The 54,385-nt window shown below is 70.6% G+C and carries 53 protein-coding genes (2 of these 53 only partly in view); 41 read left to right on the top strand and 12 right to left on the bottom strand.

The window, feature by feature from the left end:
• The 13 genes from AC1HIL_RS35255 to AC1HIL_RS35195 form a co-directional block, all read left to right on the top strand.
• On the top strand, positions 1-345 hold the end of the coding sequence (locus tag AC1HIL_RS35255; protein ID WP_479668946.1) for an enoyl-CoA hydratase/isomerase family protein. The gene continues 438 nt to the left of window position 1, outside the view; the window shows 345 of its 783 coding nt (coding positions 439-783); the start codon falls outside the window, past its left edge; it ends in the stop codon at positions 343-345.
• 9 nt (positions 346-354) lie between these two features.
• Complete coding sequence (locus AC1HIL_RS35250; RefSeq protein ID WP_479668947.1) at positions 355-732, top strand: Zn-ribbon domain-containing OB-fold protein; 378 nt, start codon at positions 355-357, stop codon at positions 730-732.
• Positions 729-1,886, top strand: coding sequence for an acetyl-CoA acetyltransferase (locus AC1HIL_RS35245; protein ID WP_479668948.1), 1,158 nt, complete (start codon positions 729-731; stop codon positions 1,884-1,886). Before AC1HIL_RS35250 ends, AC1HIL_RS35245 begins: the two co-directional genes overlap by 4 nt.
• A 7-nt stretch (positions 1,887-1,893) precedes the next feature.
• Positions 1,894-3,546, top strand: coding sequence for a phenylacetic acid degradation protein PaaN (paaN, locus tag AC1HIL_RS35240; RefSeq protein WP_479668949.1), 1,653 nt, complete (start codon positions 1,894-1,896; stop codon positions 3,544-3,546).
• A gap of 36 nt (positions 3,547-3,582) precedes the next feature.
• Positions 3,583-4,944 carry a phenylacetate--CoA ligase family protein gene (locus tag AC1HIL_RS35235; protein ID WP_479668950.1) on the top strand — a complete coding sequence of 454 codons (1,362 nt, stop codon included), beginning with the start codon at positions 3,583-3,585 and terminating at the stop codon, positions 4,942-4,944.
• Complete coding sequence (locus tag AC1HIL_RS35230) at positions 4,941-6,161, top strand: CaiB/BaiF CoA transferase family protein (protein WP_479668951.1); 1,221 nt, start codon at positions 4,941-4,943, stop codon at positions 6,159-6,161. The genes AC1HIL_RS35235 and AC1HIL_RS35230 overlap by 4 nt, the downstream gene beginning before the upstream one ends.
• A 72-nt stretch (positions 6,162-6,233) precedes the next feature.
• Entirely contained in the window at positions 6,234-7,343 is a 1,110-nt protein-coding gene (locus AC1HIL_RS35225) for a hypothetical protein (RefSeq protein ID WP_479668952.1), read from the top strand.
• Between the two features lie 20 nt (positions 7,344-7,363).
• A complete protein-coding gene (locus AC1HIL_RS35220) occupies positions 7,364-8,377 on the top strand; it encodes a 2Fe-2S iron-sulfur cluster-binding protein (protein WP_479668953.1) in 1,014 nt (337 codons plus the stop codon).
• A gap of 51 nt (positions 8,378-8,428) precedes the next feature.
• Positions 8,429-9,595 (top strand): ABC transporter substrate-binding protein, encoded by a 1,167-nt coding sequence (locus tag AC1HIL_RS35215; protein ID WP_479668954.1) that lies wholly within the window; start codon positions 8,429-8,431, stop codon positions 9,593-9,595.
• A gap of 22 nt (positions 9,596-9,617) precedes the next feature.
• Positions 9,618-10,655 (top strand): branched-chain amino acid ABC transporter permease, encoded by a 1,038-nt coding sequence (locus AC1HIL_RS35210; protein WP_422099414.1) that lies wholly within the window; start codon positions 9,618-9,620, stop codon positions 10,653-10,655.
• Positions 10,652-12,439: a branched-chain amino acid ABC transporter ATP-binding protein/permease gene (locus AC1HIL_RS35205; protein ID WP_479668955.1), complete on the top strand. Its 1,788-nt coding sequence runs from the start codon at positions 10,652-10,654 to the stop codon at positions 12,437-12,439. Before AC1HIL_RS35210 ends, AC1HIL_RS35205 begins: the two co-directional genes overlap by 4 nt.
• Complete coding sequence (locus AC1HIL_RS35200; protein WP_422099412.1) at positions 12,436-13,200, top strand: ABC transporter ATP-binding protein; 765 nt, start codon at positions 12,436-12,438, stop codon at positions 13,198-13,200. The genes AC1HIL_RS35205 and AC1HIL_RS35200 overlap by 4 nt, the downstream gene beginning before the upstream one ends.
• 15 nt (positions 13,201-13,215) lie before the next feature.
• Positions 13,216-14,625 (top strand): FAD-binding oxidoreductase, encoded by a 1,410-nt coding sequence (locus AC1HIL_RS35195; RefSeq protein WP_422099411.1) that lies wholly within the window; start codon positions 13,216-13,218, stop codon positions 14,623-14,625.
• Between the two features lie 10 nt (positions 14,626-14,635).
• On the opposite strand, the gene AC1HIL_RS35190 is transcribed toward AC1HIL_RS35195, so the two are convergent.
• Positions 14,636-15,130, bottom strand: a complete 495-nt coding sequence (locus AC1HIL_RS35190) for an Lrp/AsnC family transcriptional regulator (protein ID WP_057589770.1) — start codon at positions 15,128-15,130, stop codon at positions 14,636-14,638.
• Positions 15,131-15,248: 118 nt separating this feature from the next.
• Here AC1HIL_RS35190 and AC1HIL_RS35185 point away from each other — a divergent pair, with 118 nt between their 5' ends.
• From AC1HIL_RS35185 to AC1HIL_RS35110, 16 genes are all read left to right on the top strand, one after another.
• Complete coding sequence (locus tag AC1HIL_RS35185; protein ID WP_479668956.1) at positions 15,249-18,758, top strand: indolepyruvate ferredoxin oxidoreductase family protein; 3,510 nt, start codon at positions 15,249-15,251, stop codon at positions 18,756-18,758.
• 16 nt (positions 18,759-18,774) lie between these two features.
• Positions 18,775-19,113, top strand: coding sequence for a YciI family protein (locus AC1HIL_RS35180; protein ID WP_261216281.1), 339 nt, complete (start codon positions 18,775-18,777; stop codon positions 19,111-19,113).
• A 62-nt stretch (positions 19,114-19,175) separates the two neighbouring features.
• Positions 19,176-19,709 carry a MarR family winged helix-turn-helix transcriptional regulator gene (locus AC1HIL_RS35175; protein ID WP_479668957.1) on the top strand — a complete coding sequence of 178 codons (534 nt, stop codon included), beginning with the start codon at positions 19,176-19,178 and terminating at the stop codon, positions 19,707-19,709.
• A gap of 188 nt (positions 19,710-19,897) precedes the next feature.
• Positions 19,898-20,902, top strand: a complete 1,005-nt coding sequence (locus AC1HIL_RS35170) for a Bug family tripartite tricarboxylate transporter substrate binding protein (protein ID WP_296732266.1) — start codon at positions 19,898-19,900, stop codon at positions 20,900-20,902.
• A 15-nt stretch (positions 20,903-20,917) separates the two neighbouring features.
• Positions 20,918-21,982, top strand: a complete 1,065-nt coding sequence (gene hppD, locus AC1HIL_RS35165) for a 4-hydroxyphenylpyruvate dioxygenase (RefSeq protein WP_413765178.1) — start codon at positions 20,918-20,920, stop codon at positions 21,980-21,982.
• 4 nt (positions 21,983-21,986) lie between these two features.
• Positions 21,987-22,310 (top strand): YciI family protein, encoded by a 324-nt coding sequence (locus AC1HIL_RS35160; RefSeq protein WP_413765179.1) that lies wholly within the window; start codon positions 21,987-21,989, stop codon positions 22,308-22,310.
• Positions 22,311-22,317: 7 nt separating this feature from the next.
• A complete protein-coding gene (locus AC1HIL_RS35155; RefSeq protein WP_296732258.1) occupies positions 22,318-23,508 on the top strand; it encodes a homogentisate 1,2-dioxygenase in 1,191 nt (396 codons plus the stop codon).
• Positions 23,505-24,485 (top strand): fumarylacetoacetate hydrolase family protein, encoded by a 981-nt coding sequence (locus tag AC1HIL_RS35150; protein WP_479668958.1) that lies wholly within the window; start codon positions 23,505-23,507, stop codon positions 24,483-24,485. The genes AC1HIL_RS35155 and AC1HIL_RS35150 overlap by 4 nt, the downstream gene beginning before the upstream one ends.
• The gene (locus tag AC1HIL_RS35145) at positions 24,482-25,861 is read left to right on the top strand and encodes an FAD-binding oxidoreductase (protein WP_479668959.1); all 1,380 of its coding nucleotides are present in this window, start codon (positions 24,482-24,484) and stop codon (positions 25,859-25,861) included. The genes AC1HIL_RS35150 and AC1HIL_RS35145 overlap by 4 nt, the downstream gene beginning before the upstream one ends.
• Before the next feature lie 38 nt (positions 25,862-25,899).
• Positions 25,900-26,865 (top strand): ABC transporter substrate-binding protein, encoded by a 966-nt coding sequence (locus AC1HIL_RS35140; RefSeq protein WP_479669650.1) that lies wholly within the window; start codon positions 25,900-25,902, stop codon positions 26,863-26,865.
• Positions 26,866-26,883: 18 nt separating this feature from the next.
• Entirely contained in the window at positions 26,884-27,810 is a 927-nt protein-coding gene (locus AC1HIL_RS35135; protein ID WP_395345618.1) for an ABC transporter permease, read from the top strand.
• Positions 27,804-28,598 carry an ABC transporter ATP-binding protein gene (locus AC1HIL_RS35130; RefSeq protein ID WP_479668960.1) on the top strand — a complete coding sequence of 265 codons (795 nt, stop codon included), beginning with the start codon at positions 27,804-27,806 and terminating at the stop codon, positions 28,596-28,598. The genes AC1HIL_RS35135 and AC1HIL_RS35130 overlap by 7 nt, the downstream gene beginning before the upstream one ends.
• A gap of 125 nt (positions 28,599-28,723) precedes the next feature.
• The gene (locus AC1HIL_RS35125) at positions 28,724-29,899 is read left to right on the top strand and encodes an alpha-hydroxy acid oxidase (protein WP_413765182.1); all 1,176 of its coding nucleotides are present in this window, start codon (positions 28,724-28,726) and stop codon (positions 29,897-29,899) included.
• Positions 29,896-30,255, top strand: a complete 360-nt coding sequence (locus tag AC1HIL_RS35120; RefSeq protein WP_413765183.1) for a RidA family protein — start codon at positions 29,896-29,898, stop codon at positions 30,253-30,255. The genes AC1HIL_RS35125 and AC1HIL_RS35120 overlap by 4 nt, the downstream gene beginning before the upstream one ends.
• 24 nt (positions 30,256-30,279) lie before the next feature.
• Positions 30,280-31,584 (top strand): MFS transporter, encoded by a 1,305-nt coding sequence (locus AC1HIL_RS35115; RefSeq protein ID WP_413765184.1) that lies wholly within the window; start codon positions 30,280-30,282, stop codon positions 31,582-31,584.
• 29 nt (positions 31,585-31,613) lie between these two features.
• Positions 31,614-32,723: a M14 family metallopeptidase gene (locus tag AC1HIL_RS35110; protein WP_413765185.1), complete on the top strand. Its 1,110-nt coding sequence runs from the start codon at positions 31,614-31,616 to the stop codon at positions 32,721-32,723.
• A 4-nt stretch (positions 32,724-32,727) separates the two neighbouring features.
• Here AC1HIL_RS35110 and AC1HIL_RS35105 read toward each other — a convergent pair whose 3' ends face one another.
• Entirely contained in the window at positions 32,728-33,621 is an 894-nt protein-coding gene (locus AC1HIL_RS35105) for an SDR family oxidoreductase (RefSeq protein WP_296736711.1), read from the bottom strand.
• Positions 33,622-33,714: 93 nt separating this feature from the next.
• Here AC1HIL_RS35105 and AC1HIL_RS35100 point away from each other — a divergent pair, with 93 nt between their 5' ends.
• The gene (locus AC1HIL_RS35100) at positions 33,715-34,551 is read left to right on the top strand and encodes a helix-turn-helix transcriptional regulator (protein ID WP_296736714.1); all 837 of its coding nucleotides are present in this window, start codon (positions 33,715-33,717) and stop codon (positions 34,549-34,551) included.
• 9 nt (positions 34,552-34,560) lie between these two features.
• Here AC1HIL_RS35100 and AC1HIL_RS35095 read toward each other — a convergent pair whose 3' ends face one another.
• Positions 34,561-35,514, bottom strand: a complete 954-nt coding sequence (locus AC1HIL_RS35095; RefSeq protein ID WP_093353091.1) for a LysR family transcriptional regulator — start codon at positions 35,512-35,514, stop codon at positions 34,561-34,563.
• Positions 35,515-35,663: 149 nt separating this feature from the next.
• Between AC1HIL_RS35095 and AC1HIL_RS35090 the strand changes: the two genes are divergently transcribed.
• The 4 genes from AC1HIL_RS35090 to AC1HIL_RS35075 all read left to right on the top strand — a co-directional run bounded on the left by AC1HIL_RS35090 (position 35,664) and on the right by AC1HIL_RS35075 (position 38,231).
• Entirely contained in the window at positions 35,664-36,341 is a 678-nt protein-coding gene (locus tag AC1HIL_RS35090) for a polysaccharide deacetylase family protein (RefSeq protein ID WP_296736736.1), read from the top strand.
• A 1-nt stretch (position 36,342) separates the two neighbouring features.
• Positions 36,343-36,807, top strand: a complete 465-nt coding sequence (locus tag AC1HIL_RS35085) for a cupin domain-containing protein (RefSeq protein ID WP_296736738.1) — start codon at positions 36,343-36,345, stop codon at positions 36,805-36,807.
• A gap of 92 nt (positions 36,808-36,899) precedes the next feature.
• The gene (locus AC1HIL_RS35080; RefSeq protein ID WP_093353100.1) at positions 36,900-37,217 is read left to right on the top strand and encodes an NIPSNAP family protein; all 318 of its coding nucleotides are present in this window, start codon (positions 36,900-36,902) and stop codon (positions 37,215-37,217) included.
• Between the two features lie 27 nt (positions 37,218-37,244).
• On the top strand, positions 37,245-38,231 hold the full coding sequence (locus AC1HIL_RS35075) for a Bug family tripartite tricarboxylate transporter substrate binding protein (protein WP_296736744.1): 987 nt from the start codon (positions 37,245-37,247) through the stop codon (positions 38,229-38,231).
• Positions 38,232-38,247: 16 nt separating this feature from the next.
• On the opposite strand, the gene AC1HIL_RS35070 is transcribed toward AC1HIL_RS35075, so the two are convergent.
• A complete protein-coding gene (locus tag AC1HIL_RS35070) occupies positions 38,248-39,159 on the bottom strand; it encodes a bestrophin family protein (protein WP_479668961.1) in 912 nt (303 codons plus the stop codon).
• 128 nt (positions 39,160-39,287) lie between these two features.
• On the opposite strand from AC1HIL_RS35070, the gene AC1HIL_RS35065 reads away from it, so the two are divergent.
• A complete protein-coding gene (locus AC1HIL_RS35065; protein ID WP_296736749.1) occupies positions 39,288-39,743 on the top strand; it encodes a hypothetical protein in 456 nt (151 codons plus the stop codon).
• A gap of 24 nt (positions 39,744-39,767) precedes the next feature.
• Here AC1HIL_RS35065 and AC1HIL_RS35060 read toward each other — a convergent pair whose 3' ends face one another.
• From AC1HIL_RS35060 to AC1HIL_RS35040, 5 genes are all read right to left on the bottom strand, one after another.
• Entirely contained in the window at positions 39,768-40,061 is a 294-nt protein-coding gene (locus AC1HIL_RS35060; protein WP_413765192.1) for a YciI family protein, read from the bottom strand.
• 12 nt (positions 40,062-40,073) lie between these two features.
• The gene (locus tag AC1HIL_RS35055; RefSeq protein WP_296736754.1) at positions 40,074-41,042 is read right to left on the bottom strand and encodes a tripartite tricarboxylate transporter substrate binding protein; all 969 of its coding nucleotides are present in this window, start codon (positions 41,040-41,042) and stop codon (positions 40,074-40,076) included.
• Between the two features lie 39 nt (positions 41,043-41,081).
• A complete protein-coding gene (locus tag AC1HIL_RS35050) occupies positions 41,082-41,987 on the bottom strand; it encodes an SMP-30/gluconolactonase/LRE family protein (RefSeq protein ID WP_296736758.1) in 906 nt (301 codons plus the stop codon).
• Positions 41,988-42,172: 185 nt separating this feature from the next.
• Positions 42,173-42,886, bottom strand: coding sequence for a hypothetical protein (locus AC1HIL_RS35045; protein ID WP_296736761.1), 714 nt, complete (start codon positions 42,884-42,886; stop codon positions 42,173-42,175).
• A gap of 70 nt (positions 42,887-42,956) precedes the next feature.
• Positions 42,957-44,462, bottom strand: coding sequence for an MFS transporter (locus tag AC1HIL_RS35040; RefSeq protein WP_296736763.1), 1,506 nt, complete (start codon positions 44,460-44,462; stop codon positions 42,957-42,959).
• A gap of 138 nt (positions 44,463-44,600) precedes the next feature.
• Here AC1HIL_RS35040 and AC1HIL_RS35035 point away from each other — a divergent pair, with 138 nt between their 5' ends.
• From AC1HIL_RS35035 to AC1HIL_RS35025, 3 genes are all read left to right on the top strand, one after another.
• Positions 44,601-45,521 carry a LysR substrate-binding domain-containing protein gene (locus AC1HIL_RS35035; RefSeq protein ID WP_365958331.1) on the top strand — a complete coding sequence of 307 codons (921 nt, stop codon included), beginning with the start codon at positions 44,601-44,603 and terminating at the stop codon, positions 45,519-45,521.
• Between the two features lie 134 nt (positions 45,522-45,655).
• Positions 45,656-46,396, top strand: a complete 741-nt coding sequence (locus tag AC1HIL_RS35030; protein WP_296736766.1) for an SDR family NAD(P)-dependent oxidoreductase — start codon at positions 45,656-45,658, stop codon at positions 46,394-46,396.
• A 254-nt stretch (positions 46,397-46,650) separates the two neighbouring features.
• Entirely contained in the window at positions 46,651-47,931 is a 1,281-nt protein-coding gene (locus tag AC1HIL_RS35025) for a hypothetical protein (RefSeq protein WP_413765195.1), read from the top strand.
• 200 nt (positions 47,932-48,131) lie between these two features.
• Here AC1HIL_RS35025 and AC1HIL_RS35020 read toward each other — a convergent pair whose 3' ends face one another.
• Positions 48,132-48,671: a hypothetical protein gene (locus AC1HIL_RS35020; protein WP_296736772.1), complete on the bottom strand. Its 540-nt coding sequence runs from the start codon at positions 48,669-48,671 to the stop codon at positions 48,132-48,134.
• 387 nt (positions 48,672-49,058) lie between these two features.
• Between AC1HIL_RS35020 and AC1HIL_RS35015 the strand changes: the two genes are divergently transcribed.
• The 3 genes from AC1HIL_RS35015 to AC1HIL_RS35005 all read left to right on the top strand — a co-directional run bounded on the left by AC1HIL_RS35015 (position 49,059) and on the right by AC1HIL_RS35005 (position 52,898).
• The gene (locus AC1HIL_RS35015; protein ID WP_296736880.1) at positions 49,059-50,984 is read left to right on the top strand and encodes a bifunctional metallophosphatase/5'-nucleotidase; all 1,926 of its coding nucleotides are present in this window, start codon (positions 49,059-49,061) and stop codon (positions 50,982-50,984) included.
• Positions 50,985-51,199: 215 nt separating this feature from the next.
• Entirely contained in the window at positions 51,200-52,543 is a 1,344-nt protein-coding gene (gene gdhA / locus AC1HIL_RS35010; protein WP_479668962.1) for an NADP-specific glutamate dehydrogenase, read from the top strand.
• A 67-nt stretch (positions 52,544-52,610) separates the two neighbouring features.
• On the top strand, positions 52,611-52,898 hold the full coding sequence (locus tag AC1HIL_RS35005) for a type II toxin-antitoxin system Phd/YefM family antitoxin (RefSeq protein WP_413765197.1): 288 nt from the start codon (positions 52,611-52,613) through the stop codon (positions 52,896-52,898).
• Between the two features lie 52 nt (positions 52,899-52,950).
• Here the strand turns inward: AC1HIL_RS35005 and AC1HIL_RS35000 are convergent, their stop codons facing one another.
• Both AC1HIL_RS35000 and AC1HIL_RS34995 read right to left on the bottom strand, forming a co-directional pair.
• Positions 52,951-53,526 carry a dihydrofolate reductase family protein gene (locus tag AC1HIL_RS35000; RefSeq protein ID WP_057593873.1) on the bottom strand — a complete coding sequence of 192 codons (576 nt, stop codon included), beginning with the start codon at positions 53,524-53,526 and terminating at the stop codon, positions 52,951-52,953.
• Positions 53,523-54,385, bottom strand: the 3' portion of a protein-coding gene (locus AC1HIL_RS34995) for a LysR family transcriptional regulator (RefSeq protein WP_064262195.1). The gene runs 115 nt beyond the window's last position; the window shows 863 of its 978 coding nt (coding positions 116-978); the start codon falls outside the window, past its right edge — the gene reads right to left on this strand; it ends in the stop codon at positions 53,523-53,525. The genes AC1HIL_RS35000 and AC1HIL_RS34995 overlap by 4 nt, the downstream gene beginning before the upstream one ends.

Below are 54,385 nucleotides of genomic sequence, written 5' to 3'. Positions count from 1 at the left end.
GGCCACCATCACCTGCGCGAACGCGTCGGGCCGCACCGCGCGGCCGAGTTGATCTTCCTGGGCCGCCTGTTCTCGGGGCGCGAAGCCGCGGCCATGGGGCTCGTGAACCGCAGCGTGGCGGCCGAGGCGCTCGACGAGATAGCGCTGCGGATGGCGCGCGAGATCGCGAGCGGCCCGACCGCCGCCTTCGCCGCGTCGAAGCGCATCCTGTCGCGCCCGCGTTCCTTCGAGGAAACGCTCGAGCTCGAGGCGATTGCGCAGGCCGAGGCGCTGGCCGGGCCCGACGGCATCGAGGGCATCGGCGCCTTCCAGCAGAAGCGCAAGCCGCATTTCATCGGACGTTAGGCGATGGACATGACCCAAGCTCCCGATGCTGCACGTTCGCCGCGCGCCCGGTTCCTCGCCGCGTTGGCCGAAGGCCGGCTGGTCTATCAGTTCGACCATGGCGCGGGCCGCGCGGTGTTTCCGCCCCAGGCCGTGGGTCCGGGTGGACGACCGGGCGAACTCGAATGGCGCACCAGCCGCGGCGAGGGCACGGTCCACGCCTGCACCGAGGTGCAGCGGCGCGATGGCGCCTTCAACATCGCGTTGGTCGATCTCGACGAAGGCTTTCGCATGATGGCCACGGTGGTCGATGCGGCGCCCGGCGCGCTGCGCATCGGCCTGCGCGTGGCCGCGCGCATCGAGCCCTGGAACGACGCGCACCGCGTGGTGTTCGGAGCGCTCGCATGACGGCGACGAATCTGCGCGGCGCGGCCGCGATCGCCGGCATCGGCAGCACCGGCTTCGCGACGATGCCGGCCCTGTCCTCGCCGCTCGATGCGATGGCGCTGGCCTCGGTGCGCGCGCTCGACGATGCGGGCCTCTCGCTGGCCGATGTCGACGGCGTGTTCGCGGCCGGGCTGCAGCTGTTCATGCCGACGCTGAGCCTGTGCGAATACCTGGGCCTGCGCCCGCGCTACACCGATTCGACCCAGGTCGGCGGCGGCGCCTTCCTCGCGCACCTCAACCATGCGCGCGCGGCGATCGCGGCCGGCCTGTGCTCGGTGGCGCTGATCGCCTACGGCAGCACGCAGAAATCGGCGGGCGGGCAGTTCGCGACCCATTCCGAGCCCAACCCCTACGAAGTGCCCTACGGCTACCCGGGTCCGCTCGCGGCCTATGCGATGGTCGCGCAGCGCCATATGCACGAGTTCGGCACCACGCGCGAACAGCTCGCGCAGGTGGCGGTGAGCGCGCGCGACTGGGCGCGGCTCGACACTGAGGCGCCCGACCCCGGGCCGCTGAGCATTGAGGACGTGATCGCGGCGCGGCCGGTGGCGCATCCCTTCACCGTGCGCGACTGCTGCCTCGTGACCGACGGCGGCGGTGCGCTGGTCGTGGTCTCGGCCGAGCGCGCCGCGCAACTGCGGCGCAAGCCGGTCTACCTGCTCGGCGTGGGCGAGGCCGCCACGCACCGCAGCATCGCGCAGATGCCGGACCTGGTGCGCACCGCGGCCAGCGTGTCGTCGGCCACCGCCTATGCGCAGGCCGGCGTGGGCCCGAAGGACATCGACGTGGTGCAGTTCTACGACGCCTTCACGATCATGCCGATCGTCTTCGCGGAGGACACGGGCTTCTGCGCCAAGGGCGAGGGCGGCGCCTTCCTCGATGGCGGCCGCGCCTCGCCGGGCGGCGACTTCCCGATGAACACCAGCGGCGGCGGCCTCTCGCTCGGCCACCCCGGCATGTTCGGCATCTACACCGCGATCGAGTCGGTGGTGCAGCTGCGCGGCGACGCCGGCGCGCGCCAGGTGGCCGGCGCCGAACTCGCGCTGGCCCATGCGCCGGGCGGCTACATGTCGAGCCAATGCACCGCGATCTTCGGCACCGCCGCCACGCTCTGAACCCACCATGACCCTCCAAGACCTGCAACTGAAACACGCCGGCCGCCTGGCCGATGCGATCGCCGCCGTGGCCCGCCGCGGCTACCACAGCGCCTATCCCGAGGATCCGACGCATCCCATCCACGCCGACGGCTCGCGCGAAGCCGGCGAGGCCACCGTGCGCGCGGCCTGGACGCGGCGCGACGGCGCGATCCGCGGCGAGGAACGCAGCGCCTTCGGCGTGCCCTTCGACACCGCCTATGACGACGAGCCGGTCGATGCCGTGCTCGCGCGCGCCGAGGCCGCGGCACCGGCCTGGGCCGCGCTGGACCCGGCCGAGCGCGCCGCGGTGGCGCTCGAGATCCTCGATGCGCTGCAGCAGCGCGCCTTCGAGATGGCCTTCGCCTGCATGCATGCCTGCGGCCAGCCGTTCGCGATGGCCTTCCAGGCCGGCACCGCGCATGCGCTGGACCGCGCGCTCGAGGCCGTGGCCATCGCCGTGCGCGAGATGGGCGCCTACCCGGCGCGCGTGCTCTGGGAGAAGCCCGACGCGCGCCGGCCGCTGCGCGTGGAGAAGACTTTCGAGATCCTGCCGCGCGGCATCGCGGCCGTGATCGGCTGCGCCACCTTCCCGACCTGGAACTCCTACCCGGGCCTGTTCGCGAGCTTGGTCACGGGCAACCCGGTGATCGTGAAGCCGCATCCCACGGCCGTGCTGCCGCTCGCGCTGTGCGTCGACACGGCGCGCACGGTGCTCGCGGGCCTGGGCCTCGACGCCGACGTGGTGCAACTGCTGGTCGACACGCGCGCCGCGCCCAAGACCAAGGCGCTCGCGCTCGATGCGCGCGTGAAGCTGATCGACTTCACGGGCGGCCCCGAGTTCGGCGACTGGCTCGAAAGCCACGCGCGCCAGGCCCATGTCTTCACCGAGAAGGCGGGCGTCAACGCGGTGCTGATCGAGAGCACCGATGACTACGCCGGGCTGGTGCGCAACCTCGCGCTCACGCTGAGCCTCTACAGCGCCCAGATGTGCACCACGCCGCAGAGCATCTACCTGCCGCGCGCGGGCATCCGGCTGCAGGACGGCACGGCGAAGACGGTCGAGGATTTCAAGGCCGACCTCGCCGCGGCGGTGGCCAAGCTGGTCGCCGATCCGGTGCGCGCCATCGAATTGCTGGGCGCGATCCAGAGCGATGCCACCGAGGCGCGCGCCGTCGAAGCGGCATCGCTCGGCGAACCGGTGTTCGCCTCGCGTCGGCTCGCGCATCCCGATCTGCCCGATGCGGTGCTGCGCACGCCGGCCCTCTACGCCGTGTCACCCGAAGCCATCGACACCATCGCGCGCGAGCACTTCGGCCCGATCGGCCTGCTGATCGTGACAGAGGACGCCGACGCGGCGCTGCGGCACGCGCACGAAGTCACGCGCTCGCGCGGTGCGATCACCTGGTCGGTGTACTCACGCGACGAGGCCTTCGTGCGCCGCGCGAAGAACGCAGCCGCCGATGCCGGCGTGCACCTCACGCTCGACATGACCGGCCCGGTGCTGGTGAACCAGTCGGCCGCCTTCAGCGACCTGCACGTGAGCGGCCACAACGCCGCCGGCAACGCCGCGCTGTGCGACACCGCCTTCGTGCTGCCGCGCTTTCGCGTGCTGCAGACGCGCCGCTACCTCGCCGCCTGAAGCGCGGACTGCAGCCAAGAACAAAGGAGACGCCCCATGACCGAATCCCGCAATGCGCAGGCCGCGGCCGATGCCGCCGACGATTTCCTGTCGCTCGACGAACTGCAGGCGCGCCAGGACGCCAAGCTCGCCGCGCTCGGCCGCCGGCTCGCGCACTCGCCGCAGTGGCAGGCGCATTTCGCGGCGGCCGGCGCCTCGCCGCTCGACCTGAAGGACCGTGCCGCGCTGCAGGCGCTGCCGCTGCTCGAGAAGAGCCATCTGCGCGCGCTCTACCCGTACCCGCTGCTCACGGTGCCGCTCGAACAGGTGGTGCGCTTCTGCGCGACTTCGGGCACCACGGGCCTGCCGGTGCTGTTCGGCTTCACCCGGAAGGATTGGGAAGACACGCTGGTGCGCCAGCTCGCGCGCATCTACCGCACCGTGGGCGTGCGCGCGGGGGACCGCGTCTACCAGGGCTATGGCTATGGCCTGTGGATCGGCGGCAGCTCGATGGACGAGGCGCTCAAGGCCTATGGCGCGGTCAATTTCCCCGTCGGCCCGGGCCGCGGCGAGCTGATGGTGCAGTGGCTGCGCGACCATCGCCACACGGTCACGACCATGTCGCCGCTGTGGCTGATGACGCTGATCCAGCAGGCGCGCAAGGCCGGCATCGACCCGCGCCGCGACTGGGCGCTGCGCGTGGGGCTGTTCGGCGGCCAGTCGGTGTCGGCCACCTTCCGCAGCGAGATGGAGGCGCTGATGCCCGAGGGCTTCCTGGCGCACAACATCTACGGCACCACCGAGGCCGGCGGACCGGTGCTCGGCGTCTCCTGCCCGCATTCGCACGGCGACGACGAGATGCACCTGGTCAACGACGACAGCGTGCTCAGCGAGATCCTCGACCCGCAGACCCTGCGCCCGGTGGCGCCGGGCGAGGTCGGTGAGGTCGTCTTCACCACGCTCGACAAGGAGGCCTCGCCGGTGCTGCGCTGGCGCACGCGCGACCTGGTGCGCCGCTCGGCCCAGCCCTACCGCTGCGCCTGCGGCCGCCATGCCTATGCGCGCATCGGCCGCATCATCGGCCGCTCGGACGACATGCTCAAGGTGCGCGGCGTGCTGGTCTATCCCTCGCAGATCGAGGACGTGATCGCAGGTGTCGAAGGCCTGGCCAAGGATGCCTGGCAGATCTACATCGACAGCGAGCGCAGCGTGCTCGACCACATGGAGGTGGCCGTGGAGCGCGTGCCCGGCACGGCCTGCACGGGCGACGACCTGGCGCGCGAGGTGCGCGCGCGGCTCAAGGCCCGGCTGGGCCTCACGTGCGAGGTGCGCTGCCACGACGAGGGCGCGCTGCCGCGCTACGAGGCCAAGGCCACGCGCGTGCTGCGGCGCAGCGCCGTGGAGGCCAGCCCGGCATGACGCACACGACGCAAACCACGCCGGGCGCGCTGGCCGGCCTGCGCGTGATCGACCTCTCGCGCGTGCTCGGCGGTCCCTTCTGCACCCAGATGCTGGCCGACCATGGCGCGCAGGTGATCAAGATCGAGCCGCCGCAGGGCGACGAGACGCGCGACTGGGGCCCGCCCTTTCTCGACGGCGCGGCCTCGTACTTCCTCGGCGTCAACCGCAACAAGCAGGGCGTCGCGCTCGACCTCTCGCTGCCCGAGGGTCGCGCGCTGCTGCTGCGCCTGCTGGCGGACGCCGACGTGCTGGTCGAGAACTTCAAGCCCGGCACGCTCGAGCGCTGGGGCATCGGCTACGAGGACTTCCTGCGCGAACGCTTCCCGCGCCTGGTGCATTGCCGCGTCAGCGGCTTCGGCGCCGACGGACCGCTGGGCGGCCTGCCGGGCTACGACGCGGTCGCGCAGGCCATGACCGGGCTGATGTCGGTCAACGGCGAACGCGGCGGCGCGCCGCTGCGCATGGGCATCCCGGTGATCGACATCGCGACCGGGCTGCACGCGGTCATCGGCATCCTGATGGCGCTGCGCGAGCGCGAGCTGTCGGGCCGGGGCCAGTCGGTCGAGGCCACGCTGTTCGACACCGGCGTCTCGCTGATGCATCCGCACCTGCCCAACCACTTCCTGTCGGGCCGTGTCGCGGGGCGCAGCGGCAACGCGCATCCCAACATCTGTCCCTACGATGCCTTCGCCACGCGCAGTTGCGGCGTGTTCATCGCCGTGGGCAACGACGGCCAGTTCCGCCGCCTGGTCGCGCTGCTGGGCCGCGCCGAACTCGCCGACGATCCGCGCTTCGCGCACAACAGCGAGCGGCTCGCGAACGCGGCGGCGCTCAAGGCCGAGATCGAGGCGCTGCTGGCCACGCGCGACGGCGAGGCCATCGCGCAGGAACTGATGCGCGCGGGCGTGCCCTGCGGCCCGGTGCTCGACGTCGGCGGCGTGCGCGCGCATCCGCATGCGCTGCACCGGGAGCGCTTCGTCGAGGCCGGCGGCCAGATGGGCGTGGCCTCGGCCGTGTCGCTGTCGCGCACGCCGGCCAGCTACCGCACCGCTGCGCCGGCCTTCGGCGCGCACAGCCTCGAGGTGCTGCGCGCCGCCGGCCTCGGCGAGGCCGAACTCGCCGAAGCCACCCGCGCGGGCGCGATTCCGCACGCGCGCTCTTCCTTGGCCAATTGATATGCCGTCTGGAAGGTGAATCAATTGTCCGCCACCCCTCCCATCCGAACACATGACAAGGAGAGATTCCCGATGAACCCGTCCCCCACCCACCAGGACAACGCCCAGGACGCCGCCGCGCTCGCGCGTGCGCTGACCTCGCCGCCCGAGCAGGTGCTCGCCATGCCCGATCCGCAGACCCTGCTGGCCGAGATCGAGGCCGCGCCCGGCATCGACGGGCCCAACATCTTCCCGCTCGAGTGGCATGTGGAGACACCCAAGCTCTACGACATCTACGACGCCGCGCGCGATCCGGGCTGGTCGCCGCACACCCTGCCCTGGGACACCCTGCGCGTGGAGGACTACAGCCTCGACCAGCGCTACGCCATGGCCTACTGGTTCTCGCTGCTCGCGGTGTTCGACGGCTCGGGGCCGTCGGTGTTCGCGCGCGCCATGATCCACACCTACGAGAGCAAGGAAGAGGACCCGGTGCGCAAGTGCTTCTTCTCGGTCGTGCGCGACGAGATGAACCACGAGGAAGTGTGCGGCCGCGCCATCAAGCGCCTCACGCCCGGCGGCCCGCTGGGTTACGTGCCCGAGACGCCGCTCGGGCATCTCGCGCGCAACAACATCGAGTGGCTCTACTACAACGGCTCGCGCTACTGGACCGGCTTCAAGAACGGGGTCGACAAGTACCCGCTCGCGATCCTGTTCACCTCCTTCCTGTTCGGCGAGGTGGCCTCGAGCACGCTGTTCCACGGCATGTACCAGCGCACCACCATCCCGGTGTTCAAGGAGGCCTTCAAGCGCATCGGCCAGGACGAGGGCCGCCACCTGGGCATCTGCCTCGCGGTGCTGCAGAAGCTGCTGCCGGTGCTCACCGAGGACGACAAGCAGATGATCAGCATCCAGCTGCGCGCGGGCTTCGTGTTCCTCTCGGGCATCCTGCACGAGCCGCCCGAGCAGTTCTGGAAGCTGCCGCCCACCTTCATTCCCGCGCAGCGCCAGATCGACGAGGTCGCGCGCAGCGCCGGCCTGGGCATCCTCACGCTCGACGAGCGCAAGGCCAACTGGAAGACGGCCGTGCTGCGCATGAAGGCCAACCTCGATCCCTACGGCATCGATTTCCCCGCGCTGCCCGAAGTCGGCATCGAGGGCAAGGAGGTGGTGTTCGATCCCGAGAAGGTGATCCCGATCTTCTAGGCCGCATGACATCGATGAACATGAGCCGAACGATCCTCGTCAACGAGGTCCTGCGCTTCGGCGTCCCCGAGGGAGAGATCATCCTGGACGCCGCGCTGTCGCAGGGCGTGGTGCTGCCGCACCAGTGCCGCGGCGCCTCCTGCGGCATGTGCAAGGCGCGCGTCACGCAGGGCACGGTCGACAACGGCTGGTCGCTGGGCCTCGCGATCTCCGACCAGGAGATCGCCGAGGGCTTCTGCCTGATGTGCCAGGCGCGGCCGCTGAGCGCCGAGGTGCATCTGCGCACCGTGCAGCCGATCCCGGGCGGCGAGGGCTCGGCCGTGCAGAACTTCGAGGCGCGCGTGCTGTGCAACACCCCGCTCACGCCGCGCGTGCGGCGGCTGGTGCTGCAGGCGAGCGAGCCGCTGCGCTTCGAGGCGCCGGCCGGTGCCTATGTCGAGCTCGCGCTGCCGGGCCTGTCGCCGCACCGGCGCTACAGCCTCGCGACCGTGCCTTCGGGCGCTGGGCTGATCGAGCTGCTGGTGGCGCGCCATCCGGGCGGCGCGGCCAGCGGCCACATCCACGACCTGCTGCAGCCCGGCGACAGCGTCGGCGTGACCGGGCCCTACGGCACCTGCCGGCTGCCCGAGGGCGAGGGCCCGGTGCTCGGCCTCGCGGGCGGCACCGGCCTGGCGCCCGTGCTCTCGATCATGGAGGACGCGCTCGCGCACGGCGACACGAGCCCGATGACGCTGCTGTTCTCGGTGCGCGACGACGCCGAGCTGATGCTGATGGACCGCCTCGCGGGGCTGGCCCGCGCGCATCCGAACTTCCGCTATGCGCTGCTGGTGACCGAGGCGCGCAGCCGCTTCTGCACGAAGCAGCAGTACGCGCCCTCGTGGCTGCGTGAGAACCACGGTTCGCTGGCCGGCGCCCGCGCGGTGATCGGCGGCTCGCCGGGCTTCGTCGCCGCCTGTTCCGACACCTGCCTCGCGCTGGGCATGGAGAGCGCGGCGATCTCCGCCGACAGCTTCACGCCCGTGGCGCAGACCTAGCGAGCCTTCGATTCTTTTCCCGGTACGACAGACACATAAAAGGAGACAACGATGATCGAGATTGCAAAGGCCCGCTTCCGGGCCGCCGCCTTCGGCGCGGCACTGTGCTTCGCGGCGCTTTCGGGCGCGCGGGCCGACATCAACGTGGGCGTGGTGGTCTCGGCCACCGGGCCCGCGGCCTCGGTGGGCGTGACCCAGCAGCGCACGGTGTCGGTGCTGCCCGCCACCGCGGGCGGCGAGAAGGTCAACTACATCCTGCTCGACGACGCGTCCGACACCTCGACCACGGTCAAGAACGTGCGCAAGCTGATCTCCGAGTCGGCGATCGACCTGCTGATCGGGCCGAGCCTCACGCCCAACTCGCTGGCCGTGCTCGACGTGCTGGTGGAGAGCGGCACGCCGATGATCAGCCTCGCGGGCTCGGGCGCCATCGTCGAGCCGGTGGACGACCGCAAGCGCTGGGCCTTCAAGACGCCGCAGAGCGACACCCACATGGCGACCGCGATCATCCAGCACATGGCCGACAACGGCGTGAAGCGCGTGGCCTTCATCGGCTTCAACGACGCCTACGGCGAAGGCTGGTGGCGCGAGTTCGGCAAGCTCGCCGAGCTGCGCAAGATCGAGGTGGTGGCCAACGAGCGCTACACGCGCACCGATGCCTCGGTCACCGGGCAGGTGCTCAAGCTGCTGGCCTCGCAGCCCGACGCGGTGTTCATCGCGGCCTCGGGCACGCCCGCGGTGCTGCCGCAGGCCACGCTGTTCGACCGCGGCTACCGCGGCAAGGTCTACCAGACCCATGGCGTGGCGAACAACGACTTCCTGCGCGTGGGTGGCGCCAAGCTCGAGGGCACCTTCGTGCCGGCCGGCCCGGTGCTGGTGGCCGAGCAGCTGCCCGACAGCCATCCGGCGAAGAAGCCTTCGCTCGAATTCATCCGCAAGTACGAGGCGCTGCCCAACGCGGGCCACCGCTCCACCTTCGCCGCCTACCTCTGGGATGCGGCGTTGATCCTGCAGGACGCGGCGCCGCGCGCGCTCAAGGGCGCGAAGCCCGGCACGCCCGAGTTCCGCAAGGCGCTGCGCGACGCGATCGAGTCCACGCAGGACCTGCATGCCACCAACGGCGTCTACAGCCTCGGGCCCAAGGACCACATCGGCCTGGACCAGCGCAGCCGGGTGATGGTGCGCATCGAGAAGGGCAGCTGGAAGTACATCCCCTGACGCGCGGCGGACCCTACAGATCATGGACATGCAGATCTTCGGCCTGCTGGTGCAGGACGGCCTCGCGAGCGGCGCGGTCTACGTGCTGCTGGCGCTGGCGCTCGTGATGGTCTTCACCGTCACGCGCATCGTGTTCGTCCCGCAGGGCGAATTCGTCAGCGCCAGCGTGCTGACCATCGCGGCCTTCCAGCAGGGCCAGGCGCCGGGGCTGGCGGTGCCGGTGGCGGCGGTGGCCCTGCTGGCCTGCGGCATGGAAACCGCCGAGCGCCTGCGGCAGCGCAACCTCGCGGGGCTGGGCGGCCGGCTCGCGCTGCTCGGCGCGCTGCCGCTGGCGGCCTGCGCCTTCGCCTGGTTCGGCGTCGATGCGCGCTCGCCGGCCTGGATGCAGACGGCCGCGGCGGTGGCGCTGGTCACGGCGATGGGGCCGCTGATCTACCGCACCGTGTTTCGGCCGATGGGCAATGCCTCGCCGCTGGTGCTGCTGGTGGCGGCGATCGCACTGCACTTCGTGCTGGTGGCGCTGGGCCTGTACGTGTTCGGGCCCGAGGGCTCGCGGCTGCCGGGCTTCGAACTGCCGGCCGGCCTGCTCGCGGGACTGCCGGTGGCGCCGCAGACGCTGGCGGTGGTGGCGGCGAGCGCCGTGCTCGTGGCCGTGTTCTTCGCCTTCTTCGGCCATACGCTGAGCGGCAAGGCGCTGCGCGCCACCGCCGTGTGCCGCGACGGCGCGCGGCTGGTCGGCATCTCGCCCGACCACTCGGGCGAACTGGCGCTGACCATCGCCGCCTTCATCGGCGCGGTCTCGGGCGTGCTGATCGGCCCGTTCACCACCATCTACTACGACTCGGGCTTCCTGCTCGCGCTCAAGGGCTTCGTCGGCGCGATCGTCGGCGGGCTCTCGGGCTACGTCCTCGCCGCCGCGGGCTCGCTCGTGGTGGGCCTGCTCGAGGCCTTCTCGTCCTACGGCGCGAGCGCCGCCAAGGAGATCATCGTGTTCGCATTGATCGTGCCGCTGCTCTTGTGGCGTTCGCTGGCCGACCCGCATTCGCAGGAGGCTTCATGAGCTTTCGTTCCTGGATGCTCGCGGCCGTCGCCGTGATGGCCGCGGCCGGCTTGGCGCTGTTCGCCTCGAGCTACTACGTGACGCTCGCGAGCTTCGTGCTGCTCTACGCCACGGTGGCGCTCGGGCTCACCTTGATGACCGGCTTCGCGGGCCTGATCTCCTTCGGCCAGGCGGCCTTCGTCGGCATCGGCGCCTACGCGGCCGGCTACCTGGCGGTGGCGCACGGCGTGCCGGGCTGGGCGACGCTTCTGGCCGGCGTCGCGCTCGCCACGCTGTCGGCCGCGGGCATCGGCGCGCTCACGCTCTCGATGGGCGGTCATTACCTGTCGCTGGCCACGCTGGCCTGGGGCGTGGTCGTGTACTACGGGCTGGGCATCATCGAGCCGCTGGGCGGTTTCAACGGCCTCGCGGGCATTCCCGCGCTGAACCTGTTCGGCTTCGACTTCGCGTCCGAGCGCTCGATGTTCTGCCTGATCGCGCTGGGCTTCGCGCTGGCCTTCTGGCTGGTGCGCAACCTGCTCGATTCGCGGCTGGGCCGCGCGGTGCGCGCGCTGCGCGCCGGCGCCGACCTGCCCGAGGCCTTCGGCGCGCATGCGTTCCGGCTCAAGGTCGCGGTGTTCTGCACCGCCGCGGGCCTGGCCGGCATGGCGGGCTGGCTCTACGTCTACATGCAGCGCTTCCTCAATCCCACGCCCTTCGGGCTGCAGATGAGCATCGAGTACCTGTTCATGGCGGTGATGGGCGGCGTGGGCGCGCTGTGGGGCGCACTCGCGGGCGCGGGCGTGGTGGTGGTGCTCAAGCAGGTGCTGCAGGACGTGCTGCCGGCGCTGCTCGGCCGCTCGGGCAACTTCGAGATGGCGGTGTTCGGCGTGCTGATGCTGCTCATACTCGCGCGCGCCAACGCGGGGCTGTGGCCGCTGCTCGCGCGCTGGACGCGCTTCACGGCCGCCGTGCCGCGGCGGCCCGCGCCGCGCGGCGCTCCGGCCGAGCTGCGCGCGCCCGCGCGGCACGCAGCCGCCGCGCCGGGCGAGGTGCTGCTGCGCGTCGACGGGGCCGAGAAGCGCTTCGGCGGGCTGGTCGCGGTCAACCGCGTCTCCTTCGAGGTGCGCGGCGGCGAGATCGTCGCGCTGCTCGGGCCCAACGGCGCGGGCAAGAGCACGCTGTTCAACCTGATCACCGGCCTGCTGCCCGCCAGCGCCGGCGCGATCTCGCTGCGCGGCCAGCGCATCGACGCGCTCGGCGCGCGCCACGTGGCCGCGCGCGGCGTGGCGCGCACCTTCCAGCACGTGAAGCTGGTGGCCGACATGAGCGTGCGCGACAACGCGGCGCTCGGCTGCCACCTGCTCGGGCGCGATGGCTGGTTGCGCGCCATGCTGCGGCTCGATCGCCGCGAGGAGGCCGCGATCGAGGCCATGGCGCTGGCGCAGTTGCAGCGCTGCGGCCTCGAGGATCTGGCGGACGCGCCCGCGGCCAGCCTGCCCTTGGGCAAGCAGCGCATCCTGGAGATCGCGCGCGCTCTGTGCGCGCGCCCGCAGCTGCTGCTGCTCGACGAGCCCGCAGCGGGCCTGCGGCACCAGGAGAAGAAGACCCTGGCCGCGCTGCTCAAGCAGCTGCGCGGCGAGGGCGTGACCGTGCTCATCGTGGACCACGACATGGAATTCATCATGGACATCGCCGACCGCCTGGTCGTGATGCAGTTCGGCCAGAAGATCGCCGAGGGCGAGGCGCAGGCGGTGCGCGACGACCCGCGCGTGCAGCAGGCCTACCTGGGGAGCGCGGCATGACGCTGGAAGCCCGCGCCCTGTGCGCGTTCCATGGCCGCATCCCGGCGCTGCACGAGGTCGACGTGGCGGTGCCGCCCTCGGGCATCGTCACCGTGGTCGGCCCCAACGGCGCCGGCAAGTCCACGCTGCTGGCCGCGCTCATGGGCCGGCTGCCGATGAGCGGGGAGGTGCGGCTCGACGGCACCGACCTGCGCTTCGTCTCGCCCGAGCGCCGCGTGGCCATGGGCCTGGCGCTGGTGCCCGAGCAGCGCGACCTGTTCGGCACCATGAGCGTGGCCGACAACCTCGAGCTCGGCGCTTTCTGCTGGCGCCGCGCGGGCCGGCGCGCGATCGCCGCCGAGATGGAGCGCGTGTATGCGCTGTTCCCGCGCCTGGGCGAGCGGCATGCGCAACTCGCGCACACGCTCTCGGGCGGCGAGCGGCAGATGCTCGCGCTGGGCCGCGCGCTGATGGCGCGCCCGCGCATCCTGCTGCTCGACGAGCCGAGCCTGGGGCTCGCGCCGCTGGTGGTGCGCGACATCTTCGCCACCGTGCGGCGGCTGCAGGCGCAGGGCGTGGCGATCCTGCTGGTCGAGCAGAACGCGCGTGCCGCCTTCGAGGTGGCCGACCATGCCTACGTGCTCGAGATGGGCCGCGTGAGCCTGCAGGGGCCGGCCGCCGAGGTCGCGCGCGATGCGCGGGTCGCCGACAGTTACCTGGGGCGGGCCGCGGCGCCCTCGGCCGCTATCGAATCGATGCCGCCCGAGAAGCTGGCGGCCTGAAGAAGGAGACTCCCGATGAACGAAGAATCCCTCGCGCCGCGCGAGCGCCCCGTCGCCGCCGTGATCCACCAGCTGCGCGAACGCTTCGGCGAGCGCTGCGCGACCGGCCAGGCGGTGCGCGACCAGCACGGCAAGGACGTGTCCTTCCATCCGCTGCATGCGCCCGACGCGGTGGTGTTCGCCGAATCGACCGAGGAGGTGGCCGCGGTCGCGCGGCTGTGCCACGCGGCCTCGGTGCCGATGATCCCGTTCGGCACCGGCACCTCGTGCGAGGGCGGCATCGCCGCGCTGCATGGCGGCATCTGCATCGACCTCTCGCGCATGAATGCCGTGATCGAGATCCACGAGGCCGACTTCGACTGCCGCGTGCAGGCCGGCGTGACGCGCAAGCAGCTCAATGCGGCGCTGCACGGCAGCGGCCTGCATTTCCCGATCGATCCCGGCGCCGATGCCTCGATCGGCGGCATGGTGTCGACGCGCGCCTCGGGCACCAACGCCGTGCGCTACGGCACCATGCGCGAAAGCGTGATGTCGCTCGAGGTGGTGCTGCCCGACGGCGAGGTGGTGCGCACCGGCGGGCGCGCGCGCAAGTCGGCCGCGGGCTACGACCTCACGCACCTGTTCACCGGCGCCGAGGGCACGCTGGGCATCGTCACCGAGGTGGGCCTCAGGCTGCATCCGCTGCCCGAACAGATCGCGGCCGCGCGCTGCGGCTTTCCCGACCTGCGCGCGGCCATCGACGCGGTCACCGCGATCATGCAGACCGGCGTGCCGGTGGGCCGCATCGAGTTCCTCGATGCGCAGCAGGTCGAGGCCTGCAACCGCTACGCCAAGCTCGGGCTGCCGGTCATGCCCACGCTGTTTCTCGAGTTCCACGGCGCGCCCGAGAGCGTGGCGCAGCAGGTGCGCGTGGCCGAGGAGCTCGCGGCCGAGCAGGGCGGCGTGGGCTTCGCCTGGGCCGACACGCCCGAGGAGCGCAGCCGGCTCTGGCAGGCCCGCCACGACGTGTGGTGGGCCGCGCTTGCGCTGCGCCCCGGCTGCCAGGGCATGCCCACCGATGCCTGCGTGCCGATCTCGCGCCTGAGCGAGGCGGTGCTGGCGGCGCGCGCCGACGTCGAGGAACTCGGGCTGACCGCGCCCATGTGCGGCCACGTGGGCGACGGCAACTTCCACCTGTGCGTGGTGGTCGATCCCGACGATGCCGACGAGATGGCGCGCGCCGAGACGCTCAACGCGCGGCTGATGCGCCGCGCCATCGCGATGGGCGGCACCTGCACCGGCGAGCACGGCATCGGCTACGGCAAGCTCGACTTCCTCGAACTCGAGCGCGGCGCCTCGATGCGCGTGATGGCGGCGATCAAGCAGGCGCTCGATCCGCGCGGGGTCATGAATCCGGGGAAGGTGCTGCGGCAACGCGGCGTTTGAATCTTCTCCTCTAGAGCGGCACCCGCGTCAGGTCGAGCCGGGTGTCGTTCTTCACCTCGCGCAGCGCGACCGAGGTCTTGATCTGCCGGATGCCTTCGAGCTTCAGCATGAATCGGTGCAGGAAGCGGTCGAAGGCCAGCGCGTCGGGCACCACGATCTTGAGGATGTAGTCGCCGTCGCCAGTGGTGACCCAGCATTCGAGGATCTCGGGCGTGGCCTGCACCGCGCGCTCGAAGGCCGCCACCACCGTTTCGGAATGCCGCTCCAGGCTGATCTGCGTGAACATGCAGCCGTGCAGCCCGACCTTGTTGCGGTCGACCAGCGCGACGAAGCGGCGGATGATGCCGCTGTCTTCGAGTTCGCGCAGCCGGCGCCAGCAGGGCGCCGAGGACAGGCCCACTTCGTCGGCCAGTGCCTGCACCGTCATGCGGCCGTCGGCCTGCAGCAGGTCGAGGATGCGGCGCGTGGGCGCGTCGGACAGCGGCGTCGAATCGGTCTTTCCCATGGCGGCGTTCTCCGGAATGAAACATGCCGGGTTGTCACCAACGCCGCATGGATCGCAATTATATATGCTGTCCAGACGGATTAATATTTGATCTTCCCCCGATGGACGGATCCACACCATGCAGACAGAAGAAGCAGCGCCCGCGCTGGAGACAGGCTACCGGCTCGAAGACAACCGCACCGCGCGCGCAGGCCGCGTGTTCCTCACCGGCACGCAGGCGCTGGTGCGCCTGCTGTTCCGCCAGCAGCAGGAGGACCAGGCCCGCGGCTGGAACACCGCCGGCTACGTGAGCGGCTACCGCGGTTCGCCGCTCGCGGGCGTCGACACCGAGCTGTGGCGCGCCAAGTCGGACCTGGCCGAGCACGGCATCCGCTTCCTGCCGGCCATCAACGAGGACCTGGCCGCCACCGCGGTGATGGGCACGCAGCAGGTCGGCCTGGACCCCGAGCGGGAGGTCGATGGCGTGTTCGCCATGTGGTACGGCAAGGGGCCGGGCGTGGACCGCGCGGGCGATGCGATCCGCCACGGCAACGCGGCCGGCACCTCGCGCCGCGGCGGCGTGCTGATGGTGGTGGGCGACGACCATGCGGCCACGTCCTCGTCGATCCCCAATGCCAGCGACCTGTCGCTGATGGGCTGGGGCATCCCGATCGTGCATCCGGCCTCGGTCGACGAGTACGAGGCCTTCGGCCTCTGGGGCTGGGCTGCCTCGCGCCATGCCAGCACCTGGGTCGCGTTCAAGGCGATCTCGGAAACGGTCGAGAGCGCGCGCTCCGTCGAGGCCTCCTCGGGCGCGGCGCTCGCATTGCCCGAGCCGTCCGGGTTGCCCGACACCTCCGCGCTCGAATACCGCACCAGCGACTTCCTCACGCCGGCCGTCGAGCTGCGGCTGGCCGCCAAGCTCGAGGCCTTCAGCGCCTTCGCGCGCGGCAATCCGCTCGATCGCCTGGTGGTGCCGGCGCCCGGCGCCACGGCCGGCATCGTGGCGGTCGGCAAGTCCTTCCACGACCTGATGGAGGTGCTGCAGCGCTGCGGCCTTGGCGCCGGCGACCTGCCGGCGCTCGGCCTGCGGCTCTACAAGCCGGGCCTGGTGTTCCCGCTCGATGCCGAGGGCGCCGACCGTTTCTGCGAAGGGCTGTCGCATGTGCTGGTGATCGAGGAGAAGGCTTCGGTGGTCGAGCAGCAGCTCAAGGACCGGGTGTTCAACCGCGCGCGCCGGCCCACGGTCTGCGGCAAGCAGGACCTCGAGGGCCATCCGCTGCTGGCCTGGACCGGCCAGCTCTCGCCCGCGAGCATCGCCGCCGCGTTGCTGACCTGGCTGCGCGCCGTCGACCATCCATTGGCCGCGCGCATCGACAGCGCGCGCTTCGTCGCGCGCGCGGCGCTGTCGAACGAGGCCGACGGCATGCGGCGGCTGCCGTACTTCTGCTCGGGCTGCCCGCACAACAGCTCGACCAAGGTTCCCGAGGGCAGCCAGGCACAGGCCGGCGTGGGCTGCCACTACATGGCGAGCTGGATGGACCGCGGCACCGGCGGCCTCACGCAGATGGGCGGCGAGGGCACCGACTGGCTCGGGCGCGGCGCCTTCACGCGCGTGCCGCACGTGTTCCAGAACATGGGAGAGGGCACCTACTTCCACTCGGGTTACCTCGCGATCCGGCAGGCGGTGGCGGGCGGCGCGAACATCACCTACAAGATCCTGTTCAACGACGCGGTGGCGATGACAGGCGGCCAGCCCGTCGACGGCCAGACCAGCGTGCCGCAGATCTGCACCCAGGTCGCGAGTGAAGGTGCCCGCAAGGTGGTGGTGGTGACCGACGAGCCGCAGCGCTATCACGGCGTGACGCTGGCCGCGGGCGTGCAGGTGCGGCACCGGCGCGAGCTCGACATGGTGCAGCGCGAGCTGCGCGAGATCGCGGGCGTCACCGTGCTGGTCTACGACCAGACCTGCGCGGCCGAGAAGCGCCGCCGCCGCAAGCGCAAGAGCTATCCCGATCCGGCGCGTCGCGTGCTCATCAATCCCGAAGTCTGCGAAGGCTGCGGCGACTGCGGCACGCAGTCGAACTGCCTGTCGGTCGCGCCGCTCGAGACCTCGTTCGGCCGCAAGCGCCAGATCGACCAGTCGAGCTGCAACAAGGACTTTTCGTGCGCCGAGGGCTTCTGCCCCAGCTTCGTGAGCGTGCTCGGCGGCAGCCTGCGCAAGGGCACGGCGGCCGCGCCCGCGCAGGACCCCGAGGCGCTCGCGGCCGCGCTGCCGCTGCCCGCGCTGCCTTCGCTCGCGCAGCCCTTCGACCTGATGATCGCGGGCGTCGGCGGCACCGGCGTCATCACGCTCGGCGCGCTGATCGCGATGGCCGCGCACCTCGAGGGCAAGGGCATCTCGGTGCTCGACTTCACCGCGCTCGCGCAGAAGGGTGGCTCGGTCGTGAGCCACGTGCGCCTGGCCGACACGCCCGATCGCCTGCACGCGGTGCGCCTGCTGCCGGGCACCGCGCGCACCCTGATCGCGGCTGACCTGGTGGTGGGCGTGCTGCCCGACGTGCTGGGCGTGATCGGCGAGGGCCGCACGCGCGTGGTGGTCAACACCCACCTGCAGACCCTGGCCGAGTTCACGCGCCAGCCCGACCTGCCCTACCGCGAGGACGCGCTGCTCGCCAAGATCGAGGCCGCCGCGGGTGCCGCGCAGGTCGAGCGCATCGATGCGAACGCCACCGCCAAGGCGCTGCTGGGCGACGCCATCGGCGCCAACATGCTGATGCTCGGCCACGCCTGGCAGCAGGGCGGCGTGCCGGTGAGCCTGGCGGCGCTGATGCGCGCGATCGAGCTCAACGGCGTGGCCGTGGCCGCCAACAAGCGCGCCTTCGCGGCCGGCCGGCTCACGGCCGCCGATCCGCAATGGCGCCAGACGCTGATGGGCGACCGGGGCAGCGTCGTCACGCTGAACCTGCCGCAGTCCTTCGAGAAGCTGCTCGACGAGCGCGTGCGTTTCCTCACCGACTACCAGGACGCGCGCTATGCGCGCCGCTACCTCGACACCGTGCGCCGCGTGGAGGCCGCCGAGCGCGCCATTGCGCCCGGCGCGCGGCGGCCGCGGCTGGCGGAGGCGGTGGCGCGTTCGCTGTTCAAGCTGATGGCCTACAAGGACGAGTACGAAGTCGCGCGGCTGCATGCGCGGCCCGAGTTCCTGCAGAACCTGCGTGATCAGTTCGAGGGCGACTTCAAGCTGCAATTCCACCTGGCGCCGCCGATCTTCGAGAAGCGCGGTGCGGATGGGAAGGTGCTCAAGCGCAGCTTCGGCGCCTGGATGCTGCCGGTGTTCCGCACGCTCGCGGCGTTGCGCGGCCTGCGCGGCACGCCGCTCGATCCCTTCGGCTGGCTGGCCGAGCGGCGCGAGGAGCGCGCGCTGGTGGTCGAGTACGAAGGGCTCGTCGGGCGTCTGCTCGATGGGCTGACGAGCGAGCGCATCGGCAGCGCGGTGGCGGTCGCGGCACTGCCCGAGAAGATCCGCGGCTACGGGCACGTGAAGGCGCGCGCCATCGCCGAGTACCGCCGCAACCTGCCCGCGCTGCTGGCCGCGCACGATGCACCGCCGCCCGCGATGCAGCCGCCCGCGCTGAAGACCGCCTGATCGAGGAGCGCCCGCCATGCCCATCGCCCTCGATTGCCGCTACCGCCCCGGTGGCGCGCAGGACCGTCTGCCGATCCGCGCGGTCCACCTCGACTACATGATCGCGAACCAGGCGCGCGTGCTGCACGGCGGCCCGTCGCTGGCCGACGGCGAGCTGGTCGGCATGTACCTGCTGCTGGCCACCGACGACCCCGCGCAGGCCGACGACTTCCTGGCCGGCGAGCCCTATGCGCGCGCCGGGCTCTTCGCCGAGGTACGGCGCACGCTCTTCACGGGCTACCTGCCCGAGCCGCGCGAAGGCTTCCTGCGGGAGCTGCGGCGCGAGGCATCGCGCGGGGTCTCGGCATCGGACTGAGGCCGCGCAGCGTGCCTGCGCTAAAGTCCCCGGCCATGCCGTCCAAAGAGAGTGCCTCCCCCATGCCCCGCGATGCCGCCAGCGTTCAACCCGACGGCATCCTGCGCCTGAACGACTGGCTGCCCTACCAGTGCTCGGTCATCACGAACCGCGTGAGCGGCATGCTGGCGCGCATGTACTCGGAGGAACTCGGCATCGGCGTGGTCGAGTGGCGCGTGCTCGCCAACCTGGTCGCGTTCTCGCCGATGTCGGCGACCGAGCTGTCGGAGAGCACGGCCATGGACAAGGTCAGCATCACGCGCGCGCTGAACCTGCTCGTGACCAAGAAGCTGGTTTCGCGCCGCGTGGATGCCAAGGACCGCCGCAAGGTCGTGCTGCGCCTCACCAAGACCGGCGCCGACGCCTACGAGCGCGTGATGCCGCTGGCGCGTGCCATCGAGCAGGAACTGACCAGCGCGCTCACGCCGCAGGAGCTCAAGACCGTGCAGGCGGCGATGCAGGTGCTGGTGGCGCGCGCCAACGCCACGCTGGACGACACGCGCGACTGGCGCGAGCTCGCGCCGGCCGACACCGTGCCGGCCGCTGCGGCCATCTGAATCCCGCGCGGCCGGCGCCGCGCCTTTCCCCCCGTTGCGATCGATCCGCGCCTCGCGGAGGCACGCACGCGCCCGCTTGCCGGCGAGCCCATGGGCAGAAGCAAGAAATCAATTTCCAAAAGAAACAGTTTCACAATGAAATGAATAAGCCTAGAATCTGGCCCACCCCCTAAAAAAGGAGACAAGCCATGATTCGACGCCGCGACATCCTTGCCGGTTCGGCCTGCGCCGCAGCGGGTGCGCTGATCCCGGTCTTCCCCCTGGCGGCCGCCGCCGAAACCCCGCCCACGCTGTCGAAGACGGCGCGCATCGTGATGGGCTTCCCCGCGGGCGGTTCGGGCGATTCGATCGCGCGGCTGCTGGCCGAACGCATCAAGGGCAGCTACGCGCCGGTGGTGCTGGTCGAGAACCGCGTGGGCGCGGGCGGGCGCCTCGCGATGGACCACGTGAAGGCGGCGGAGGCCGACGGCAGCGCGCTGGTGCTGGCGCCCGCCTCGGTGATGGTGATCTATCCGCACGTCTACAAGCGGCTGTCGTACGACCCGCTCAAGGACTTCGCGCCGGTGTCGACCGTGTGCACTTTCCAGTTCGGCCTGAGCGTGGGGCCGGCGGTGCCGCCCGAGGTGCGCACCGTGCAGCAGTTCGCGCAGTGGTGCAACGCCAATCCCTCGAAGGCCAGCTTCGGCTCGCCGGGCGAAGGCACGATGGCCCACTTCGCGGGCGTGGTGATCGGCAAGGCCGCCGGCATGAACCTCACGCACGTGCCCTACAAGGGCGGCGCGCCCGCCATCCAGGACGTGGTGGGCGGCCAGATCGCGGCCTCGGTCAACGTGCTGAGCGAGCCGCTGCCGTTCGCGAAGGAAGGGCGCATCCGCGTGCTGGCCACCACCGGCTCCGCGCGCTCGCCCTACCTGCCCGAGGCGCCCACCATGCGCGAGGCCGGCTTTCGCGATTTCGACATCCAGGAGTACTTCGCCGTCTGGGCGCCCGCCAAGACCCCGCCGGCCGTCGCGAACGCACTGGCCGCGCAGATCCGCGACGCCGTGGCCACGAAGGAACTGCAGGAGGCCTATGCAGCGCGCGCCTTCCTGCCGAGCGCGGTCACGCCGCGCGAACTCGACGCCATGGTGCGTGCCGACCTCGCCAAATGGGCGCCGATCGTGCAGTCCACCGGTTTTTCCATCGACAGCTGAAGCCAGGAGAATTCAATGACCCAGAAGGAACGTGCAGAGGTGCTCGGCACCGCGTTCATGGAGTTCGCAAGTCCCGACCCGCAGGCGCTGGCCGCCGTGCTCGAGCGCATGGGCTTTCGCACCGTCGCGCGGCACCGTGCGGGGCATGCGCTGCTGATGCGGCAGGCGGGTGTCGAGTTCATCGTCGGCACGCGCCAGGATGGGCATGCGATGCAATTCGCCGCCCACCACGGACCGTCGTGCGCCGGCATGGCCTTTCGCGTGGCCGACAGCGCGCGTGCGATGGCGCTGGCCCGCGAGCGCGGCGCGCAGCCGCTCGACGCGGCGGCGACGTCGCTGCTGCCGAACTGCGCGCTGCAGGGCATCGGCGGCAGCGCGCTCTACCTGGTCGACGACGCGGCACTCGCGGCGCTGCACGCGCAGTTCGAGTTCGATCCGGCCGCCGTGCCCGACACCGGCGCGGCCTTCGCGCCCTTCGTGCGCGTCGACCACGTCACCCACTGCGTGCACCCGGGCAACATGCCCCAGTGGGTGGACTTCTACAAGAGCATCTTCGGCTTCGAGGAGGTGTTCAAGTTCGTCGCCGGCGACGCCAGCAACGGCTTCGACACGATCGCGGTGCGCGATCCCGCGAGCACGGCCTGCGTGACCGTGGTGTCGCCCATGGGCCGCAGCTCGCAGATCCAGGAGTTCATCGACGAGTACAACGGCGAGGGTATCCAGCACATCGCGCTGTTCAGCGACGACCTCTACACCACCGTGGAGCGGCTGCGCGGTGCCGGCGTGGAGTTCCTGCCCACGCCCTCGGCCTACTACGACGCGCTCGACACCCGGCTGCCGGGCCACGGCGAGGACGTGGCGCGCATGAAGTCGCTGGGCATGCTGCTCGACGGCGCCGCCACCGGCGAGAACCCCGACGCGCGGGCGCGCTTCCTGCTGCAGATCTTCACGCGCAAGATGATCGGGCCGATCTTCTTCGAGGCCATCCAGCGCAAGGGCGACACCTCGTTCGGCGAGGGCAACGCCAAGGCGCTGTTCGAGGCCATCAAGCGCGAGCAGGCGGGCGCGAACGCGCACTGAGACCATGGCCTGGCTCGTCCGTTGCCTCTATCGACCCGGCGGCGCGCAGGACCGCCTGCCGCTGCGCGCCGACCACATCCGCCACATGCTGGCCTGGCTGCCCCGCACCCTGTTCGGCGCGGCGCTGCTCGATGCCGATGCGCGCGAGCCGACCGGGATGGTGGTCGCGCTGTCGGTCGCCTCGCGCGCCGAGGCGCGGCGCTTCATCGACGTCGAGCCCTACAACCGCGCGGGCCTGTTCGCCACCGTCGAGCTCACGCCGCTGGTCCAGATGACCCCGCCCCACACGCCCGAATTCCTGCAGGCCGAACTGCGCAAGTGCCCGTGAACCGTCCATGAACAAACCCATCGTCCTTCCCATGCGCGCCGGCATCGCCTCGCGCCAGGCCCACGCGGACATCCCGCCCGGCACCTACGAGCGCGAGATCGGCCGCGAGGGCTTCGGCGGCCAGGCCACGCACATGTACCACCGCCATGCGCCCACGGCCTGGCTGCGCTGGGACGGCCCGCACCGCCCGCGCGCCTACGACCTCAACCAGCTGCCCGCCACCGCGCAGGGCCTTGACGGCGCGCTCGACTGCCCGCTCGATGCGCCGCTGGTCGCGGGCAATGCCCACATGCGGCTGCGCTGCTGGAAGCCCTCGGCGCCGATGCGCCACCTGGCGCGCAACGCCGACGGCGACGAGCTGCTATTCGTCCACGAGGGTGGCGGCGATCTCTACTGCGACTACGGTCACCTGCGCCTGCGCGACGGCGACTACCTGCTGCTGCCGCGCGGCACCGCCTGGCGCTACGAGCCCGCGGCGCCGTCCTTCCTGCTGCTGCTCGAAGCCACGGGCGACAGCTTCCGCCTGCCCGAGCGCGGGTTGCTCGGCGAGCATGCGCTGTTCGATGCCGGCGTGCTCGACGTGCCGCAGCTCGACGAGGCCTTCATCGCGCAGCAGCACGCCGCGCGGCGCGAGTGGGCCGTGCGCATCCAGGCGCGGCACCGCGTATCCACGCTGACCTATCCGCACGACCCGCTCGACGCGCTGGGCTGGAAGGGCACGCTCGCGCCGGTGCGCCTCAACTGGCGCGACATCCGGCCCGTGCTCAGCGCGCGCTACCACCTGCCGCCCTCGGCCCACACCACCTTCCTGACGCAGCGCGTGGCCGTCTGCACCTTCTGCCCGCGGCCGGCCGAGACCGACCCGGGCGCGCTGAAGGTGCCGTTCTTCCATTCGAACGACGACTACGACGAGCTGCTGTTCCTGCACGCGGGCCGCTTCTTCAGCCGCGACGGCATGGGGCCGGGCGCGATGACCTTCCACCCCGCCGGCTTCCCGCACGGGCCGCATCCCGCGGCCTACCGCAACAGCCTGTCGGCACCGCGCACCGAGCTGCACGAGGTCGCGATCAACATCGACGCGCGCGATCCGCTCGACATCGGCCCGGGCATGGCGGCCTTCGAGCGCGCGGAGCACGCCGATTCCTGGCGCGGCTACCTCGATGCGCCTGAAGACAAGACCGAACAGGTGACCGCATGAGGCTCGCGACGCTGAACAACGGCCGGCGCGACGGCCAGCTCGTGGTGGTGTCGGCCGATGCGCGGCGCTGCCTCGCCGTACCCGAGGCCGCGCCCACCTTGCAGGCCGCGCTCGACGACTGGGAGCGCGCGGCGCCCCTGCTGCGCGCGGCCGCGGCCCGGCTCGACGCCGACCCCGCCGCGGGCCAGCCGCTCGAACTCGCGGCGCTGCTGGCGCCGCTGCCGCGCGCCTACCAGTGGGTCGATGCCAGCGGCTACCTGTCGCACATGGAGCGCGTGCGCCGCGCGCGCGGCGCCGAGATGCCGCCGTCGGCGCGCACCGAGCCTGTCATCTACCAGGGCTTGTCGGACCGCAACCTCGCCTGGTGCGAGGACATCCCCGCCGACCCGGCCTGGGGCGCCGACCTCGAGGGCGAACTGGCCGTGATCACCGGCGACCTGGGCCCCGCGCCCACGCCCGAGCAGGCGCTGGCCCAGGTGCGGCTGCTGGTGCTGGTCAACGACGTCTCGCTGCGCGCGCTGATCCCGGGCGAACTGGCCAAGGGCTTCGGCTTCTTCCACGGCAAGCCCGCGAGCGCCTTCGGCCCCTTCGCCGTCACGCCCGACGAATTGGGCGCCGACTGGCGCGAGGGCCGCGCCTTCGGCCGGCTGCGCGTCGAGGTCAACGGCCAGCTGCGCGGCGAGCTGCGCACCGGCGACGACCAGGACTTCAGCTTCGTCGACATCCTGCGCTATGCCACCCGCACGCGCGGACTCGGCGCGGGCAGCATCGTCGGCGCCGGCACGGTCTCCAACCGCGATGCATCGCGCGGCGTGGCCTGCATCGTCGAGCAGCGCACGCTGCAGCAGCTCGCGGGGCAGGGGCCCGATGCGCTGGCGCCATACCTGATGCCGGGCGACACCGTGGGCCTGTCGTTCCACACCGACGACGGGCGCGAGCTGTTCGGCCGCATCGAGCAGAAGGCGGTGGCCGCATGAACGACGCGACCCTGACCTGCATCGACGACCTGCGCGGCTGGCTCGGCGAGCGGCTGTCCACGGCGCCGGCCGTGCGCGACCAGCATGGCCGCGACACCACCTTCCATCCGGTGATGCCGCCCGATGCAGTCGCGTTTCCGCAGACCGTGGCCGAGGTGCAGCGCATCGTCGCCACCTGCGCCGCGCGGCGCGTGCCGCTCGTGGCCTTCGGCACCGGCACCTCCTGCGAGGGCCACATCGCGGCGCTGCGCGGTGGCATCAGCCTGGACACGCGCGGGCTGGACCGCATCCGCGAGGTTCGCGCGGCCGACATGGACGCGACCGTCGAGGCCGGCGTCACCCGCAAGAGCCTCAACGCGCACCTGCACGGCACCGGCCTGCAGTTCCCGGTCGATCCGGGCGCGGACGCATCGATCGGCGGCATGGTGTCGACGCGCGCCTCGGGCACCAACGCCATGCGCTACGGGACCATGCGCGAGAACGTGATGGCGCTCGAGGTGGTGCTGCCCGACGGCGAACTGATCCGCACCGGCACGCGCGCGCGCAAGTCCGCGGCCGGCTACGACCTCACGCGCCTGTTCGTCGGCGCCGAGGGCACGCTCGGCATCGTGACGGCGGCGACCGTGCGCCTGCATGCGCTGCCCGAGCACGTGGCGGCCGCCACCTGCGCCTTCGGCAGCTTGCGCGCCGCGGTCGACACCGTGATCGAGACGCTACAGGGCGGCGTGCAGCTCGGCCGCGTCGAATTGCTCGATGCGCTGCAGGTGGAGGCGGTGAACCGCTACTCGCGGCTCGGCATGGCGGTCGCGCCCACGCTGTTCTTCGAGTTCCACGGCAGCGAGCCCGAGGTCGCCCACCAGGTGAAGGTGGTGCGCGAGATCGCGGCCTCGCACGGCGGCCAGGACTTCGCGTGGGCGCACCGGCCCGAGGACCGCAGCCGGCTGTGGCAGGCGCGGCACGACATCTGGTGGGCCAACAAGGGCCTGCGCCCCGGCGCCGAAGGCCTGCCCACCGACGTCTGCGTGCCGATCTCCGAGCTGGCCGACCAGATCGAGGCCGCGCAGCAGGACGTGCGGGCCGAAGGGCTGATCGCGCCGATCTGCGGCCATGTCGGCGACGGCAACTTCCACCTGTGCTTCATGGTGGACCCGTCGGACGCCGCCGAGATCGCGCGCGTGAAGGCCGCCTATGCGCGGATGATCCGGCGCGCGCTCGCGGTCGGCGGCACCTGCACCGGCGAGCACGGCATCGGCCACGGCAAGGTCGAATTCCTGCGCGAGGAGGCCGGCGGTGGCTTTCGCGTCATGCAGGCGCTGCGCGCCGCGCTCGATCCGCTCGGCATCCTGAACCCCGGCAAGGTCACCGGGTCCTTCTGAGTTCTTCGACCCCCTCAACCCCTGGAGATCTCCCCATGATGAAACGCCCCTTCCGGGTGGCGCTGCTCGCGCTCGTCCTCGCTCCTTTCGCCGCGCTGCCGGCGCACGCCGCCGATGCGCGCGTCAGTGTCACGGCCATCGTCGACCACCCTGCGCTCGATGCGGCACGCCAGGGCATCGTCGAGGAACTCGCCGCGGCCGGCTACGTGGTCGGCAAGAACCTGCGGCTGGACTACCACAGCGCGCAGGGCAACACCGCGACCGCGGCCCAGATCGCGCGCAAGTTCGTCGGCGACCGGCCCGACGTGATCGTCGCGATGTCCACGCCCTCGGCGCAGACCGTGGTCGCGGCGACGCGCGAGATCCCGATCGTGTTCAGCGCCGTGACCGATCCGGTCGCCGCGAAGCTGGTCAAGTCGTGGGAGGCCACGGGCGGCAACGTCACGGGCGTGTCCGACCTGCCGCTGCTGGACAAGCACCTGGCCCTGCTGCGCCAGGCGCTGCCGACGGCCAAACGCATCGGCGTGGTCTACAACCCCGGCGAGGCCAATTCCGTCGCCGCGATCGCGCAGCTCAAGAAGCTCGCGCAGCCGGCCGGCCTGAGCGTGATCGAAGGCGCCGCGCCGCGCACCGTGGACGTGGCGAGCGCGGCCCAGAGCCTGGTCGGCAAGGTCGATGCGATCTACGCGCCGACCGACAACAACGTGACCTCGGCCTTCGAGGCCCTGGCCAAGGTGGCGGACCAGGGCCGGGTGCCGCTGATCGCGGCCGACCCCTCGCTCGCGGCGCGCGGCGCGGCGCTGGGCATCGGCACCAACTACCACGACCTCGGCCGCCAGTCGGGCAAGCTGGTGGTGCGCGTGCTCAAGGGCGAGTCGCCCGGCAGCATCGCCTCGCAGGTGAGCCCGACGCTGGAGCTGCTCGTGAACCAGGCCGCGGCGCGGCGGCAGGGGCTGGCGCTGTCCGACGCGCTGCTCAAGTCCGCGACCCGCGTGATCGACTGAGCGCCGGCCGGAGCATCGATGTCCCTCATCGCTTTCCAGGGCTCGCTCGAGGTGGGCCTGATCTTCGCGCTGGTCGCGCTCGGCGTCTTCATCTCGTTCCGGGTCGTGAACTTTCCCGACCTGACCGTCGACGGCAGCTTCCCGCTCGGCGGCGCGGTGGCCGCGACCCTGCTGGTGGGCGGCTGGCATCCGCTGGCCGCGACGGCGGCGGCCTTCGCCGCGGGCGCGCTCGCGGGTCTCACGACCGGCTGGCTGCACGTCAAGCTCAAGATCATGCAGCTGCTCGCGGGCATCCTCGTGATGATCGCGCTCTACTCGATCAACCTGCGGGTGATGGGCAAGCCCAACGAGCCCTTGCTGGGTGCGTCGACGGTGTTCAATACGCCGCCGCTCGAGGCGCTGCCGGGGCCGTGGACCACCGCGCTGGTGCTGCTGGCCGTCACCTTGGCGGTCAAGTTCGCGCTCGACCGCTACTTCGGATCGGAGGCCGGCCTGGCCATGCGCGCCACCGGCGGCAACGCGCGAATGGCGCGCGCGCTGGGCGTGTCGACCGACCGGCTGTCGCTGTTCGCGCTGGCGCTGTCCAACGGCATCGTGGCGCTGGCGGGCGCGCTGTTCGCGCAATCGCAGGGCGGGGCCGACGTGTCGATGGGCATCGGCACCATCGTGATCGGGCTGGCGGCCGTGATCATCGGCGAGACCCTGCTGCCCATGCGCAGCATCGCCTGGGCCACGCTCGGCTGCGTCGTCGGCGCGGTGCTCTACCGCATGCTGGTGGCGCTGGCGCTCAACAGCGACTTCATCGGCCTGAAGGCGCAGGACCTCAACCTCGTCACGGCCGTGCTGGTGACGCTCGCGCTCGTGATGCCTGCCTCGAAGCGCTTCCTGGCGCGGCGGCGCGGCGCCCTTGGCGCATCGAAGAAGAAGGAGGCCGGCGCATGCTGAAGGCACTGGACCTGCGCGTGACCTTCCGCGCGGGCACGCCGATGGAGAACCGCGCGCTGCGCGGGCTCGACCTGACGATTCCGCGCGGCGAGTTCGTCACCGTCATCGGCTCGAACGGCGCCGGCAAGTCGACCCTGCTCAATGCGCTCAGCGGCGACCTGCTGGTCGACAGCGGCCGCATCTTCATCGACGAGGTGGAGGTCACGCGCCTGAGCGCCTGGCAGCGCAGCGCACTCGTGGCGCGCGTGTTCCAGGACCCGATGGCCGGCACCTGCGAGGCGCTGACCATCGAGGAGAACTTCGCGCTGGCCTGGCGCCGCGGCGAGCGTCGTGGGCTGCGCGCGGCATTGCGGGGCGAACTGCGCGAGCTGTTCCGCGACCGGCTGCGCAGCCTCGACCTGGGGCTCGAGCAGCGGCTGAACGACCGCATGGGACTGCTGTCGGGCGGCCAGCGTCAGGCCGTGAGCCTGCTGATGGCCTCGCTCAAGCCCTCGCGCATCCTGCTGCTCGACGAGCACACGGCCGCGCTTGATCCGAAGACCGCGGCCTTCGTGCTCGCGCTCACGCAGCGGATCGTGGAGGAGCAGCAGCTCACCGCGATGATGGTCACGCACAGCATGCGGCAGGCCCTCAGCCATGGCTCGCGCACGCTGATGCTGCACGAGGGCCGTGTCGTGCTCGACGTGAGCGGACCGCAGCGCGCCGGCATGGACGTGCCCGACCTGCTGCAACTGTTCGAGCGCACGCGCGGCGAGGCGGTGGCCGACGATGCGCTGCTGCTCGGATGAGCCCTGCGCGCATCGGGCTTTCGCGCGCCGCCGGCACGGCGCATGAAACATGCCGCGGCCTGCTCGCCGAAGGCCAAAGCGCCATTAAATATGCCGGCTGGACGGCTTAATATTTTCGCCAGACCATGACCCACTACCTGCAAGCGCACTGCATCGACGACTTCCGCGAACTGGCCCGGCGTGCGCTGCCGCGCATGGTGTTCGACTACATCGATGGCGGCGCGGGCTCCGAGTCGAGCGTGCGCGGCAACCGCAACGCCTTCGACCGCGTCCGGCTGCTCGGCTCCGCGCCGGTCGACGTCTCGCAGCGCAGCACCGCGATGCAATTGTTCGGCCGCTCGTGGACCCTGCCGCTGATCATCGGCCCCACCGGGCTGGCGGGCGCGGCCTGGCCAGGCGCCGACTGCTGCCTGGCGCGGGCCGCTCGCGCCTTCGGCATTCCGTTCGTGATGAGCACGGCCGCCACCGCGACCATGGAAGCCGTGGCCGAGGCGGCGCAGGGCAACGCCTGGTTCCAGCTCTACGTGTTCCGCGATCGCGCGATGAGCGCGCGCCTGATCGACCGGGCGCGCGACCTCGACTTCGCGGCGCTCGAGGTGACCGTGGACAACCCGGTCGCGGGCCGGCGGCTGCGCGACGAGCGCAACGGCTTCAGCCTGCCGCTGCGCTGGACCCCGCGCAAGCTCGCGAGCGTGCTCGCGCGGCCCGGCTGGGCCTGGCGCTCGCTGCGCGCCGGCGCGCCCCGGCTCGAGCTGATGGCCGGCGAGCTCGGCCTGCGGGCCACCCATACCATCGCGCAGACCATGCAGGCCCAGCTCGACCCGTCGCTGGGCTGGGACGACATCGCCTGGGTGCGCGAGCGCTGGCCCGGCAAGCTGATCGTCAAGGGCCTGCTCGATCCCGCGCAGGGCCGCCGCGCGCAGCAGCTCGGCGTCGATGCCATCGTGATCAGCAACCACGGCGGGCGGCAGCTCGACGGTGCCGTCGCGCCGATCGAGATCCTGCCCGAGTTCGCGAGCGAGACCGGTGGCCGCCTGCCGCTGCTGCTCGACAGCGGCGTGCGCACCGGCAGCGACATCGCACGCGCGCTCGCACTGGGCGCCACCGCCGTGCAGATCGGGCGGCCCACGCTCTACGCGGTCGCCTCGGGCGGCGAGCCGGCCGTTGCCAGGGCGCTGGCCCTGCTCAAGGAGGAATTCGAGGTCTGCCAGTGCCTGATGGGCGCCGGCAGCGTGGCGTCGATCGGCGCCCACATGGTGCGGGGGGCCGCTCCCGTGGCACCGCGACAGGAGACGGCATGAACATCGAGCGACTGCACACCGACGAACGCATGAGCCAGGCAGTGGTGCATGGCGGCATCGTCTACCTCGCCGGCCAGGTGGACCTGGTGCAGCCCGCGGCGACCGTTGGCGAGCAGATGGCGCGCATCCTGCTGCGCATCGACGCGCTGCTGGCGCAGGCGGGCTCGAACAAGTCGAGGCTGTTGAGCGCCACCATCTGGCTCGCCGACATCGACGGCTTCGCCGAGATGAACCGCGCGTGGACCGACTGGCTGCCGCCCGGATGCGCACCGGCGCGCGCGACCGTGGGTGCGCGGCTCGCGCTGCCCGCGCTGCTGGTCGAGGTGGCCGTAGTCGCTGCCATCGGCACCGACTGACATTCCCTCCCTCCCTCGACGCCCATGAGCACAACCCCCGCGCACACCGCCATCAGCCGGCGCCAGACCATCGTCGCCACCACCATCGGCAACGGCCTCGAGATCTTCGACTTCACCGTCTACGGTTTTCTCGCGCTGGTGATCGGCAAGCTGTTCTTTCCCACCTTCAGCGGCTATGGACAGTTGCTGCTCACGGTCGCGACCTTCGGCGTCGGCTTCATCATGCGGCCGCTGGGTGGCATCGTGATCGGCGCCTATGCCGACCGCGCGGGCCGCAAGAAGGCCATGACGCTCACCATCTTCCTGATGGCGCTGGGTTGCGCGGTGATCGCCTTCACTCCAACCTACGCGAGCATCGGCGTCGCTGCGCCGGTGCTGATCGTGCTGGCGCGGCTGATCCAGGGCTTCTCGGCCGGTGGCGAGGTCGGCGCCTCCACCACGTTGCTGGTGGAACATGCCACGCCGCGCAACCGCGGCTACATGGCGAGCTGGCAGTTCGCGAGCCAGGGCCTGGGCGTGATGCTCGGCGCGGTGGTGGTGGGCACGCTGACCTTCACGCTGTCGCCGCAATCCATGGAAAGCTGGGGCTGGCGCGTCCCCTTCTTCATCGGCATGCTGATCGCGCCGGTGGGCATGTACATCCGCCGCCACCTGCACGAGTCGCTCGAGATCGCGCCCGATGCGAGCGCGAAGCCGCGCGAGAGCAGCCTGCGGATCGTCTGCACGCAGCATGGCGGCACGGTGCTCGCGGCCATCCTCACCATGGTGGGCGGCACCACGGCCGCCTACGTGATCACCTTCTACATGCCGACCTACGCGGTGCGCGAGCTGGGGCTCGCGCCCTCGGTGGCGCTGTTCGGCGCGGCGATCACGGGCTTGATCCTGTTCGTGGTGTCGCCGCTGGTCGGTGCGCTGTCGGACCGCGTGGGGCGCAAGCCGCTGATCCTCTGGAGCCGCGTGTTCCTCGTGGTGCTGATCTACCCGGGCTTCCTGTGGCTCAACGCCTCGCCCACGCCCGCGGTGCTGTTCATCGTGCTCAGTGTGCTGAGCCTGGGCCTCGTGGGCCAGACCGCACCGAGCATCACGATGCTGCCCGAGATGTTCCCGAAGGCGGTGCGCGCCAGCGGCATGTCGCTGGTCTACAGCGTGGGCGTGGCACTGTTCGGGGGCTTCGCGCCTTTCATCAGCACCTGGCTGCTCAACGCCACTGGCAGCAAGCTCGCGCCGGCGTGGTATCTGGTTGCGATGACTGCGGTCTCCTTGCTGGGCCTGATCTGGCTGCGTGACCATACGGGCCGCGATATCGACGCGGCCGGTGCGCACGCCTGAAAAAACTCGCCTCTTCTTCGAAGCCTTCCATGACCATCTCCCATCACAGCACCGCCGCCACGCGGCATTTCTCGGGCACCTATGTCGAGGCCCGCGCCAAGTTCCTCGAAGCCGCGCGCGCTCGCGGCGCTTCGATCGAGTCCTTCGTCAACGAGGCGCATCGCGGCGCGCTCGGCGAGGAACTCGCGACCGACGTCGCGCTGCTCGGCGCCATCGACGCCAAGAAGCTGCTGCTCGTGAGCTCGGGCACGCACGGCCCCGAAGGCTTCTGCGGCTCGGGCGCGCAGGTCGCGACCCTGCACGACGAAGACCTGCTCGCGCGCCTGCACCAGGCCGGCGTCGCGCTGCTGCTGGTGCATGCCGTCAACCCGCACGGCTTCTCGCACCTGCACCGCACCAACGAGGACAACATCGACCTCAACCGCAACCACATCGACTTCGGCGCGCCGCTGCCGGTGAATGCCGAGTACAGCGAGGTCGAACCGCTGGTACTGCCCGCGAGCTGGCCGCCGACGCCGGCCGACCAGGCGGCCGTGGCCGCCTATGTTGAGAAGCACGGCATGCGCGCCTTCATCGCCGCCGTCACCAAGGGGCAGTACGGCTCTCCCGACGGCCTGTTCTATGGTGGCACCGCGCCCGCGTGGAGCAACAGGACCATCCGCTCGATCCTGCGCAAGTACGCGGCCTCGGCCACCCACATCGGCTGGATCGACTTGCATACGGGCCTCGGGCCCTACGGCCACGGCGAGAAGGTCTATCCGGGTCGCAACACGCCCGAGGACCTCGCGCTCGCGCGCGCCTGGTGGGGCGCCGACGTGTTCGCGCTGTTCGGCGAGGACTCCGTGTCCGCGCATGTGTCGGGACCGGTGGTGTCGGCGGCCTACGACGAATGCCCGCGGGCGCGCATCGCGCCCATGGGCCTCGAGTTCGGCACCATCCCCGCCGACGACATGCTGTTGCGCCTGAGCGCCGACACCTGGCTGCGCCGCCATCCGGAAGCGCTCGAGTCGCAGCGGCGAGAGATCCGCCGGCAACTGCGCGATGCCTTCTACTGCGACAACGACGAGTGGAAGGGCATGGTGCTGGGGCAGACGCGCGTGGTGCTGCTGCAGACCTTGCAGGGCTTGCGCGAGGCCTGATCGCTCAGGCCGTCCGCAGCCGCTCCAGGTCGGCGATCAACGCCGGCCCCGTCGGTTGCCATCCCAGGGTCTCGCGCGTCCACGCGCTGGAGGCGGGCAGGTCCATCCCCGCGAACATCGCGAGCCAGCCGAAGAAGCCCGGTGCTTCGTCGGCCGTGAGGGAGCGGACCGGCAGTTGCAGCCGACGCCCGAGCGCCTCGGCGATCTCGCGCATCGCCACGCCTTCCTCGGCCACCGCGTGGTACTTCGCGCCCGGCGCCGCCTTCTCGACCGCGAGCCTGAAGAGCCGCGCCACGTCGAGCACATGCGCCGCGGGCCAGCGGTTGAGGCCATCGTCGACATAGGCGCAGGCGCCCTTGTCGCGGTACATCTCGATCAGCGGGCTGATCAGGCCCTGGCGCGCCGTGTCGTGCACCTGCGGCAGCCGCACGATCGACACGTTCACGCCATGCGCCTTGGCGGCGGCATTGGCCGCTTCCTCCGAGGCCGCGCGCGGATGCGTGTCGGCGCCCACGGTCGGATGGTCTTCCTTCGCCGGCTGGCCCGCCACCGTGTTGGCGATGCCGGTGCCGGAGGTGACGACCAGCGGCCGATCGGAGCCCGCGAGCGCCGCGGCCAGCGCATCGATGACCCGGCGGTCGTCCTCGCAGTTCTGCACGAAGCGCGAGAAGTCGTGGTTGAAGGCCAGGTGGATCACACCGTCGGCGCGCTCCACGCCGGCGCGCAGGCTGCCGGCGTCCTCCAGGGTGCCGTGCAGCACCTCGGCGCCGGCGGCCTTCAAGGCGGCGGCCTTCTCCTGTGAACGGCTCAGGCCGATCACCTGGTGGCCGGCCGCCACCAGTTCCTTGACGACGGGCAGGCCGATGAAACCGGTCGCGCCGGTGACGAACACTCGCATGGGAAAGATCTCCAGGTTGGGTTGGCGGCCAGTCTCCGACCGCGAGCCATCCCGGTAAAGTAGTGACGTTATCGTGGTATGGCGGCTAACAGCATGAGCGCAATGGCAAACGGCAATCCGGCGGACGGCAATGCCCTGGGCAACTACCTGAAGGATCGCCGCGCCCGGCTCGATCCCGCGGCCTTCGGCTATTCGCCGGATCGGCGTCGAACGCCCGGCCTGCGCCGCGAGGAGGTCGCGCAGCGCGCCCACATCAGCGCCACCTGGTACACCTGGCTCGAGCAGGGCCGTGGCGGCGCGCCCTCGGCCGAGGTGCTCGAGCGCATCGCCCGGGCGCTGGTGCTCACCGAGATCGAGCGCGAGCACCTCTACCTGCTGGGCCTGGGCCGCCCGCCCGAGGTGCGCTATCGCCAGCCCGAGGGCGTCACGCCGCGGCTGCAGCGCGTGCTCGATGCGCTCCATCCCTGTCCCGCGCTGATGCGCACCGCGACCTGGGACGTGGTGGCATGGAACCGCGCCTCGAGCGTGATGCTGGTGGACTACGGCCTGCTGCCGCCCGGGCAGCGCAACATCCTGCGCTTCATCTTCCTCGACCCGCGCGCACGCGCCGCGCAGTACGACTGGCAGAGCGTGGCGCGCTTCGCGCTCGGTGCCTTCCGCGCCGACGCCACCCGCGCCGGCGCCGCGGCGCTGGTGCAGCCGCTGGTCGACGAGCTGTGCCGGCTGAGCCCCGAGTTCGACGCCATGTGGCGCGACAACGACGTGGTCGGCGTGCACGGAGAAGCGGTCAAGCACATCCGCCATCCGGTGCTCGGGCCGCTGGCCTTCGAGTACTCGTCGTTCACGGTCGATGGGCGGCCGGACCTCAGCCTGGTGGTCTACAACCCGACGACGCCGGGGGATGCGCAGAGGATCGGGGCGTTGGTGTGAAGTGGCTCTTCATCGCGCGGCTGCCGCGCGAGCCTTCCTGCGCGGCGGCTGCGTGTCCTGCAAGGCCTGCTCGACGGCCTCGCGCACGAAGGCCGTGAAGCTGCGCACCAGGGGCCGGATCATGCTGCGGTGGGGCAGCACCGCGTAGATCGTCTTGGCGCGCAGCGGGTTCCGGGGCAGCACCTCCACGAGCGTGCCGCGCGCCAGGTGCTCGGCCACATGGAAACGGTAGAAGTTGCCGATGCCCGCCCCCGCCACGCAGGCGCTGCGCAGCGCGTCTCCGTTGTCCGATAACAGCACGGCCTGCGGCCGGATCGATTGCCACTGGCCCTTGACCTCCAGGTGCCAGGTCTCGGCAACCTCCGAGAAGCGCGGGCACAGGCAGCGATGCCGCGCGAGATCATCGACCGAGCGCGGCGTGCCGTGCGACTTGAGGTAGTGGGGCGATGCGCACAGCACCTGCGGGCTCTGGGCCAGCACCAGCTGCGCCTGCTTGGTCGGCAGCTCCTCGCCGATGAACAGCGCGAGGTCGACCCGTTCGCGCACGAGATCGGGCACGTTGCTGTTCACCACGAGGTCCACGGTGGCACCGGGATGGCTCTCGAGGAATTTAGGCAGGGCCGGCGCGACGACCGCGGAGGCAAAGGAGGGCGGCGCCGTCACGCGCAGGTGGCCGCCGGCGGCCTGCTCGCCCGCGATGCCGGCCACGGCGCCCTCGAGCTGCTCGAGGATGTCCACGCAGCGCGCGTAGAAGGCCTCGCCCGCATCGGTGACGCTGATGCGCCGCGTGGTGCGGTGAACCAGCGCGGCGCCGGTCGCGCGCTCGAGCAGTTGCAGGTGCTTGGTGACCGAGGACGGCGCCATGCGCAGCTGGCGTGCGGCGGTCGTGAAGCTGTTGGCGTTCACCACCGCCACGAAGCAGCGCAGCGACAGCACGCTGGCCTGGTTCAGGAAGTCGGGCATGACCGATCATTGCATCGAATCTGGAAAAAGTATCTTCTTTCGTTTCCATATTGTGTGTAGCGAGCTCGATGCCGATCATTGCGCCAGCTTCCCCGCGACACCGAAGGAGACAAGAGATTGAACCCCCACCGCGCATGCGCGCCCGGCCGATGAGCCGCTCGATCACGCTCACGTTCGACAACGGCCCCACCTCGGCCGTGACGCCGCACGTGCTCGATGTGCTGGCGCGCCATGGCATCCGCGCGACCTTCTTCGTGCTCGGCCAGAACCTGGCCTCGAAGGAAGGCCTTGCACTCGCCTGCCGGGCGAGGGAGGAAGGCCACTGGATCGGCAACCACACCTACACGCACGACGTACCGCTCGGCGCCTCGTCCGACCCGTTCGCGCCGCAGCAGGAGATCGGCCGCACGCAGGCCCTGATCGGCGAGCTCTCGCATCCCGACAGGCTGTTCCGGCCCTTCGGTGGCGGTGGCGTCCTCGGTCCCCATCTGCTGAGCCGCGAGGCGCTCGCGTTCCTGCGCGAGGGGCGATTCACCTGCGTGCTCTGGAACTCGATCCCGCGCGACTGGGACGACCCCGAGGGCTGGCCGCGGACGGCCCTCGCGCAGGCACGCGGGCAGGACTGGACCCTCAGCGTGCTGCACGACTACGAGACGGGCGCGATGGCGCGGCTGGAGCCGTACATCGAGCAGGCCCTGGCCGAAGGCTTCCGCTTCCGGCAGGAGTTCCCGCCGGACTGCGTGCCGCTGGTGCGGGGCGTGCCCGTGCGTCCCATGGAGGCCTTCGTGTCGAACGGCCAGCCCTCTTCATTTCCCCAGGAGACATGACATGCAGAACGAACCCTCGAAGACCGGCGCGGTCATCGTCACGCCCGAGGAGGCCGAGGCGATCCGGCCCTTCGGCCTCGACATGCAGGTGCTGCTCGGCAGCGAACAGACGGGTGGCAGGCTCTCGGTGATCATGGCCTGCCACCGGCCCGGCGAGGGGCCGCCCGACCATCTGCACTTCACGCAGGAAGAATGCTTCTTCATCGTCGAAGGCACTTATGAAGTGACCGCGGGCGATACCACGCGCACGGTGGGCGCCGGCACCATCGTCTATCTGCCGCGCGGCGTCGTCCATCGCTTCCGGAACGTCGGCACCACCACGGCGCGCATGCTCGACTGGAGCGTGCCGGGCGGGCAGGACCGCTACTTCAGGGAGATCTCCGCGCTGGCGGGCCCCGGCTTCTCGGGCGAGAAGGTCGCGCTGATCAGCGAGAAGCACGACACCAACTTCCCCGCGCCGCACTGACGCTACCCGCGTCGTCCATGCAGTGATTGCAGCGATGCCGGGCCTCGCGCCGGCGCCGCGGGGACACGCACGCCCCGAGAAAAGGACTACCGATGATCGTCGAACAACGCACCTACCGCGTGCGCGCGGGCACCGTGCGCGACTACCTCCACACCTACGAGCACGAGGGTGGACTGGCGCTGCAGCGCCAGCACCTGGGCCGCATGGTCGGCTACTTCCACACCGAGTTCGGACCGCTCAACGAGATCGTCCACCTGTGGGCCTACGACGACCTCGCGGATCGCGACCGGCGTCGCGCCGCCCTGTCGGCCGATCCGCAGTGGCAGGCGTACGCGCCGAAGATCTTCCGCTTCATCGAGACGCAGGAGTCGAAGCTCCTGAAACCCGCGGCATTCAGCCCGAGCTATTGAGCGGCCACCAGAGCCCAGGAGACATACATGAGCCATTCCTATTCCCATCCTCTTTCCATTCGCCGGCTGTTGGCCGCGAGCGTGCTCGCGCTGGCGAGCGTCGCGGCCACCGCCCAGGCGAACTGGCCGACGCGGCCCATCCGCATCGTCATCGGCCTGCCCGCCGGCCTGGCCGCGGACGTCATCGCGCGCATGTACGGCGAGAAGCTGTCGAAGGCGCTCGGCCAGCCGGTGGTCGTCGACAACAAGCCCGGCGCCACCGGCAACATCGCGCAGGACACGGTGGCCAAGGCGCCGGCCGACGGCTACACGCTGCTCTACGCAGTCTCGAATTCCTTCGTGAGCAACCCCCACGCCTTCGCCAGGCTGCCCTTCGATGTCGACAAGGATTTCGCGCCCGTCGCGCAGACGGTGCGCAACGGCCTGTACCTCGTGACCGCGAGGGACTTCCCGGCCAGGACGCTGCAGGAAGCGATGGCGCTGGCGCGCGCGGCGCCCGGCAGATACAGCTATGCCTCGTACGGGCTCGGTGGCTTTCCGCACCTGGTCATGGAGCTGGTCCTGGCGCAGGAGAAGGTCGAGATGCTCCACGTGCCCTACAAGGGCGGCGCGCTGACCGACGTGGCGGCCGGCACCGTTCCGCTGGTCTGGGAGCCGGCCGCGAATGCCATTCCCTTCATGAAGGAGGGCCGCGTGCGGGCCCTGGCGGTCTGGGGCTACGGCCAGCGAAACCCCGCGACGCCCGAGGTGCCGAACATCGCCGAGCTCGTGCCCGGTGCCGACGTCGCGAGCTTCCAGGGCTTCTGGGCGCCCGCGAAGACGCCGCGCGAGATCGTCGTTCGCCTGAACGAGGAGATCACCCGTGCGAGCCGCGATCCCGCGCTGATCGAGAAACTGCGGCTCGCCTATGCCGAGCCCGTGGTCTCGACGCCCGATCAGATGGCGGCGGAGGTCCGGCGCGAGTCGGTGCGCTGGCGCCAGCTGATCCGCGACAAGAACATCCGCCTCGATTAAGCGAGCGGCCCGGTCGCTAGGTCTGCACGTACCCCACGCCCTTCGCGCTCGGCGCCGGCAGCGTCTCGCCCATCATCTCGCGCACGCTCGCCTCGATGGTGTGCGACATCGCATCGAGCGCGAGGTCGTTGGGCTCCATGCCGAAGGGTTCCTCGATCTCCGCGCCGAGCGCCTCGAGCGCGAAGAAGGTGTAGGCGATGAAGGCCACCACCACCGGCGTCATCGCGCCGATCGCATCGACCAGCCCGAAGGGCAGCAGCACGCAATAGAGGTAGATGGTGCGGTGGATGATGACCGCGTAGGTGAACGGGATCGGCGTACCCGCGATGCGCTCGCAGCCGCCGAGTGCCTCGGTGAGCCGGCCCAGCGGCAGCTCGATGGCCTGCGCGAGTTCGGGCGCGAGCCGGCCCTGCAGGCGCTGCGCCTGCAGCCATTCGCCGACCATCAGCAGCAGTACCGCGGGCTTGAAGCGCACGGACCGAAGCCGCGAGCAGTCCTCTTCCGGCAGCAGGCGCGCGAGGTCGGCCGCGGCATCGGTGCCGCGCAGTTGATGCCGCAAGGCATGCACGAAGGCGATGAGTCGCGCGATCGGCAGCTCGATGCCCTCGCGCGAGGGCAGCAGCGTGATCAGCTGGCGCACCAGCGTGCGCGTCTCGTTGAGCAGCGTGCCCCAGAGCGTGCGCGCCTCCCAGTAGCGCGCGTAGCTCGTGCCATTGCGAAAGCCCAGAAAGATGGCGAGCGTGAGGCCGATCAGCGAGAAGGGCACGAAGTTCAGCGGCACCTTCCACTGGAACAGCCGGCCGTGCAGCACGGTCACGAGGACCGCGAAGCCGGTGGTCCACAACAGCTGCGGCACGATCGACGACAGCACCGAGCCGTGCCAGACGAACAGCATGCGCAGCCAGTGGGGACGGGGGCGGACGATCATGGGGCGGCCATTATCGCCAGCGCCGCGGCCGGTGCGTCGTCGGCCTACAGGCGGCCCGCGCGGCGTTTGCAAGAATGCACCCGGCGATCTGTTCGTCGACCGATGAATGAACCAGGAGGAAGATACGCATGCAACACCGTCTCTCATGGCCGGTTTCCGGCCTCGCCCTGCTCGGCGCTCTCGTGGCCTTCCAGGCCCGTGCGCAAAGCGATGCCCAGGTCTATGACAACGCGATCGAGCAGGCGGCGCTCGTGTGTCCGGGCCACTCCGCCGAGCGCACCCGGCCCGGCATCCGCGCCGTGGGCGTCGGTGCCCTGCGCGTGCTCGCGCAGCGCCGCATCACCATGTGCCCCGACCGCCGCCTCGACGCCGCCACGCCGGTGGTCTGGTATGGCCGCGCGGGTGTCTTCGCGTGGAATCCCGAGGTCAAGGAGGCCGTGGCGCTGGTCGCGTCCAGGGTCGATGCGATGACGCGCAAGGACGAGTTCCCGGCCGACACGCTGGTGTGGAAGGCCGACGGCAGCGAGGCCAAGGGCGTGACCGTGCCGATGTTCGAGCGCAGGGCGCGGCCCGCTGGCGGCTGAGGAACAGGTCGCTCCCGACGCGCTTCACTTCGTGCGGCGGCGGTCGAAAAAGGCCTGCCGCCAGGGCATGACGCGCACCGAGGCGAACAGGCCGCCTTGCGCGAAGGGGTCGTCGCCGATGAAGCGTTCCGCGTCCGCGCGGTCGTCGGCGTCCACGATGATCAGCGCGCCGATCGCGCGGCCGTGCTCGTCGAGCACCGCGCCGCCGGCCAGCATGCGTTCCTGCCGCTCGCTCAGGTAGTCGAGGTGCGCCGGCTTGAGCGATTCGCGCAGCGCCTGTGCGTCGGGCTGGTCGAGCGCGAGGATGACGTAGGGCATGCGGCGCTCGGCTCAGCTCGGCGTGATGCCGGCCTTGGCGATGATCTCGCCCCAGGTCTTCATCTCGCGCGCGATGAAGGCCTGGAACTCCGCCGGCGTGCTGCCCACTGGCTCGGCGCCGTTCACCGTCAGCGCCTCGCGCGTGGCGCGCGTCTGCAGGGCCTTGCGCACCTCGGCGCTCAGGCGTTCCACGATGGCCGCGTCGGTGCCCGCTGGCGCGAGCACGCCGGTCCAGGCGCTGACGTCGAAGGGCTTGCCCGTGGCCTCGGCGACGGTGCGCACCTCGGGCAGCGAGGGCGAACGCCGCGCGGTCGACGCGGCCAGCGCGCGCAGCTTGCCCGACTTCACGAGCGGTGCCGCCGCGACCACGTTCGCGAACATCAGGTCGACGTGGCCGCCCATCAGGTCGGCCAGCGCGGGGCCGGTGCCCTTGTAGGGCACGTGCGTCATCGTCACGCCCGACTGCAGCGCCAGCAGCTCCATCGACAGGTGGTCGGCCGTGCCGCTGCCGGTGGATGCGAAGGACAGCCGCTTCGAGCGTGCCGCCGCGAGCGCGTCCTCGAAGGACTGGATCGACGAGGTGGACGAGGCCACCATGATGAACGGCGACTGCACCGCGAGGCCGATCGGCGCGAAGGCCTTCGCGGTGTCGAAGGGCATGGTCTTCATCATCCACGGGTTGGTGGCATGCGGCACGCTCGCGACCAGCAGCGTGTAGCCGTCGGGCGCCGCCTTGGCCACCAGTTCCGAGCCGATCAAGGTGCTGGCACCGGGCTTGTTGTCGACGAAGAAGGACTGGCCCATCGACTCCGACAGCCCCATCGCGATCGCGCGCGCCACCACGTCGGTGCCGCCACCCGCGGTGAAGGGCACGACCACGCGCACCTGCCGGCTCGGATAGGGCGCCGCGGCGCGTGCCGGCGGCAGGGCGGCAGCAGCGCAGGCGCCGGCCAGGGTGGCGATGAATTCGCGGCGGATCATGGGTGTCTCCAAGGGTGTTCCAGTGCGCGTGCCTCGGGGCTACGCGTTGAAATGCAGCCGCAGGCCCGGCTCGGGCCAGGGCAGCGAGGCGAGCTGCCCCGTGCCCGACAGCGTGACGTAGGCGGTCTGCATGGCCGGCCCGCCGAAGCAGAGATTGGTGACGTAGCTGTCGGGGAAGACCACCTGCCGCAGCAGCGTGCCGTCGGGCGCGATGACAGAGACCGCGCCGGTGATCAGCGTGGCCACGCAGATGTTGCCGCCGGCCTCGAGCGCGAGGCTGTCGAAGCGCTGGAAGCCCGGCAGTCCGCAGACGATGCGCCCGCCATGCGGCGAGGGAAAGGGATGCTTGCGCACCACGCCGGGCTCGACGATGTCGAAGGCCCACAGCCGCGCCGTCTCGGTCTCGGCCACGTAGAGCACGCGCGCGTCGGGCGAGAGGCCGATGCCGTTCGGCGACAGCAGCGGATAGGCCACCTCGACGATGCGCGAGCCGTCGGGCAGCGCGTAGTAGACGCCGCCGTAGTCGCGCAGCCGCGCATGCTTCTTGCCGAAGTCGGTGAGATAGAAGCCGCCGTTCGCATCGAAGACGAGGTCGTTCGGCGACGACAGCCGATGGTCGTCGCAATGCGTGTAGAGCAGTGTGTGCTCGCCCGTGCGCAGGTCGAAGCGGCGGATGCTGCCGCCTTCGTAATCGGCCGCGGGCCCGGTCGAGGTGAAGCGGCCCGGCACATAGGCGCTGCCGCCGTTGTCGCAGACGTAGAGCGCGCCGTCGGGTCCGATCGCCGCGCCGTTCGGACCGCCGCCGCAGTCGGCGACGACGTGGCGCTCGCCATCGGGCGAGATCCGCACGACGAGGCCCGCGCGCATCTCGACCAGCAGCACCGAGCCGTCGCCCAGCGCCACCGGCCCTTCAGGAAATTGCAGACCCTCGGCCAGAATTCTCATGCGTTCCTTCGTGCCGCCTTCGATGCCATGCGGCTCGAAAAGGGCTTGTCTCTCGATGATTCGAGCGCTGAAGATACGTGAGGGGCCGTGGCGGCTCAATCACAATTAACTCATGCGAGAAATGATCAAAAGTCATTGCTCGCGGGCGCGAGCCGGGGCTCAGACGGCGCGCTCGGACGGCGCGTTCAGGCGGCGCGGATCCAGCGACCGGACGCGGGGTCCGGCGTCGCCGCTTCGCCGTTCACCAGCACCTGTTCTTCCGTCAGCCGCGATGCGCTCGAGGGATCGACGTCGAAGCGGATCCCCATCGCGCGGACCAGCGCCTCGTCCTCGATCGGCAGCTCCCAGGTCAGGAACACCTGCAGGGTGTCGCGCTCCGCGCCGAAGTCCTTGGCATCGAAGCCCTCGCCATCGCGCCGAATGACGGCATGCGGCTGGCAGGTGTCGAACAGCATCACCGTGCCGCGCGCGAGCGGAATGCGCACGCCGGCCGATGGAAAGTGCACGTCGAGGCCGAGGTCCTCGCCGAGGAAGAGGTTGCAGAAGAGCGCGCCGCCGTACTGCGCGCCGTCGTGGTGATAGCGCGCGCCGCGGCAGGCCATCAGCGCCACGTCGGCGTCGCCTGGCAAGCCGGGCAGTCCTCGTGATCGGGCCCAGTCGGCCACCGCCTGCACGCAGCGGCCGTAGTCGGGCCAGCGCGTTCTCGCGCGCGCCAGCGACAGGGGCTCGACGTCGCCGGGCTCGAGCATCAGCTGCGTGATCGCGTCGCGCCGCCAGTCGACCACCAGACGCGCCGGCGGCTCGGGAATCTCCAGCCGCGACGTGAGCACGACATCGCTCACGCTGCGGCTGCGCAAGGCATCGCCGTGCCAGAAGCAGCAGGTCAGGCGCTCAGGCATGGCGAGGTGGGAAAGGGACGGGAGCCATCGGCCGGCAGTGTAGGGCTCGATGGATGGCGAGGCCGCTCCTTCAAGGTCGCTCGGCGCGCCACCAGGCCAGCACGGCGCCGAGCAGCACCAGCACGGCCAGCACCGCGGGCACGGCGGCGATCGCGCCGTGAAAGGCCTCGGCCGCCTCCGCGCCGCCCGAGGCCAGCGCGCCGAACTGTCCGGCCGCCACGGCGTTGAGCATCTCGCGCGTCACGGGCTCGCCACTGGCGGCCGCGAGCCGCGGCGCCAGGGCCTGCACCAGCACCGCGCCCGGCACGATGGCGCCGAGCGCATCGCCGAGCAGCCGCAGCACGTTGAAGGTGGCCGAGCCGGTGCCGGCCAGCGCGTTCGGCAGGCTGGCCATCGCAAGGTAGTCGAGCAGGCCGTAGAGGCAGCCGGCGCCGCTGCCGCAGAGGGCTAGTGCCAGCCATTCGAGCGCGGCGGGACGCGAGAGATCGGCCCACGCTGCGTAGAGCAAGCCCAGGCCGATCGCCATCGCGAGGCAGCCGCCGACCAGCACGGCTCGCGTGCCGGTGTGCACGGCCAGGCGCGAGGCGAGGGCCGGCATCACCATCGCGGGCATCAGCAGCGCGAGAAGGGTGCGTCCCGCATGGTCCGCGTCGTGGCCGCGCGCTGCCTGCTGGTGCAGCGGCACGTAGATGAACATCGCGACCCACACCGTGGTGAACAGCAACGTGAGCAGGCAGGCGAACACGAAGCCGCGGTTGCGCAGCAGGGCGGGTGGCAGCAGTGGTGCCGGGTGCCGGCGTTGCGAGCGCGCGAACAACGATCCCGCGACGAGCGCGATCGCCAGGCAGGCGAGCACGGCGCTCGCGCCCCAGCCACGCTCGGCGCCGAGGATGCCGAAGGCCATCGCGGCCGCAATGGTCACGAAGCCCAGCACGGCGCCCACGAGATCGAAGCGCGCGCCCGCCGCCCGGCCCGCATGGCCGCGGAAATTCCACAGCGCCAGCGCAAGCGCGGCCAGCACCAGCGGCAGATGGATCGCGAGCGCCGCGCGCCAGCCGCCTTGCGCGGCCGCGGCGCCCGAGAACAGCGCGCCCAGCGTGAGCCCGACGCCACCGCAGCTGCCGAGCCAGCCGAAGGCACGCTTGCGTTCGGCCTCGCCATGGAACACGGCCGTGAGCGCGGCCGGACCGCTGGCCGCGAGCAGCGCGCCACCGGCACCCTGCAGGAAGCGCGCGGCCAGCAGCCATTCGGTGCGCGTGGCCAGCACGGCCATCAGCGTGAAGGCGCTGAAGATCGCGCAGCCCGCGATGAAGCTGCTGCGCTGGCCGATGCGGTCGGCGAGCGCGCCGGCCGGCAGCAGGAAGGCGGCGAAGCTCAGCACGAAGAGGTTGAGCACCCATTGCAGCGCGCCGAAGCCGATGCCGAAGGCCGCGCCGATCGGCACCAGCGCCACGCCCGCAGCGGTGATCGACATCGCGATCGCGGCCATCGAGAGGCAGGCGGCGGCCAGGGTGGCGCCACGTGTGGCGGCATCGGCCGGGGCCGGCGTCGGGGTGGTGAGAATGGAGGTCGGCATCGGCGGGCGGATCGTCAAACCGCGCAGGCTACGCATTCGCGGCGGCGGCCGCGATACCGGCACTGGCACGCCGCGTTGCAGCCGTGGAACGCGCCGCCGCGCCACGCTCGAGGGAAACGCAAGAAAGGCATCGACAGCATGGTGGAAGACCTCAACGACCTGCTCCTGTTCGCCCGCGTGGTCGAGGCGGGTGGCTTCTCGGCGGCCGAGCGCGAGACCGGCACGCCCAAGTCGCGCCTGAGCCGGCGCGTGGGCGCGCTCGAGAAGCAGCTCGGCGTGCGGCTGATCCAGCGCTCGGCGCACCGCTTCCAGGTCACCGACGTGGGCGAGCGCGTCTACCGCCACGCGCGCAGCATGGCCGACGAGGCGCAGGCGGTGCGCGCCACCGTCGACGAGACGCTGGGCGAGCCCGCTGGGCCGGTGCGCATCAGCGCTTCGCCGGTGTCGGGCGAGCTGCTGCTCGGCGGCTGGCTCGGCGAATTCAGCCTGCGGCATCCGAAGGTGCGCATCACGCTCGACCTGTCGAACCGCTTCGTCGATCTGCTGGGCGAACGCATCGACCTCGCGATCCGCTATGCGAGCCAGCCGCTGGCCTCGGCCGACATCGTCGCGCGGCCGATCGGCGTGGGGCGCATGGAGCTGGTGGGCGCGCCCTCGCTGCTGGCGGCGCATGGCGAACCCACCGAGCCGGCCGACCTGCATCGCTTTCCGGCGCTGGGCCAGGGCGGCGGGCCCGACAGCGTGCGGCCCTGGGCGCTGGTCGATGCCGACGGCCAGGCGCTGCTGCACCATCCGCAGCCGCTCTTGATTAGCGACAACTACCAGGCCCTGCGCGAGGCCGCATTGCGCGGCGCGGGCCTGGTGCAACTGCCGCTCGAGGCCTGCCGCGATGCGCTGGCCGATGGCCGGCTGCGCCGCGTGCTGCCGGCCTGGCCCTCGCTGGCCACGCAGGCCTACGTGCTGTACCCGAGCCGCAAGGGCATGAGCTCCGCGGTGCGCGCGGTGCTGGCCTTGCTCGAGCAGAAGTACCGCGAACTCGAGCCGCCCGGCGCGGCCTGAGAGGGCGCGCGCCGCCGCTGGCGTTGCAGCGGCGGCAACGCCCCGTTGCGTCCGCATGGCTCGTGCAACGCGCCGCGCGGCCCTACCTTCGAAGCTTCCTTGTCATCCCTCTTCGCGAAGAAAGAAGCTTCCTCATGAACACACAGAACCAGAAGATCGCCGTCGTCTCCGGCGGCTCGCGCGGCATCGGCGCCGCCGTGGCGCGCCGCCTCGCGCGCGACGGCATCACCGTCGCGCTGCTGCACCGGAGCAATGCCGCCGCGGCCGAGGCCGTGGTGCGCGGCATCGTCGCCGAGGGCGGCCGCGCATCCGCGTTCCAGGCCGACGTCACCGACGAGGCCGCGGCGAACGCCGCCGTGGCCGCCATTGTCGAGACCTACGGCCACATCGACATCCTCGTGCATGCGGCCGGCACCTTCGTCGCGGCGCCGTTGGGCGAGCTCACGCGCGCCATGTTCGTCGAGCAGATGGACACCCATGCGTGGAGCACCATCGTTCTGACGCAGGCCGTGCTGCCGCACATCCCGAAGGCGGGCGGCGCCATCGTCAACGTGTCGACCGACCTGGTCCACATCCCCGGTGGCGGCACCGCGCTGTATTCCGCGGCCAAGGGCGCGGTCGAAGTGCTCACCAAGGGCTTCGCGATGGAGCTCGGCGCGCGCAACATCCGCGTCAACGCGGTGGCGCCCGCCATCACGCGCACCGACATGACCTCGGGCATCCCGGCCGATCACCTGCGCGAGGAGACCGCGCTCACGCCGCTGGGCCGGCTGGCCGAGCCCGAGGACATCGCCGACGTGGTGGCGTTCCTCGCGTCGAACGATGCGCGCTGGGTGACGGGGCGCACGGTGCTGACGGACGGCGGGCGGATCTAGGTGCGTAGGCCCGACAGGTTGTTTCGGCGCCAGGTCGGGTCTCGAATGACCACAAGTTGGTCCGCCCTTCGTGCAGATGCTTTGCGCAAATCGTTGCGACGCGGGTGCCGTTAGCCTGAGTGCCACCTGACGGTTCGCGGCGGAGAAGGAAAGAACCGCGTTGGCGAGAAATTCTCTTCGCTGCTGTCAGCGCCGATTTCTCGGTGCCCGTTAGGTTCTTCCTGTGCTGCGGCGCACGCAGATCCGGAAGAGCAATGAGCAAGAGATCTTCATTCTTCGTTGTCGAAATTTCGGCGATGACGTTGGCACTCCTGGCCGCAGGTTGTGTCGTGCAGCCACCGCTGGTGTCCCATGCGACGGTCCAACCCGTGCCTGTCGCCGCCGTTGCTCCGCGTGTCGTGAGCGTGTATGTCGATCCGCCGCTGTATCAGCCCCCGCCGATTGCGGTGGCATGGGCCCCGCCGCCCATGTTGGTGGAGAGACCGCCGTCACCTCCCTTCGCGGGAGCGGTCTGGACTGGCGGCTATTGGACATGGCAGGGCAACTGGGTATGGGCCGCGGGACGTTGGGCCATGCCGCCCGAACCAGGCTATGCCTGGGTACAGCCGTACTACGAGCATCGCGATGGAGTCGTGGTCTTCATCACCGGCCACTGGTCGGGACCGGGCGTCGCGTTCATTCCGCCGCCGCCGGGTGTCAGTCTGGTGGTTTCAGCCGCGGCGGCAGGCGTGGTGGCCGGGCTCGCACCCATCGGACCGCAGGGCGTATTCGTTCCCGCACCGCCCGGCTCGCGGCTCGGCTTGATCGTGCCGGCACCCGTGGGAACTCCACCCGCGGTGGTCGTCAGCGCGCCGCCGGTGACCAACGTCGGCATGCGCGTGCAGAACACGACCATCTACAACGTGACGAACACGACGACGAACGTCACCAATGTCACGAACATCAACAACACGCGCACGGTCACAGTGGTGGCGCCCGCCAGCGCAACGGCCAGTGGCCGCTCCTTTGAAGCAGCAGTTCCGGCAAGTGCCCATCTGGCCGCCGCGTTGCCCTCGGTGGTGCATGCGGTGGCCCCCGTCCCGGAGAGCGCGAAGCCGGTCGCGGCACTTGTGCCTGGTCATCCGCCCGCCGCGGCCCGGCCTGTCGAGCCCGCGCGACAGACAGTCGCGGTGCCGCCGCAGATTCCCGCTGCGCCCGTTGAGGCGCATCCTCGGGTCGCGCCACCCCCTGTTGCGGCCAAGGCGGCCGAGCCCGCGGTGCCGGCCGCGGCCTCCGCTCGGCTGGCACCTGAAGCACCGCGAAGGGCGGAACCCGTGATCGGCGGACAGCAGCGCCCGCAGTCTGTTGCCCCCGCATCGATCGAGAGCGCGCGCCAGGTCAATGCATCGCGCCGATCGGATGAGCAACAGGCCTTGCGCATGCGTGAGTCGACGCCCAGAGAGCATCCGGCATCTCCTCCGCACGTCCAGGCGGGGCGCCCGGCGGCTTCGCCCGAGCATGTCGAGCAGCCCAGGAAGGAAGAGCACCGGGAGTAGGACAGCGGTACCGCGCGGGGCTGTTTGCCCGTCCGGTGGGCGCAAAAAGCTGCGTGACATGGTTTCTTGCGTTGCATGGCTCTCGTGCATGCATGCTGCGAGCAACGGACCCGAGCCATTGCGCGCACCTGCCGCGAAGAAGGCCATGCAAGTCGATGCCCGGCAGCACGAAAGCACGGCTGCGAGGCCACGTCGCATGGTCAAAGCAATTCGCCGTTGACGCTGTGCGCTTCGATCGCCCACCCACTGTCCGTGGCGAGCGGAGAGGCCGGGCCTTGCGCCTGTACCTGATCTCCGGGCTTCAGTTGCAGGCGCTCCATTCCCTGCGGACGGAGGTGAACGAAATCGCCGCTGTCCAGAACAACGCCATTGGCGGCGCCATGCTTGGCAAAGTTCAGGCGCACGACCTTCCCATGCACCTGCGTTTGCGGTTCGGCCGTTCTGGTCGCGCGACCGTCGACGGCCGCCAATCGCTCGAAGTGGTAGACGAAGTGTTCGCCGTCGCCCTTCGGCGAAGGTCCGGTTTCGCGGCCTTCGACGACCAGCGCCTGGTCGCGACGAAGGCTCAGCAACAGGGTGACGCTCGAGCTGTCGTGGGGATCGACCACGAACTGCGTGACGATGCCTTCCGTGTCGATCAACAGCCCTTCGATGCCGCCTTTGGGGCTGTAAAGCAGGTGCTGGAAGCGGCCCTCCACGGACCAGATGTCGTCGTGCTCGGCGGGATGATGGTGTGGCATTTGGAGGTTCTCGAAGCTCTTGTGTCGTGGGAAAGGTGCTGGCAGCTCTTTCAGGAGGCTGGTCGCACCATCGGGCGCGGCAGATGCGGTACGCGCTGCCGCCTTTCGCAGTAGCGCGCAACGTGCCAGCACCGGAATCCTTTGAAATCAACGACTTGAGACCGCCGTTGCTGCGACATCCGGATGATTCGGGGACAGCGGGCGTCCGTTTCCCGGACACCGGCAGCACCGCGCATCCTCGCATCGATGGCGCGGGCCGCGCGTGCATGGCCCGGGCGCCGCAAGGATGTCATCCCCGCTTCATGCGCACTTTCCACGATCCCTGCTTTTCATAAGAGGGGATCAGTCTTGAAACGCATTCTGAGCGCGTCCGCATTGGCGGCCGCGATGTTGCTCGCCGCCTGCGGCGGCGGTGGTGGTTCGTCGGTGGCCTTCATTCCGCCGCCCGCATCGGGTGGCGGCGGCGATACGCCCGCCACGCCCACGGCCCAGCCGATGGATCTGACGATCCTGCACATCAACGACCACCATTCGAACCTCGACAGCAAGACCAAGACCTTGCAGCTGCGCAGCGCCAGCGGCGGCGCGCCCGGTCCGGTGCAGGTCGACGCGGGCGGCTTCCCGCGCGTCGCCGCCGCCATCGAGGCACTGGCCGCGAAATCGACCAACGTGCTGAAGCTGCACGCGGGCGACGCGCAGACCGGCACGCTCTACTTCAACCGCGCGGGTGCGGATGGCGAGGCCGATGCCGCGCTGATGAACACGGTCTGCTTCGATGCCTTCACGCTCGGCAACCACGAGTTCGACAAGGGCGACAGCGGCCTGAAGAAGTTCATCGACTTCCTGCACAAGGGCGCGTGCAAGACGCCGGTGCTGAGCGCCAACGTCAACTTCGGTGCGAAATCCGCGCTCCATCCCTCGAAGGCGCCGGGCTACGTCGACAAGTCCATCGTCGTGCAGCGCGGCGGCCAGTCGATCGGCCTCGTGGGCCTGACGATCGCGGCCAAGACCAAGGCTTCGTCGAGCCCCGACCCCGACACCACCTTCGAGGACGAGGCCGTCGCGGCCCAGCGCGAGATCGATGCGCTGAAGGCGCGCGGCGTGAACAAGATCATCGTGATGAGCCACATCGGCTACGAGTACGACAAGACCGTGATCGCCAAGCTCAGCGGCGTGGACGTCGTGGTCGGCGGCGACTCGCACACGCTGGTCGGTCCTGCCGCGCTGACGGCCTATGGCGTGGGCTCGCCCGCGGGTGCCTATCCCACGCGCGCGACCGACAAGGACGGCAAGCCCGTCTGCCTGGTGCAGGCCTGGGAATACAGCCAGGTGGTGGGCGAGCTCAAGGTGTCCTTCGACGCCCAGGGCAACGTGACGAACTGCGCCGGCACGCCGCACGTACTGATCGGCGACGAGTTCAGGGTCGGCACTTCGTCCACCTCCACGCCGCCGCCGCTGGCCACGCCCGAACAGAAGACCGCGATCCTAGCCGACATCGCGGCGAGCGGCTTCCTGCGCATGACCACGCCCAGCGTGGCGGCCACGGCGGTGCTCAAGCCCTTCAAGGACAAGGTGGATGCGTTCACGAAGAGCGAGGTGGCCACGGTGCCGGTCGAGCTCTGCTCGCGCCGCGTGCCGGGTGGCGTCGGCAGCACCGACTACAGCCGCTCGAGCGCGGCCTGCAATGCACTGGGCGAGGTCAGCCTGCGCGGCGGCGACATCCAGCAGCTGGTGGCCCAGGCCTATGTCGACGTGGCCAATGCCGAGTACGGCGGCGCCGACATCTCGCTGCAGAGCGGCGGCGGCGTGCGCGTGCCGCTCAACGGCCGCGTGACCGCGGCGAACGTGATCGAGGTGCTGCCCTTCGGCAACATGCTGTTCCGCCTCGACGTTACCGGCCAGGAGGTCAAGAACATGCTCGAGGACGGCATGCAGGCGGTCTACGGTCCCAACGGTTCGACCGGCCCGTATCCCTACACCGGCAACCTCCGCTTCGACGTGAACGCGACCAGGGCCGAGGGCAGCCGCGTCACCAACATCGAGGTGCGCAATGCCGCCGCCAACACCTGGGGCCCGCTGGACCTGACGAAGACCTACAAGCTCTTCGTGCTGAGCTTCAATGCCACGGGCGGCGATGGCTACAAGACCCTGGCGGCCATTCCCGCGGCGCGCCGTCTCGACATTGGCGTGCTCGACGCGGACGTGTTCCAGACCTACATCGACCGTCAGGCCAAGGACGCCGGAACGGGGCTGCCGCAGCTGCGCAAGCTCGACGGGGCGCTGTACAGCACCAAGTCGTACGTGCAGCCCTGACGGGCCGAACCGGCGGGCCGCGTCGTGCGGCTCGCCGCTCCAGCTTCGCCGCCACCGGACAGACATCCGCTGGCGGCGAATTCCTTTTCAATCCAAGTTGGTGCAGATTCGAACCTTATCCCTACGAAGTTCATTACTTTGGTGCATAACTTTGAGCCATTCGTGCATGAGAATGCACGATTTTGGTCATACCGCACCTTTTTGGAGATAGAGGAATGAAGCACGCCAGCGCCCAAGACTTCCTGGCCAATGTGGCCCAGCGCAATCCCGGGCAGCCCGAATACCTGCAGGCCGTGACGGAGGTCATCCAGAGCCTGTGGCCCTTCATCGCTCAGCATCCGCGCTACCAGACGCAGGCGCTGCTGGAGCGGCTGGTGGAGCCCGAGCGCGTGATCACCTTCCGTGTCTGCTGGACTGACGATCACGGCGACGTGCAGGTCAACCGCGGCTACCGCATCCAGCACAGCCTGGCCATCGGCCCGTACAAGGGCGGCCTGCGTTTCCATCCGTCGGTGAACCTGTCGATCCTCAAGTTCCTGGCCTTCGAGCAGACCTTCAAGAACGCGCTGACCACGCTGCCGATGGGCGGCGGCAAGGGCGGCTCCGACTTCAATCCCAAGGGCCGCAGCCAGGGCGAGGTCATGCGCTTCTGCCAGGCCTTCGCCACCGAGCTGTTCCGCCACGTGGGCGCCTACACCGACGTGCCCGCGGGCGACATCGGCGTGGGCGGGCGCGAGGTGGGCTACCTCACCGGCATGGTCAAGAAGCTCACCAACCGCGCCGACTGCGTGTTCACCGGCAAGGGCCTCTCGTTCGGCGGCTCGCTGATCCGGCCCGAGGCCACGGGCTACGGCAACGTCTATTTCGCGCAGGAGATGCTGCAGACGCGCGGGCTCGGCTTCGAGGGGCTGCGCGTGTCGGTCTCGGGTGCGGGCAACGTCGCCCAGTACACGATCGAGAAGGCCATGGCGCTCGGGGCCAAGGTGGTCACGGTGTCCGACTCCAGCGGCACGGTGGTCGACGAGTCGGGCTTCACCGCCGAGAAGCTCGCGGTGCTGATGGACGTGAAGAACCACCACTACGGCCGCGTGAGCGACTACGCCGAGCGCGTCGGTGCGAAGTTCGTCGCCGGTGCCACGCCGTGGCATGTGCCGGTCGACGTCGCGCTGCCCAGCGCGACCCAGAACGAGCTCGACGTCGAGGATGCGAAGACGCTGGTGAAGAACGGCGTGGTCTGCGTGGCCGAGGGCGCGAACATGCCGTCCACCATCGAGGCGGTCAAGGTGTTCGAGGCGGCCAACGTGCTGTATGCGCCGGGCAAGGCCAGCAACGCCGGCGGCGTGGCCACCTCGGGCCTGGAGATGAGCCAGAACGCAGCGCGCCTGTCATGGCCGCGCGAGGAGGTCGATGCGCGCCTGCTGCAGATCATGCGCAGCATCCACGAGGCCTGCCTGGCCCACGGGCGCCGCGAGGACGGCCGCGTGAGCTATGTCGACGGGGCGAACGTGGCGGGCTTCGTCAAGGTGGCGGATGCGATGCTGGCGCAAGGCGTCGTTTGAGAGACAGGGTCGAGAGACTTCATTCAGTTCAGAATGGATCCTTCGTGTTCGCGGAAGGGCCACTCCGATGAAGTTCTCGACCCAAGTCAAACCCATCAGCTATCTCAAGGACCACGCAACGGATATCGTCAAGGACATCTCGGAGAGTCGCGAACCGCTGCTGATCACGCAAGACGGGGAAGCGAAGCTCGTGGTGATGGATGTCCGCAGCTATGAGGAGCGCGAAAAGACGATCGCGTTGCTGAAGCTCCTGGCATTGGGACATCGCGAGATCGAGCAAGGGCGGTTTCGCGATGCTGACGAAGTGTTCGCTGATCTGGCTGGAGACAACCAAGGACAAGGCCTCTTTTCGTGAGCCCTCGAAGTTTGGCCGTCCTTGTCGATCGGAACGCCGCGCCGCTTGACCATCAAGTCTTCAAAGCACCAGCGAACCTGTAGCTGCCGAGCACCAGCCCCGACGGCGTCGTCTTGCTTCTGACCAGCTCGAAGGCGCGCGCCGGCAATCCCTGCGCGAACAGGCGCTTGCCTGTGCCCAGCAGCACCGGATAGACGATCAGCATCATCTCGTCGACCAGCCCGTGCTCGAGCAGCGTCGATGTCAGCGTGGAGCTGCCCCAGAGCACGAGGTCCGGGCCGGCGCTCGACTTGAGGCGGCCGACGCTCTCGGCGATGTCCGGCCCGAGGCCTTCGAACGGACCCCAGGCCAGGCTGTCGGGGCGATGCGTCACGACGTACTTGGTCGCCGCATTCAGGCCGTCCGCCATCGGCCCGCCCGGCGCCTTGGGCCAGTAGTCCGACCACAGGTCGTAGGTGCGACGGCCCAGCAGCAGGTCGAAGCGTTCGCCATGCGCGGTGAGGACTTGATCGCGGCCCTCGGGCGTGCGGTAGGGCGCGGTCCAGTCGCCGTGCGGGAAGCCGTCCTCGCTGGAGGACTGGATCACGCCGTCTAGCGATACGTGCTCCATGATCTTGAGCTTTCTCATGCGGGTCTCCTTGCTGGTGTGGGTGGTTTGGGAGTGGCGGGACCTTGATGGTGTCCGGTGTGGAGGCTCGTGATCGAGGAGGGATGCGCCGCCTTCCAGAACGCCTCGACCGCCGTGCCCATCGGCTCGCGCCCGCGGTACAGCCGCACCTGCAGCGGCACGACCCATTCCTCGCCACCGGCCGGCACCAGCGTTCCCGCCGCGATGTCCTCGTCGATCAATGTCCTCGGCAGCCACGCAATCCCCCGCCCATCGAGCGCCATGGTCCGCAGCACCGAGGCCAGGTGCGCGGTGAACACCACCTTCGGTGCCAGCGCATCGAGCCTGCGGCCCAGCACGGCCTGCGCGATGCGCCCCAGCCCCGATTCCTGGCTGTAGGCGAGCAGCGGCACGGGCGCGGCGGCGCTCTTGCCCAGCACATGCCGCGCGCGGCCCCTGGCACCGCGCGCGCTTACTGGCACCAGCGCATCGGCGCCAACCTGCGTCGACAGCGCTCCCGAGTTATCGAGAGAGTTCGCGGCCTCGGGATGCGCATGGCTCAGCACGAACTGCACCTTGCCCTGCGACAGCAGCAGCTCGCAGCGCGGCAACAGGTCCGACATGAGCTGCACCGGGCCCAGTGCCACGCGCGATTCGAGCGTGCGCAGCCAGCGCGGCAGGAAGGTGAACGAGAGCGCATGCGTGGCGGCGAGCCGCAGGGTCGCGGCATCGGCTTCGTTGACGGCGCGCGCATCGGCGGGAATGCGGTCGACTCGCGCGCGCAGTTCACGCGCGACCGTGCCGAACCATTCGCCCGCGGGCGTGAGCGTGGCGGGCTGGCCGCTGCGGTCGAACAGCTCGGTGCCCAGCCATTCCTCGA

Source organism: Variovorax sp. ISS6, assembly GCF_056523145.1.
This window is presented reverse-complemented; position numbering and strand designations above follow the sequence as displayed.

What these genes read in the sequence shown, in the direction of transcription:
- AC1HIL_RS35130 (WP_479668960.1), top strand. Translation starts at nt 27,804, where the DNA reads ATGCTGAAGGCACTGGACCTGCGCGTGACCTTCCGCGCGGGCACGCCG.
- AC1HIL_RS35215 (WP_479668954.1), top strand. Translation starts at nt 8,429, where the DNA reads ATGATCGAGATTGCAAAGGCCCGCTTCCGGGCCGCCGCCTTCGGCGCG.
- AC1HIL_RS35125 (WP_413765182.1), top strand. Translation starts at nt 28,724, where the DNA reads ATGACCCACTACCTGCAAGCGCACTGCATCGACGACTTCCGCGAACTG.
- AC1HIL_RS35045 (WP_296736761.1), bottom strand. Translation starts at nt 42,886, where the DNA reads ATGCCTGAGCGCCTGACCTGCTGCTTCTGGCACGGCGATGCCTTGCGC.
- AC1HIL_RS35105 (WP_296736711.1), bottom strand. Translation starts at nt 33,621, where the DNA reads ATGCGAGTGTTCGTCACCGGCGCGACCGGTTTCATCGGCCTGCCCGTC.
- AC1HIL_RS35135 (WP_395345618.1), top strand. Translation starts at nt 26,884, where the DNA reads ATGTCCCTCATCGCTTTCCAGGGCTCGCTCGAGGTGGGCCTGATCTTC.
- AC1HIL_RS35050 (WP_296736758.1), bottom strand. Translation starts at nt 41,987, where the DNA reads ATGAGAATTCTGGCCGAGGGTCTGCAATTTCCTGAAGGGCCGGTGGCG.
- AC1HIL_RS35065 (WP_296736749.1), top strand. Translation starts at nt 39,288, where the DNA reads ATGCAACACCGTCTCTCATGGCCGGTTTCCGGCCTCGCCCTGCTCGGC.
- AC1HIL_RS35145 (WP_479668959.1), top strand. Translation starts at nt 24,482, where the DNA reads ATGAACGACGCGACCCTGACCTGCATCGACGACCTGCGCGGCTGGCTC.
- AC1HIL_RS35075 (WP_296736744.1), top strand. Translation starts at nt 37,245, where the DNA reads ATGAGCCATTCCTATTCCCATCCTCTTTCCATTCGCCGGCTGTTGGCC.
- AC1HIL_RS35025 (WP_413765195.1), top strand. Translation starts at nt 46,651, where the DNA reads ATGAGCAAGAGATCTTCATTCTTCGTTGTCGAAATTTCGGCGATGACG.
- AC1HIL_RS35225 (WP_479668952.1), top strand. Translation starts at nt 6,234, where the DNA reads ATGAACCCGTCCCCCACCCACCAGGACAACGCCCAGGACGCCGCCGCG.
- AC1HIL_RS35020 (WP_296736772.1), bottom strand. Translation starts at nt 48,671, where the DNA reads ATGCCACACCATCATCCCGCCGAGCACGACGACATCTGGTCCGTGGAG.
- AC1HIL_RS35115 (WP_413765184.1), top strand. Translation starts at nt 30,280, where the DNA reads ATGAGCACAACCCCCGCGCACACCGCCATCAGCCGGCGCCAGACCATC.
- AC1HIL_RS35120 (WP_413765183.1), top strand. Translation starts at nt 29,896, where the DNA reads ATGAACATCGAGCGACTGCACACCGACGAACGCATGAGCCAGGCAGTG.
- AC1HIL_RS35095 (WP_093353091.1), bottom strand. Translation starts at nt 35,514, where the DNA reads ATGCCCGACTTCCTGAACCAGGCCAGCGTGCTGTCGCTGCGCTGCTTC.
- gdhA (WP_479668962.1), top strand. Translation starts at nt 51,200, where the DNA reads ATGAAGCACGCCAGCGCCCAAGACTTCCTGGCCAATGTGGCCCAGCGC.
- AC1HIL_RS35100 (WP_296736714.1), top strand. Translation starts at nt 33,715, where the DNA reads ATGAGCGCAATGGCAAACGGCAATCCGGCGGACGGCAATGCCCTGGGC.
- AC1HIL_RS35090 (WP_296736736.1), top strand. Translation starts at nt 35,664, where the DNA reads ATGAGCCGCTCGATCACGCTCACGTTCGACAACGGCCCCACCTCGGCC.
- AC1HIL_RS35030 (WP_296736766.1), top strand. Translation starts at nt 45,656, where the DNA reads ATGAACACACAGAACCAGAAGATCGCCGTCGTCTCCGGCGGCTCGCGC.
- AC1HIL_RS35175 (WP_479668957.1), top strand. Translation starts at nt 19,176, where the DNA reads ATGCCCCGCGATGCCGCCAGCGTTCAACCCGACGGCATCCTGCGCCTG.
- AC1HIL_RS35180 (WP_261216281.1), top strand. Translation starts at nt 18,775, where the DNA reads ATGCCCATCGCCCTCGATTGCCGCTACCGCCCCGGTGGCGCGCAGGAC.
- hppD (WP_413765178.1), top strand. Translation starts at nt 20,918, where the DNA reads ATGACCCAGAAGGAACGTGCAGAGGTGCTCGGCACCGCGTTCATGGAG.
- AC1HIL_RS35085 (WP_296736738.1), top strand. Translation starts at nt 36,343, where the DNA reads ATGCAGAACGAACCCTCGAAGACCGGCGCGGTCATCGTCACGCCCGAG.
- paaN (WP_479668949.1), top strand. Translation starts at nt 1,894, where the DNA reads ATGACCCTCCAAGACCTGCAACTGAAACACGCCGGCCGCCTGGCCGAT.
- AC1HIL_RS35155 (WP_296732258.1), top strand. Translation starts at nt 22,318, where the DNA reads ATGAACAAACCCATCGTCCTTCCCATGCGCGCCGGCATCGCCTCGCGC.
- AC1HIL_RS35035 (WP_365958331.1), top strand. Translation starts at nt 44,601, where the DNA reads ATGGTGGAAGACCTCAACGACCTGCTCCTGTTCGCCCGCGTGGTCGAG.
- AC1HIL_RS35220 (WP_479668953.1), top strand. Translation starts at nt 7,364, where the DNA reads ATGAGCCGAACGATCCTCGTCAACGAGGTCCTGCGCTTCGGCGTCCCC.
- AC1HIL_RS35210 (WP_422099414.1), top strand. Translation starts at nt 9,618, where the DNA reads ATGGACATGCAGATCTTCGGCCTGCTGGTGCAGGACGGCCTCGCGAGC.
- AC1HIL_RS35150 (WP_479668958.1), top strand. Translation starts at nt 23,505, where the DNA reads ATGAGGCTCGCGACGCTGAACAACGGCCGGCGCGACGGCCAGCTCGTG.
- AC1HIL_RS35245 (WP_479668948.1), top strand. Translation starts at nt 729, where the DNA reads ATGACGGCGACGAATCTGCGCGGCGCGGCCGCGATCGCCGGCATCGGC.
- AC1HIL_RS35160 (WP_413765179.1), top strand. Translation starts at nt 21,987, where the DNA reads ATGGCCTGGCTCGTCCGTTGCCTCTATCGACCCGGCGGCGCGCAGGAC.
- AC1HIL_RS35055 (WP_296736754.1), bottom strand. Translation starts at nt 41,042, where the DNA reads ATGATCCGCCGCGAATTCATCGCCACCCTGGCCGGCGCCTGCGCTGCT.
- AC1HIL_RS35015 (WP_296736880.1), top strand. Translation starts at nt 49,059, where the DNA reads ATGTTGCTCGCCGCCTGCGGCGGCGGTGGTGGTTCGTCGGTGGCCTTC.
- AC1HIL_RS35005 (WP_413765197.1), top strand. Translation starts at nt 52,611, where the DNA reads ATGAAGTTCTCGACCCAAGTCAAACCCATCAGCTATCTCAAGGACCAC.
- AC1HIL_RS35140 (WP_479669650.1), top strand. Translation starts at nt 25,900, where the DNA reads ATGAAACGCCCCTTCCGGGTGGCGCTGCTCGCGCTCGTCCTCGCTCCT.
- AC1HIL_RS35110 (WP_413765185.1), top strand. Translation starts at nt 31,614, where the DNA reads ATGACCATCTCCCATCACAGCACCGCCGCCACGCGGCATTTCTCGGGC.
- AC1HIL_RS35040 (WP_296736763.1), bottom strand. Translation starts at nt 44,462, where the DNA reads ATGCCGACCTCCATTCTCACCACCCCGACGCCGGCCCCGGCCGATGCC.
- AC1HIL_RS35170 (WP_296732266.1), top strand. Translation starts at nt 19,898, where the DNA reads ATGATTCGACGCCGCGACATCCTTGCCGGTTCGGCCTGCGCCGCAGCG.
- AC1HIL_RS35250 (WP_479668947.1), top strand. Translation starts at nt 355, where the DNA reads ATGACCCAAGCTCCCGATGCTGCACGTTCGCCGCGCGCCCGGTTCCTC.
- AC1HIL_RS35190 (WP_057589770.1), bottom strand. Translation starts at nt 15,130, where the DNA reads ATGGGAAAGACCGATTCGACGCCGCTGTCCGACGCGCCCACGCGCCGC.
- AC1HIL_RS35185 (WP_479668956.1), top strand. Translation starts at nt 15,249, where the DNA reads ATGCAGACAGAAGAAGCAGCGCCCGCGCTGGAGACAGGCTACCGGCTC.
- AC1HIL_RS35205 (WP_479668955.1), top strand. Translation starts at nt 10,652, where the DNA reads ATGAGCTTTCGTTCCTGGATGCTCGCGGCCGTCGCCGTGATGGCCGCG.
- AC1HIL_RS35195 (WP_422099411.1), top strand. Translation starts at nt 13,216, where the DNA reads ATGAACGAAGAATCCCTCGCGCCGCGCGAGCGCCCCGTCGCCGCCGTG.
- AC1HIL_RS35080 (WP_093353100.1), top strand. Translation starts at nt 36,900, where the DNA reads ATGATCGTCGAACAACGCACCTACCGCGTGCGCGCGGGCACCGTGCGC.
- AC1HIL_RS35235 (WP_479668950.1), top strand. Translation starts at nt 3,583, where the DNA reads ATGACCGAATCCCGCAATGCGCAGGCCGCGGCCGATGCCGCCGACGAT.
- AC1HIL_RS35060 (WP_413765192.1), bottom strand. Translation starts at nt 40,061, where the DNA reads ATGCCCTACGTCATCCTCGCGCTCGACCAGCCCGACGCACAGGCGCTG.
- AC1HIL_RS35200 (WP_422099412.1), top strand. Translation starts at nt 12,436, where the DNA reads ATGACGCTGGAAGCCCGCGCCCTGTGCGCGTTCCATGGCCGCATCCCG.
- AC1HIL_RS35070 (WP_479668961.1), bottom strand. Translation starts at nt 39,159, where the DNA reads ATGATCGTCCGCCCCCGTCCCCACTGGCTGCGCATGCTGTTCGTCTGG.
- AC1HIL_RS35230 (WP_479668951.1), top strand. Translation starts at nt 4,941, where the DNA reads ATGACGCACACGACGCAAACCACGCCGGGCGCGCTGGCCGGCCTGCGC.
- AC1HIL_RS35000 (WP_057593873.1), bottom strand. Translation starts at nt 53,526, where the DNA reads ATGAGAAAGCTCAAGATCATGGAGCACGTATCGCTAGACGGCGTGATC.